This window comes from Pseudomonas sp. 3B-A001-10F (assembly GCF_056313565.1).
This window is the reverse complement of sequence record NZ_JBQYFW010000006.1, coordinates 1-57,671: the sequence shown is the minus strand read 5'-3', so window position 1 is coordinate 57,671 and position 57,671 is coordinate 1. Positions and strand designations below refer to the sequence as shown.

At 59.4% G+C, this 57,671-nt stretch carries 46 protein-coding genes, 5 tRNA genes and 1 pseudogene (1 of these 52 running past the window's edge); 13 read left to right on the top strand and 39 right to left on the bottom strand.

The features are described from left to right. The 3 genes from AC0ZWN_RS08230 to leuC form a co-directional block, all read right to left on the bottom strand. On the bottom strand, positions 1–485 hold the 5' portion of the coding sequence (locus AC0ZWN_RS08230) for a class I SAM-dependent methyltransferase (protein ID WP_476334673.1). The gene continues 283 nt to the left of window position 1, outside the view; only the first 485 of its 768 coding nucleotides appear in the window; it begins with the start codon at positions 483–485; its stop codon lies beyond the left edge, outside the window. Positions 486–632: 147 nt separating this feature from the next. Beyond that, entirely contained in the window at positions 633–1,277 is a 645-nt protein-coding gene (gene leuD / locus AC0ZWN_RS08225; protein WP_476334672.1) for a 3-isopropylmalate dehydratase small subunit, read from the bottom strand. An 11-nt stretch (positions 1,278–1,288) separates the two neighbouring features. Next, positions 1,289–2,707 carry a 3-isopropylmalate dehydratase large subunit gene (gene leuC / locus AC0ZWN_RS08220; protein ID WP_016984527.1) on the bottom strand — a complete coding sequence of 473 codons (1,419 nt, stop codon included), beginning with the start codon at positions 2,705–2,707 and terminating at the stop codon, positions 1,289–1,291. Between the two features lie 140 nt (positions 2,708–2,847). On the opposite strand from leuC, the gene AC0ZWN_RS08215 reads away from it, so the two are divergent. The 3 genes from AC0ZWN_RS08215 (at position 2,848) to AC0ZWN_RS08205 (ending at position 8,863) form a co-directional block, all read left to right on the top strand. Continuing rightward, a complete protein-coding gene (locus AC0ZWN_RS08215; protein WP_476334671.1) occupies positions 2,848–3,732 on the top strand; it encodes a LysR family transcriptional regulator in 885 nt (294 codons plus the stop codon). 74 nt (positions 3,733–3,806) lie between these two features. Next, positions 3,807–7,085, top strand: a complete 3,279-nt coding sequence (locus tag AC0ZWN_RS08210) for a sensor domain-containing protein (RefSeq protein WP_476334670.1) — start codon at positions 3,807–3,809, stop codon at positions 7,083–7,085. Positions 7,086–7,171: 86 nt separating this feature from the next. Then, positions 7,172–8,863 carry an Hsp70 family protein gene (locus AC0ZWN_RS08205; RefSeq protein WP_476334669.1) on the top strand — a complete coding sequence of 564 codons (1,692 nt, stop codon included), beginning with the start codon at positions 7,172–7,174 and terminating at the stop codon, positions 8,861–8,863. On the opposite strand, the gene AC0ZWN_RS08200 is transcribed toward AC0ZWN_RS08205, so the two are convergent. The 12 genes from AC0ZWN_RS08200 to gltX form a co-directional block, all read right to left on the bottom strand. Further along, on the bottom strand, positions 8,860–11,562 hold the full coding sequence (locus AC0ZWN_RS08200; RefSeq protein ID WP_476334668.1) for a DUF805 domain-containing protein: 2,703 nt from the start codon (positions 11,560–11,562) through the stop codon (positions 8,860–8,862). The two genes, AC0ZWN_RS08205 and AC0ZWN_RS08200, sit on opposite strands and share 4 nt — an antisense overlap. After that, complete coding sequence (locus AC0ZWN_RS08195) at positions 11,559–12,254, bottom strand: DUF1266 domain-containing protein (RefSeq protein ID WP_116255289.1); 696 nt, start codon at positions 12,252–12,254, stop codon at positions 11,559–11,561. Before AC0ZWN_RS08195 ends, AC0ZWN_RS08200 begins: the two co-directional genes overlap by 4 nt. A gap of 185 nt (positions 12,255–12,439) precedes the next feature. Further along, complete coding sequence (locus AC0ZWN_RS08190) at positions 12,440–12,886, bottom strand: Hsp20 family protein (protein ID WP_093432063.1); 447 nt, start codon at positions 12,884–12,886, stop codon at positions 12,440–12,442. Positions 12,887–13,007: 121 nt separating this feature from the next. Next, positions 13,008–13,967, bottom strand: a complete 960-nt coding sequence (locus AC0ZWN_RS08185; RefSeq protein WP_476334666.1) for a tRNA dihydrouridine synthase — start codon at positions 13,965–13,967, stop codon at positions 13,008–13,010. 158 nt (positions 13,968–14,125) lie between these two features. Beyond that, entirely contained in the window at positions 14,126–14,575 is a 450-nt protein-coding gene (locus AC0ZWN_RS08180; protein ID WP_476334665.1) for an acyl-CoA thioesterase, read from the bottom strand. A gap of 46 nt (positions 14,576–14,621) precedes the next feature. Beyond that, positions 14,622–15,455, bottom strand: coding sequence for an alpha/beta fold hydrolase (locus AC0ZWN_RS08175; RefSeq protein WP_095124827.1), 834 nt, complete (start codon positions 15,453–15,455; stop codon positions 14,622–14,624). A 30-nt stretch (positions 15,456–15,485) separates the two neighbouring features. Continuing rightward, on the bottom strand, positions 15,486–16,025 hold the full coding sequence (locus tag AC0ZWN_RS08170) for a TetR/AcrR family transcriptional regulator (protein ID WP_007913421.1): 540 nt from the start codon (positions 16,023–16,025) through the stop codon (positions 15,486–15,488). A gap of 182 nt (positions 16,026–16,207) precedes the next feature. Beyond that, positions 16,208–16,283 (bottom strand) — tRNA-Glu (locus tag AC0ZWN_RS08165). A 78-nt stretch (positions 16,284–16,361) separates the two neighbouring features. Continuing rightward, positions 16,362–16,437 (bottom strand) — tRNA-Ala (locus AC0ZWN_RS08160). 53 nt (positions 16,438–16,490) lie between these two features. Beyond that, positions 16,491–16,566, bottom strand: a tRNA-Glu gene (locus AC0ZWN_RS08155). Between the two features lie 79 nt (positions 16,567–16,645). Next, a tRNA-Ala gene (locus tag AC0ZWN_RS08150) sits at positions 16,646–16,721 on the bottom strand. Between the two features lie 201 nt (positions 16,722–16,922). After that, entirely contained in the window at positions 16,923–18,404 is a 1,482-nt protein-coding gene (gltX, locus tag AC0ZWN_RS08145) for a glutamate--tRNA ligase (RefSeq protein WP_187676921.1), read from the bottom strand. Between the two features lie 228 nt (positions 18,405–18,632). On the opposite strand from gltX, the gene AC0ZWN_RS08140 reads away from it, so the two are divergent. Both AC0ZWN_RS08140 and AC0ZWN_RS08135 read left to right on the top strand, forming a co-directional pair. Beyond that, positions 18,633–19,682 (top strand): HlyD family secretion protein, encoded by a 1,050-nt coding sequence (locus AC0ZWN_RS08140; RefSeq protein ID WP_476334664.1) that lies wholly within the window; start codon positions 18,633–18,635, stop codon positions 19,680–19,682. Then, positions 19,672–21,222, top strand: a complete 1,551-nt coding sequence (locus AC0ZWN_RS08135; RefSeq protein WP_476334663.1) for an MDR family MFS transporter — start codon at positions 19,672–19,674, stop codon at positions 21,220–21,222. The genes AC0ZWN_RS08140 and AC0ZWN_RS08135 overlap by 11 nt, the downstream gene beginning before the upstream one ends. A gap of 116 nt (positions 21,223–21,338) precedes the next feature. Here AC0ZWN_RS08135 and uvrB read toward each other — a convergent pair whose 3' ends face one another. Next, entirely contained in the window at positions 21,339–23,354 is a 2,016-nt protein-coding gene (gene uvrB, locus AC0ZWN_RS08130) for an excinuclease ABC subunit UvrB (protein WP_007913411.1), read from the bottom strand. Positions 23,355–23,691: 337 nt separating this feature from the next. Here uvrB and AC0ZWN_RS08125 point away from each other — a divergent pair, with 337 nt between their 5' ends. Then, the gene (locus AC0ZWN_RS08125) at positions 23,692–24,888 is read left to right on the top strand and encodes an amino acid aminotransferase (RefSeq protein ID WP_476334662.1); all 1,197 of its coding nucleotides are present in this window, start codon (positions 23,692–23,694) and stop codon (positions 24,886–24,888) included. A 224-nt stretch (positions 24,889–25,112) separates the two neighbouring features. After that, positions 25,113–25,313 carry a hypothetical protein gene (locus AC0ZWN_RS08120; RefSeq protein ID WP_095047664.1) on the top strand — a complete coding sequence of 67 codons (201 nt, stop codon included), beginning with the start codon at positions 25,113–25,115 and terminating at the stop codon, positions 25,311–25,313. Here AC0ZWN_RS08120 and AC0ZWN_RS08115 read toward each other — a convergent pair. Beyond that, on the bottom strand, positions 25,310–25,540 hold the full coding sequence (locus AC0ZWN_RS08115; protein WP_093432041.1) for a hypothetical protein: 231 nt from the start codon (positions 25,538–25,540) through the stop codon (positions 25,310–25,312). The genes AC0ZWN_RS08120 and AC0ZWN_RS08115 overlap by 4 nt on opposite strands. Positions 25,541–25,760: 220 nt before the next feature. Here AC0ZWN_RS08115 and AC0ZWN_RS08110 point away from each other — a divergent pair. After that, positions 25,761–25,836: transfer RNA gene (locus AC0ZWN_RS08110), tRNA-Asn, on the top strand. Positions 25,837–25,967: 131 nt separating this feature from the next. Here AC0ZWN_RS08110 and AC0ZWN_RS08105 read toward each other — a convergent pair. Next, a complete protein-coding gene (locus AC0ZWN_RS08105) occupies positions 25,968–27,491 on the bottom strand; it encodes a nucleobase:cation symporter-2 family protein (protein ID WP_034152785.1) in 1,524 nt (507 codons plus the stop codon). Between the two features lie 254 nt (positions 27,492–27,745). Between AC0ZWN_RS08105 and AC0ZWN_RS08100 the strand changes: the two genes are divergently transcribed. Further along, positions 27,746–28,030, top strand: coding sequence for a BrnT family toxin (locus tag AC0ZWN_RS08100; protein ID WP_460090334.1), 285 nt, complete (start codon positions 27,746–27,748; stop codon positions 28,028–28,030). A 3-nt stretch (positions 28,031–28,033) separates the two neighbouring features. Continuing rightward, entirely contained in the window at positions 28,034–28,360 is a 327-nt protein-coding gene (locus tag AC0ZWN_RS08095) for a BrnA antitoxin family protein (protein WP_093432035.1), read from the top strand. On the opposite strand, the gene AC0ZWN_RS08090 is transcribed toward AC0ZWN_RS08095, so the two are convergent. After that, positions 28,357–29,190 (bottom strand): arylamine N-acetyltransferase family protein, encoded by an 834-nt coding sequence (locus tag AC0ZWN_RS08090; protein ID WP_476334661.1) that lies wholly within the window; start codon positions 29,188–29,190, stop codon positions 28,357–28,359. The two genes, AC0ZWN_RS08095 and AC0ZWN_RS08090, sit on opposite strands and share 4 nt — an antisense overlap. Positions 29,191–29,291: 101 nt before the next feature. After that, positions 29,292–30,086 carry an exodeoxyribonuclease III gene (xth, locus tag AC0ZWN_RS08085; protein ID WP_476334660.1) on the bottom strand — a complete coding sequence of 265 codons (795 nt, stop codon included), beginning with the start codon at positions 30,084–30,086 and terminating at the stop codon, positions 29,292–29,294. Between the two features lie 129 nt (positions 30,087–30,215). Between xth and AC0ZWN_RS08080 the strand changes: the two genes are divergently transcribed. After that, positions 30,216–30,791, top strand: coding sequence for a GNAT family N-acetyltransferase (locus tag AC0ZWN_RS08080; protein ID WP_476334659.1), 576 nt, complete (start codon positions 30,216–30,218; stop codon positions 30,789–30,791). 4 nt (positions 30,792–30,795) lie between these two features. Here AC0ZWN_RS08080 and AC0ZWN_RS08075 read toward each other — a convergent pair whose 3' ends face one another. The 3 genes and pseudogenes from AC0ZWN_RS08075 to AC0ZWN_RS08065 form a co-directional block, all read right to left on the bottom strand. After that, entirely contained in the window at positions 30,796–32,238 is a 1,443-nt protein-coding gene (locus AC0ZWN_RS08075; RefSeq protein ID WP_093432023.1) for a mechanosensitive ion channel family protein, read from the bottom strand. Between the two features lie 221 nt (positions 32,239–32,459). Next, positions 32,460–32,840, bottom strand: a pseudogene (locus tag AC0ZWN_RS08070) (isochorismatase family protein); the annotation flags it as partial. A gap of 94 nt (positions 32,841–32,934) precedes the next feature. Then, positions 32,935–33,801: a pirin family protein gene (locus AC0ZWN_RS08065; RefSeq protein WP_476334657.1), complete on the bottom strand. Its 867-nt coding sequence runs from the start codon at positions 33,799–33,801 to the stop codon at positions 32,935–32,937. 105 nt (positions 33,802–33,906) lie between these two features. On the opposite strand from AC0ZWN_RS08065, the gene AC0ZWN_RS08060 reads away from it, so the two are divergent. Further along, complete coding sequence (locus AC0ZWN_RS08060; protein WP_116255277.1) at positions 33,907–34,815, top strand: LysR substrate-binding domain-containing protein; 909 nt, start codon at positions 33,907–33,909, stop codon at positions 34,813–34,815. Between the two features lie 228 nt (positions 34,816–35,043). Beyond that, complete coding sequence (gene dkgB, locus AC0ZWN_RS08055; RefSeq protein ID WP_476334656.1) at positions 35,044–35,847, top strand: 2,5-didehydrogluconate reductase DkgB; 804 nt, start codon at positions 35,044–35,046, stop codon at positions 35,845–35,847. Between the two features lie 11 nt (positions 35,848–35,858). On the opposite strand, the gene AC0ZWN_RS08050 is transcribed toward dkgB, so the two are convergent. The 16 genes from AC0ZWN_RS08050 to AC0ZWN_RS07975 all read right to left on the bottom strand — a co-directional run bounded on the left by AC0ZWN_RS08050 (position 35,859) and on the right by AC0ZWN_RS07975 (position 57,566). Further along, positions 35,859–39,077, bottom strand: coding sequence for a transporter substrate-binding domain-containing protein (locus AC0ZWN_RS08050; RefSeq protein WP_476334655.1), 3,219 nt, complete (start codon positions 39,075–39,077; stop codon positions 35,859–35,861). A 10-nt stretch (positions 39,078–39,087) separates the two neighbouring features. Beyond that, positions 39,088–39,714, bottom strand: coding sequence for a response regulator (locus AC0ZWN_RS08045; protein ID WP_476334654.1), 627 nt, complete (start codon positions 39,712–39,714; stop codon positions 39,088–39,090). A 135-nt stretch (positions 39,715–39,849) separates the two neighbouring features. After that, positions 39,850–40,293, bottom strand: coding sequence for a chemotaxis protein CheY (locus AC0ZWN_RS08040; RefSeq protein WP_476334653.1), 444 nt, complete (start codon positions 40,291–40,293; stop codon positions 39,850–39,852). 89 nt (positions 40,294–40,382) lie between these two features. Continuing rightward, positions 40,383–41,693 (bottom strand): EAL domain-containing response regulator, encoded by a 1,311-nt coding sequence (locus AC0ZWN_RS08035; protein ID WP_476334651.1) that lies wholly within the window; start codon positions 41,691–41,693, stop codon positions 40,383–40,385. Continuing rightward, positions 41,665–42,075, bottom strand: a complete 411-nt coding sequence (locus AC0ZWN_RS08030) for a hypothetical protein (RefSeq protein WP_093432000.1) — start codon at positions 42,073–42,075, stop codon at positions 41,665–41,667. Before AC0ZWN_RS08030 ends, AC0ZWN_RS08035 begins: the two co-directional genes overlap by 29 nt. Before the next feature lie 167 nt (positions 42,076–42,242). Continuing rightward, a complete protein-coding gene (locus AC0ZWN_RS08025) occupies positions 42,243–44,417 on the bottom strand; it encodes an autotransporter outer membrane beta-barrel domain-containing protein (RefSeq protein WP_476334649.1) in 2,175 nt (724 codons plus the stop codon). Between the two features lie 230 nt (positions 44,418–44,647). Beyond that, positions 44,648–45,421 carry an OmpA family protein gene (locus tag AC0ZWN_RS08020; RefSeq protein ID WP_476334648.1) on the bottom strand — a complete coding sequence of 258 codons (774 nt, stop codon included), beginning with the start codon at positions 45,419–45,421 and terminating at the stop codon, positions 44,648–44,650. A gap of 10 nt (positions 45,422–45,431) precedes the next feature. Further along, positions 45,432–45,845, bottom strand: a complete 414-nt coding sequence (locus tag AC0ZWN_RS08015) for a DUF4398 domain-containing protein (RefSeq protein ID WP_245398035.1) — start codon at positions 45,843–45,845, stop codon at positions 45,432–45,434. A 130-nt stretch (positions 45,846–45,975) separates the two neighbouring features. Next, positions 45,976–49,611: a transporter substrate-binding domain-containing protein gene (locus AC0ZWN_RS08010; RefSeq protein WP_476334647.1), complete on the bottom strand. Its 3,636-nt coding sequence runs from the start codon at positions 49,609–49,611 to the stop codon at positions 45,976–45,978. Next, positions 49,612–50,238 (bottom strand): response regulator transcription factor, encoded by a 627-nt coding sequence (locus AC0ZWN_RS08005; protein WP_093431991.1) that lies wholly within the window; start codon positions 50,236–50,238, stop codon positions 49,612–49,614. Positions 50,239–50,388: 150 nt separating this feature from the next. Beyond that, the gene (locus AC0ZWN_RS08000; RefSeq protein WP_093431988.1) at positions 50,389–51,576 is read right to left on the bottom strand and encodes an EAL domain-containing response regulator; all 1,188 of its coding nucleotides are present in this window, start codon (positions 51,574–51,576) and stop codon (positions 50,389–50,391) included. A 115-nt stretch (positions 51,577–51,691) separates the two neighbouring features. Then, the gene (locus AC0ZWN_RS07995) at positions 51,692–52,714 is read right to left on the bottom strand and encodes a fimbrial protein (RefSeq protein WP_476334646.1); all 1,023 of its coding nucleotides are present in this window, start codon (positions 52,712–52,714) and stop codon (positions 51,692–51,694) included. Beyond that, positions 52,711–53,445: a fimbrial biogenesis chaperone gene (locus AC0ZWN_RS07990; protein ID WP_476334644.1), complete on the bottom strand. Its 735-nt coding sequence runs from the start codon at positions 53,443–53,445 to the stop codon at positions 52,711–52,713. Before AC0ZWN_RS07990 ends, AC0ZWN_RS07995 begins: the two co-directional genes overlap by 4 nt. Positions 53,446–53,474: 29 nt before the next feature. Further along, positions 53,475–55,856 carry a fimbria/pilus outer membrane usher protein gene (locus AC0ZWN_RS07985; RefSeq protein ID WP_245398032.1) on the bottom strand — a complete coding sequence of 794 codons (2,382 nt, stop codon included), beginning with the start codon at positions 55,854–55,856 and terminating at the stop codon, positions 53,475–53,477. 147 nt (positions 55,857–56,003) lie between these two features. After that, the gene (locus AC0ZWN_RS07980; protein WP_186624675.1) at positions 56,004–56,537 is read right to left on the bottom strand and encodes a fimbrial protein; all 534 of its coding nucleotides are present in this window, start codon (positions 56,535–56,537) and stop codon (positions 56,004–56,006) included. Positions 56,538–56,849: 312 nt separating this feature from the next. Beyond that, positions 56,850–57,566 (bottom strand): MgtC/SapB family protein, encoded by a 717-nt coding sequence (locus AC0ZWN_RS07975; protein WP_007913384.1) that lies wholly within the window; start codon positions 57,564–57,566, stop codon positions 56,850–56,852. Positions 57,567–57,671 lie beyond the last annotated feature (105 nt).

Below are 57,671 nucleotides of genomic sequence, written 5' to 3'. Positions count from 1 at the left end.
TGCAGGTAAGTGTCGAACAACGGACTGCCCGGTGACAACACATCAACGAACGCCGCCACACCGCCCGGCTTCAACACCCGACGCACTTCGCGCAGAGCCACACCGAGATCGCTCCAGTGATGCGCCGAATACCGGCTGAACACGAAGTCGAACTCGCCATCGGCAAACGGCAGACGCTCGGCGGCGCCGTTGACCGTGGCAATGTTGCTTATGCCGCGATCAACGGCAGCGGCGGCGACCACGTCGAGCATTTGCTCTGACAGGTCGTAGGCGACCACTTCCCTGACCAGCGGTGCGACGTGAAAACTGACGTGACCGGCGCCGCAGCCCAGATCCAGCACCCGGGCGCTGCCCTGCCCTTTCAGCTCAGCCTGTAGCAGGGCGAACTCGGTGCCTTGAGCGTGAACGGCGCTGCTCAGGTAGGCGGCGGCCTGTTCACCGAATTGCTTTTGTACGACCTGAGTGTGCTGGGCGGTGCTGGTCATGGTCACATCCTTCTGGGTTTTAGCCTTTTATTGCCTGGACTAACGCCTTCGCGAGCAAGCTCGCTCCCACACTTGAAATGCATTCCCCTGTGGGAGCGAGCTTGCTCGCGAAGAGGCCAGCCTGAACTGCATCAATTCAAAAGTTGCTTATACGTCGCGGAACAACCACGGCTGGCTAACCCGATGCTTGGCCTCAAACGTCGCAATCGCATCACCGTCCTGCAAAGTCAGGCCAATATCGTCCAGACCATTCAACAGGCAGTGCTTGCGGAACGCATCGATCTCGAAGCTGTACACCTTGCCATCCGGACGGATCACGGTCTGCGCTTGCAGATCGACCTGCAATTGATAGCCCGGCTCAGCCTCGACCTGCTTGAACAACTCATCGACTTCAGCGTCGCTCAAGATGATCGGCAGCAAGCCGTTCTTGAAGCTGTTGTTGAAGAAGATGTCGGCGTAGCTCGGCGCGATGATGCTGCGGAAACCGTATTCTTCCAGCGCCCACGGCGCGTGCTCACGGCTGGAACCGCAACCGAAATTCTCACGGGCCAGCAACACGCTGGCGCCTTGATAACGCTCGGCGTTGAGGACGAAGTCCTTGTTCAGCGGGCGCTTGGAGTTGTCCTGATACGGCTGGCCGACATCAAGGTAACGCCATTCGTCGAACAGGTTCGGACCGAAACCAGTGCGCTTGATCGACTTCAAAAACTGTTTCGGAATGATCTGATCGGTGTCGACGTTGGCACGATCCAGAGGCGCGACAAGACCAGTGTGCTGGGTAAAAGCTTTCATGCTGCGCTCCTTTAGATCAATTCACGAACGTCGATGAAACGACCGTTCACCGCTGCCGCCGCCGCCATGGCCGGGCTGACGAGGTGGGTACGGCCACCGGCACCCTGACGGCCTTCGAAGTTACGGTTGGAGGTCGAGGCGCAATGCTCGCCGGACTCCAAACGGTCCGGGTTCATCGCCAGGCACATCGAGCAGCCCGGCTCACGCCATTCGAAACCGGCTTCGAGGAAAATCTTGTCCAGACCTTCGGCCTCAGCCTGAGCCTTGACCAGACCCGAGCCCGGCACCACGATCGCTTGCTTGATGGTCGAAGCGACTTTGCGGCCCTTGGCAATGACGGCAGCAGCGCGCAAATCTTCGATCCGCGAGTTGGTGCAGGAACCGATAAACACGCGATCCAGCTGAATGTCGGTGATCGCCTGATTGGCGGTCAAACCCATGTATTTCAAAGCGCGGACGATCGAGTCGCGCTTGACCAGATCCATCTCTTTGGCTGGGTCCGGCACGTTCTGATCAACGGCCAAAACCATTTCCGGGGAAGTACCCCAGCTGACTTGCGGTTTGATCTGTGCGGCGTCGAGTTCAACCACGGTGTCAAACTTGGCGTCAGCGTCGGAGACCAGGTCTTTCCAGGCCTCGACGGCCATGTCCCATTCGGCGCCTTTCGGTGCAAAAGGACGGCCCTTCACGTAATCGACAGTCTTCTGGTCCGCTGCCACCAGGCCAACGCGGGCACCGGCTTCGATGGACATGTTGCAGATGGTCATGCGGCCTTCAACGGACAAGTCGCGGATCGCGCTGCCGGCGAACTCGATGGCATGGCCGTTACCGCCGGCGGTGCCGATCTTGCCGATCACCGCGAGGACGATGTCCTTGGCGGTCACGCCGAACGGCAACTGCCCTTCAACGCGCACCAGCATGTTCTTCATTTTCTTCGCAACCAGGCACTGGGTGGCGAGCACATGCTCGACCTCGGAGGTGCCGATACCGTGCGCCAGAGCGCCGAAGGCGCCGTGGGTCGAGGTGTGCGAGTCGCCGCAGACCACGGTCATGCCCGGCAAGGTCGCGCCCTGCTCCGGGCTGATCACGTGGACGATGCCTTGGCGGACATCGTTCATCTTGAACTCGACGATGCCGTATTCATCGCAGTTGTCATCGAGGGTCTGAACCTGCAAACGCGAGACCTGATCGGCAATGGCTTCGATGCCGCCCTTGCGCTCTGGAGTCGTTGGTACGTTGTGGTCCGGGGTCGCGATGTTGGCATCGATGCGCCAAGGCTTGCGCCCGGCCAGACGCAGGCCTTCAAAGGCTTGCGGCGAAGTCACTTCGTGGATGATGTGACGATCGATATAGATCAGCGCCGAGCCATCGTCGCGCTGCTTGACCAAATGCGAATCCCAGAGCTTGTCGTAGAGCGTTTTGCCGGCCATCAGACGGTTCCTCATCAGCTTGTTTCTATGCCCTGGGCTTATCAATAACCCTTTGGCTTGTGAGGCCGATCCTATGGGGTTAGATTAAATAACTCAAATTCATATTTTTTATGCTTTGGATAACCAACTGGAATACGAACATGGATCTGGCCAACCTCAATGCTTTTATCGCGATTGCCGAGACCGGCAGCTTCTCCGGCGCCGGCGAACGGCTGCACCTGACACAGCCGGCGATCAGCAAACGCATCGCCGGGCTGGAGCAACAATTGAAGGTGCGCCTGTTTGATCGGCTGGGCCGTGAAGTCGGCCTGACCGAGGCCGGCCGCGCCCTGTTGCCGCGGGCTTATCAGATTCTCAATGTGCTGGACGACACCCGGCGCGCCCTGACCAACCTGACGGGTGAAGTCAGCGGGCGCCTGACCCTGGCCACCAGTCACCACATCGGCCTGCATCGCTTGCCGCCGCTGTTAAGGGAATTCACCCGCCGTTACCCACAAGTGGCGCTGGATATTCAGTTCCTCGATTCGGAAGTGGCCTACGAAGAAATTCTCCACGGCCGCGCAGAACTGGCAGTCATTACCCTGGCGCCGGAGCCTCACGCACTGGTCAAAGCCACGCCGGTCTGGGACGACCCGCTGGATTTCGTGGTCGCCCCGGAGCATTCGCTGATCGGCAATGGCCCCGTCAATCTGGCGGACATTGCCGGTCATCCGGCGGTTTTCCCCGGTGGCAACACCTTCACCCACCATATTGTCCAACGGTTATTCGAGGCTCAGGGCCTGACGCCGAACATCGCCATGAGCACCAACTACCTGGAAACCATCAAGATGATGGTCTCGATCGGCCTGGCCTGGAGCGTTTTGCCGCGCACCATGCTCGACGAGCAGGTGGCAAGCATCGTATTGCCGGGCATACAGCTCAGTCGCCAGCTAGGCTATATCCTGCACACTGAACGGACGCTATCGAATGCGGCGCGAGCCTTTATGGCCTTACTGGATGCACAAATCGATCTGCCAGGGACTTGAGGCCATCTTGTGCTACTCCTAAAGAGCCGCTGCCCCTGTGCCTAACGTCACCCTCAGCTCAAGGCTTGTCCACGATGCCGAAATCTGTTGACCGAATTCCGCCGATGCCGCGTATTCAGGCGATTGACCCGCGACATTCCGAGCAGAGCTGGGAGAGCGCGCCGCAATTGCTGGCGGCGCTCAACGGCGCGCGGCTCGGCGCCTGGTACTGGGACATCGAGCGCGGGCAGATCAGTTGGTCGCGAGGCACCCAGGCCTTGTTCGGTTTCGACCCGCGCCAGCCGCTGCCGGCAGACCTTGAATACCTTGATCTGCTGCCCCCGGAAGACCGCGCGAAAACCGTTCGCGCCTTCCACGCGGTAATTGCCGGGGCGCCGCTGGAACAAGCGATGCACCACCGCATCCGCTGGCCTGACGGCAGCCTGCACTGGCTGGAAATCAGCGGCAGCCTGCTGCCGGATAAAAACGGCCGCCCCCGAATGATCGGGGTGATTCGCGAAATCACCCACCAGCGCCAGCGCGAGCAGGCGCTGAGCAGTTCGGAAAAACGTTTCGCGACACTTTTTCACCTGTGCCCGAACATGGTCCTGCTGACCCGTCAGGAAGACGGCTTGATCAGCGAGGCCAATCAGTATTTTGAAAGCCTGTTTGGCTGGCCAGTGCAGAGCGCCATCGGCCGCACCACGCTGGAGCTGGGTTTGTGGGTGCACCCGGAGCAACGCGCAGAACTGGTGAAAAAAACCAAAGCCAAAGGCGAGCTGATCGCCATGGAAGTGCAGTTTCGCGCCAGCAACGGGCAGATCCACGACGGTATTCTCAGTGCGCAGAAAGTCGAACTCGAAGGCCAGCCCTATCTGCTCAGCACCTTCCTCGACACCACCGAACGCAAAGCCGCCGAACACGCCTTGAAGGACAGCCAGGAACGTCTCGATCTGGCACTGGACTCGGCACAACTCGGCACCTGGGACTGGCACATTCCCAGCGGCATGCTTTACGGCTCGGCGCGCGCCGCGCAGTTGCACGGGCTGGAGCCGAAACCGTTTCATGAGTCGTTCGAAGAGTTTTTCGAAGGCGTCCCCGGTGAGGAACGCGACAGCATGCGCGACGCCTACCGCAGCCTGCGCGAAGGCCCGGCGGGCAATTATCAACTGACTTATCGCGTGCAATTGCCGGACGGCAGTTCGCGCTATCTGGAAAGCCGCGCCCGCCTTTACCGCGACGACAACGGCGCGCCGCTGCGCATGGCCGGCACGCTGCTCGACATCACCGATCAGGTCGAACGCGAACAGCGGCTGGTGGCCTCGGAAGAGAAATTCGCCACGCTGTTCCAGGTCAGCCCGGACCCGATCTGCGTCACCCGCCAGGACAGTGGCGAGTTCATCGAAATCAATAACAGTTTTACCCAGACCTTCGGCTGGAGCGCCGCCGACGTCATCGGCCATACCGCCGAAGAAATCGGCCTGTGGGATGCCTCGGCGAAAAGCCTGCAACGGATTGAACGGGTGATTCGCGAACAGGGCTTGAGCAATGTCGCGATCATCGTCCAGCACAAGGACGGCCAGTCGCTGACCTGTGTGATTTCCAGCCGGCAGATCAGCGTCGGCGATCAGGCTTGTATCGTCACCACCCTGCGCGACATCACCCAGCAGCAGCGCTCGGAAGCAGCGCTGAAAGCCAGTGAGGAGAAATTCGCCAAGGCGTTCCACTCCAGTCCCGACGCAATCACCATTACCGAGCGCGACACCGGGCGTTATCTGGAGGTCAACGACGGTTTTTGCCGTCTCACTGGCTATCGTGCCGAAGAGGTCGTGGGCAAAACGGTTTATCAGGTGGGTATTTGGGCTGAAGAGAAACAGCGTTCGGCGTTACTCGCCGAGTTGCAGATCAAGGGCCGCGTGCACCATCAGGAAATGCTCGGGCGCAACAAACGCGGGGAAATGCTGACGGTGGAGGTCTCGGTCGAGCCGATCACCCTCAATGAAACCGCGTGCCTGCTGCTGACCGCGCGGGACGTCAGCCTGCTGAAAAACGCCGAAGCACAGATCCGGCATTTGGCCTATCACGACCCGCTGACCAACCTGCCCAATCGCGCCCTGCTGATGGATCGCCTGAGCCAGCAGATCGCCCTGCTCAAACGCCACAACCTGCGCGGTGCCTTGCTGTTTCTCGATCTCGATCACTTCAAGCACATCAACGACTCCCTCGGCCACCCAGTCGGCGACACCGTGCTGAAAATCATCACGGCACGGCTCGAAGCCAGTGTGCGCATGGAAGATACCGTCGCGCGCCTCGGTGGCGACGAGTTTGTCGTGCTGCTCAGCGGCCTCGAAGGCTCGCGCAATGAGGTCAGCGCGCAAGTGCGCAATCTGGCCGACACCCTGCGCGAATTGCTCTCGGAACCGATGTTCCTCGACGGCCAGCGCCTGCAAGTGACGCCGAGCATCGGCGTGGCGCTGATTCCCGATCACGGCTCGACGCCAACCGACCTGCTCAAACGCGCCGACATCGCGCTGTACCGGGCCAAGGATTCCGGGCGCAACACCACGCAGATGTATCACAACACCATGCAGAAAGCCGCCAGCGAGCGGCTGCGCATGGAGACCGACCTGCGTCTGGCGCTGTCGCGCGGTGAATTCAACGTGCACTTTCAGCCGCAGGTCGACGCCCGCGACAACCGCATCATCGGCGCCGAAGCCTTGGTGCGCTGGAATCACCCGGAACTGGGTGCGCAGTCGCCCACCGAGTTCATCAAGGTACTGGAGGACAGCGGCCTGATTCTCGAAGTCGGTACGTGGATTCTTGATGAGGCCTGCAATGCGTTCAAACAACTTATCACGCAGAGGCTGGTCGACCCGCTGAACTTCAGCCTGTGTGTGAACATCAGTCCACGGCAGTTCCGTCAGAACGATTTCGTCGAGCGCATCGAACACAGCATGAGCAGCCATGGTCTGCCCTGCTCGCTACTGAAACTGGAGATCACCGAAGGCATCGTCATCCAGAATCTGGAAGACACCATCAGCAAAATGCGCCGGCTGAAAAAACTCGGCGTGAGCTTTGCGATGGATGATTTCGGCACTGGCTATTCGTCGCTGACTTACCTCAAGCGCCTGCCGGTGGACACGCTGAAAATCGATCAGTCGTTTATCCGCGATGCCACGACCGACCCGAACGATGCCGAAATCATCCGCGCGATTGTCGCCATGGCGCGCAGCCTGGAGCTGGAGGTGATTGCCGAGGGTGTCGAAACCCCGGAACAACTGGCGTTCCTGCAGGGTTTGGGCTGCCATTTGTATCAAGGCTATCTGCACAGTCGACCGGTTGCGCTCGAGGATCTGAAAAAACTCTTGCCGTAACCGGTGCACGTTGCAACAGACGCGCAATTGCCACGATTTGCAGCAACCTGTAGGGTCGCGGTTTTTGCGCCGTTTCGAGATCTGACATGCAGGATGCAACCCTCCCCCGCCCGGCCCTGCTGGGCATCGACCTTGGCACCACCAACAGTCTGATCGCCGTCTGGCAGGACGGTCAGGCCAGACTGATTCCCAACGCCCTGGGTGATGTGCTGACGCCCTCGGTGGTCAGCCTCGATGAAGACGACACGATTCTGGTCGGCAAAGCCGCCCGCGCGCGCCTGACCACACACCCGGATCGCACCGCCGCAGCATTCAAGCGCTTCATGGGCAGCGATAAGCAAGTCCAGCTCGGTACACGTCAGTTCAGTCCGGAAGAGTTGTCGGCGCTGGTACTCGGCTCACTCAAGCAGGACGCCGAAGCCTTTCTCGGCCACGCGGTATCGGAAGCGGTGATTTCCGTCCCGGCGTATTTCAGCGACGAACAACGCAAACGCACGCTGTTCGCCGCCGAACTGGCCGGGCTCTCGGTGACACGCCTGATCAACGAGCCAACCGCCGCCGCGATGGCTTACGGGCTGCATGAACAGAAATTCGAACGCACGCTGATCTTCGATCTGGGCGGCGGCACCTTTGATGTCACGGTGCTGGAATACGCTTTGCCCCTGATCGAAGTGCACGCCTCCACTGGCGACAACTTTCTCGGCGGTGAAGACTTCACCGCTGCGCTGTTGCAGGCCTGCCTGAAACACTGGCAACTGACCGCGGCCATGGTCGATGCGCAAAGCATGGCCAGCCTCGGTGATGCCCTGGAGCAACTGAAATGTAAACTCGCTGAAGGTGTTCAGCCGCTGAGCTGGCGCCATGGCGACAAAACGTTCGAGTGGTCGCTGGACGAAGCCGCTGCGGTGAAAATCTGGGAGCCGCTGCTGGCCCGTTTGCGCGCACCGATCGAACAGGCGCTGCGCGATGCTCGCCTCAAGCCGCGCGACCTCGACAGCCTGGTGCTGGTCGGCGGCGCCACGCGCATGCCGGCGGTGCAGCAGATGGTTGCGACGTTGTTCGGGCGCCTGCCTTACCGGCATCTTGATCCGGATACCATTGTTGCGCTCGGGGCGGCGACGCAAGCGGCGTGCAAGGCGCGTGACGGGGCGGTTGAAGAGTTGATTCTGACGGATGTCTGCCCGTATACACTGGGGATTGCGACCATGCATGGAGAAGACATCAAAGGCGCTTTCTCGCCGATCATCGAACGTAACACCATCATTCCGACGTCAAGGGTGGAGCGCTATTACACCACCCAACCTAAGCAATCGCTGCTGCGCATCGCCGTCTATCAGGGTGAACGGCCGTGGGTGTGCGACAACATTCTGATTGATGCTTTTGAAGTCACGTTGACGCCTACTCAACACATCCAGGAACTGGACGTGCGCTTCAGCTATGACATCAACGGTTTGCTCGAAGTCGACGTCACCCTGCTCGAAACCGGCGAGCGTCACAGTCACAGCATCGACCGCAGCCCCACGGGGCTGGATGAGCAAGCACGCCGAGACAGCCATAACCGGCTGTCGACGCTGAAAGTCCATCCACGTGACGCACTGCCCAACCGCACACTGCTGGCCCGTCTGGAGCGGGCATGGATGCAGAGCCTCGGCACACAACGCGAGCACATAGCCGAGTGGCTGCACAGCTTCACCACAGTGCTCGGCGGCCAGCAATCAGCGGAGATCGCCAGCCATCGCACAGAGCTGAACAAGGCACTGGATCAACTGCGCCTCTAGCCGTTGAGGCGCCGCAAGGCAGCCTGCAGGCCGCCGGACAGCATCTCGCTATCGCCGCTGTCCGGCGGCACACCATAGCGGTTGGGCAACTTGTCACCGGGAAAGCCGAACAGCAGCAGCGGCAGGAATGGCAACATCGGTGTCAGCGCCATGAAGATCAACAAGGTCGGGATGCCCCGGCCCATGTCGTGCAAGCGACGCAAAATCGCGCCAAATACCAGCAGAACTCCGAGTATCAGGATAAGAATGCCAGCGCCCGTGGTGCCACTGATCAGCCCTGCCACCGGTGCAATCACCACGCAGGCCAAGACCTGAGCGATAAAAGCCTTACGCCCCAACCGCGATCCCAGACGCCAGATCGCTGTCGCCGGTACCGGCTGAGCATCGCTTTTCGCCAGCAGTAATCGTTCCGACCAGGACAATATCGCGCACAGAGCCAGGCGCAGCCCGATGCTGTTCTGCACATCGTCCTTGCCCTGTTGCAGTTGGCGCAGGACGCGCGTTTTCGGCACGCCAGCAGCGCCATAGCGAATCAGGCCCTTGAGCGCATCCAGCGCTTCATACGCCAACAGTTTGTCGACGCCAAAATCGGTCAGCACTTTGCGCGGCGGCCACACCGGCTCGCCTTTGATCAAACCGTCGCGGAAGCCTTCGAACCAATCGTCCTCACAACTGATCGCCGCAATCGACTGCAACAATGCGCGATGCTGCTCAGCACTCAGGCTCGGATCGTGATAGAGCACGCCCCAGAACATCATCAACCCCAGCAAATCATCGCCGCAGGCAGCACGATCGCTTTCGAGGCAGGTGTAAAGCAGGCTATTGGCCGGCAACCGGGCACTGTCGAGTGCCTGCTGTACGCTGAACAATTGCTGCACCAAAAAGCCGTGCACCGGGTCATTGCCTTGCAGCCATCCGAGCAAACCGGCGCAATGGCCTTGCTCACGCTGCAAGCGCCGTAACAACGGTTGCAGGCGACTCAACGGATGGGCCGGATTGAAAGGCAGGCGCTCCACGCACTGCGCGTCAATCAACTGCAGCCAGCGTTCGGGTTGTTCCAGCAATTCCAGCAAAAACAGAGTCTGCGCGTGCCACTCCCAAGCGGCCTCACCCAGCCCGACCGGCGGCAACTGAATCCCGCGACGGCTCAACTGGAGCATCAAGTCGAGTTCGGACAAGTCACAGTCGTCTTTGACCGCACCCAGCTTGAACGCCTCGGTCATGCGTTCCAGCGCAGTGTCGTTATAGGGCCGCAAGCGACGCAACCACAGACGACAAACTTTGTGCGACTCACCTTTTGTCAGCACCTGCGGCAATGGCTGAGGACTTGGATGCGCATCGCAGAAAGCGCTCATGGCCAGCGCAATCGGTGCCTCGCCCAACCAGCGCAGGTGTTGCGCAGCCTGATATTTGAATCCGCTCATCACCAGGCTTTCGAGGGCATCGATCGGCAGCGGAGCATCCACAATCTGCTGCAACAACGCCGCATCACCCCGATGCAGCGCCCAGGCGTACCGGTATAGATGCAGCAATCGGCTGTCGGCATTTTCGCCCAGCAATTGCGCGAGCAATGGCAGTTCATCACCGGTCACGCGCCAATCGACAAAGCTTTGCGCAAGGCTCTCAAGCTTTAACCGCCCGACACCCAGCCAACGGTTCAGCGTCTCGGGATGTTGTGACGGAGAGCCATACACCTGGGCGTCATCGGCAAGATCCTCTGGCCAGGCAGAAATGCCCTGCAGACGATCGAATGCCTGAATCAGCAAGGGCAGAAAAGTCGGCTGGCGCTTGGCACACAGCTCCAGCAGACGACTTTCCGCCATCGGATGGCGATGCTCGTTCCACAGCCGGATCCAGCACGGCAATGCCTGATCGTCGCGCCCCAGCAGACTGCTCTGACACGCCAACAGGTAAAGCCAGTCGACATCGTCCGGTGCAGCAAGCTGCTGCTCGATACAGCACTGCAAAAACGTCGGCCCGCCAATACCTGCCTGAGTGAACTGCACCAACAGACGCTTGAGGAACGCGGCATCATTCGGCAATGGCAGACAGGTGTGCCGACTGGCGAAGTCGGCGAACTCAGGCAGTGGACGCTGGTTGAAGATGAAGTCGAGGCTACGGGCGTACCACAGCGATTCAGTCTGGGCGGCCTCTGACCATGTGCACATCAGATCCGTATCGAACGGGTCCGGCGTTTCGATTCGCTGGAGAAAGAAGCCCACCTGATGCGCGTCGTCGAAGCCCAGATCCAGCAACTGTTGATCCCAGGCCATACGCTTGGCCAAAAGATTCGCGCAGCGGTACGACAACGGACCGGCGTCGGCCATCCGGTGGTACAGCGGCCAGCTGAGTTCATCGAGCACGTCCAGCGACAGCTCATCCAGCCCTCGAATAAAGGCCTGCCACGCGGCGAAATTGAACCGGCGCGCGGGATCATCCAGCAGCGCGCAAAAATCCCCGAACATTGGAGGGACCTCAACGACAGTCTGTTCTGAGGCTTGGGACTCGTACTCGTGCTCGGGCTCCTCTTCCTCATCTTCACGAGCCAGACGCAGGGCGTTTTCGTAGGCCATGCGCAACGCCTGAAACCCCTGTGGATCGGTCTCCGGGTGATGCGCCGGCAAACGTGCGCGATAGGCGTTGCGAATCAGGGTTTCGTCGTTAGTAGGCTCGATGCCCAGGCGGATCCAGCAACTCATGACCAGTCGAACTCCTTGAGCGATGCCGGACGTGGCGGCAAATCAATTTCCATGTGCCACGGCAAATCAGCAAGGAACTGAGGAATGTTCTCGGCAAGGCCGCGGGCAATCCGCACGTTAAGGGCGTTGGCGCCTTGTCGATCGAGTTCGCGCGCAAGCTCATCGTCGCTGGCGCTCAGGCAGGACCAGAAGGTCCGGCCCACGACAAAGCCATCGAAGTAAGCCATCCAGCTACCGTAGTGAAATTGCGCTCTGAGGGCCAAACGACTGTGCAGCCAGTTGCTTTCGTCCAGGTCGACCCACTGATTGCGCACCGCACAGCGCAAGAGAAAACCCATGCGCCCATAGTCCCAGGACAATATCCCGCCCGGCCCACAACTGCCGAAGGTGCGGCTGGCGAATTCATGCAGGATGCGTTCGCGGGGAGAGAGATCGTCCAGCAAGGCCTGCCATTCACTCGGCAGACAACGCTGCCACGCCAGATAAGCTGCACTGAGGTGCTTAGCGTGGCCGTCGTCGGTCATCCGTTCGAGCATGTCGAACAATTGCCCACGGTCGTCGATACCCCAGCTGTCTTTCAAGTCGATGTAGCGATCGTCGCAGAACGCGGGGTCGTCGTAGCTGGCGCCGGTATTGATCGCCGCCATTGGCGCAGACAAAGCGCACAGCCAGCGCTGTTGAATCTCGTCCATGAAAAAAGGCTCCAGGCCGACCGGTGAGGAATGGGGTCGGCAAAACTGCCGCGGATTGTAGAGAAACCACCGCCAGTGGCAAAGTCGAACAACGGTTCTTGCGCGCACAAAAAAGGCCCCGACGTATCGGGGCCTTCATTCAGCGGCTCATCATTCGTTCAGACGATTGTGTTGCGGCACATGACTCAGTGCTGCAACGCCGGCTTCTCCACCCCGTTGATCGGGATGCGTTTGGCTTTCGCCTCTTCCGGGATCACCCGCAACAAGTCGATGCTCAGCAGACCGTTTTTCAGATCCGCCGCCTTGATCTCGATGTGATCGGCCAGGCGGAAGGACAGCTTGAAAGCACGTTGGGCGATGCCCTGATGCAGGAAGGTCACGCCTTCGTTGGCATCACGCTTGCCGCCACTGATGGTCAGCACACCTTTTTCGACTTGCAGTTCCAGGTCTTCTTCCTGGAAACCGGCGGCCGCTACGACGATGCGGTATTGGTCATCACCGTGCTTTTCGACGTTGTAAGGTGGGTAGCTGCTGCCTGGCTCGTTGCGCAGGGCGGTTTCGAACAGGTCGTTAAAACGGTCGAAACCTACCGAGGAACGGAACAGTGGGGCGAGGGAAAATGCAGTACTCATGGTTCAAATCTCCTGAAAACAATCAGCAAGGTTTTTTGACTCCGCGACCCGAATTCGGCATCGCGTAACCCTTAGATAGGGACCGCTGAAATGATTTCAAGAGATTATTTGCAGATTTTTTTCAGGCCGCTGCAGCCACTGGCAGACCGAGCAGACGCGAGACATGATCCGGCTCGGTCTCACGGCGCAGCACCGTAAACAGCTCGGTGGCCTCGGGATAATTGCGCGTCAGCATGGCCAACCATTGCTTCAAACGGCCCGGCGATTGGCGTGCGGTCATCTGCGCTTTGGCTTGCAGCCAGAAGTCCTGAATCAGCGGCATCAGCTCGGCCCAGGTCATCTCGACCACTTCTTCGCCAGCGCGAGCGGCAGCGATCTGTTTGGCCAGATCCGGGCGCGACACCAGACCGCGACCGAGCATGATGTCTTCGACGCCGCTGATTTCGCGGCAACGACGCCAGTCTTCAACGCTCCAGATATCGCCATTGGCGAACACCGGGACTTTGACCACGTCCTGCACGCGCGGAATCCACTCCCAATGCGCCGGCGGCTTGTAACCGTCCATTTTGGTTCGGGCATGCACCACAATGTGCTCGGCGCCGCCTTCAGCCAACGCAGTGGCGCAGACCAGCGAACCGTCGGGACTGTCGAAGCCCAGGCGCATTTTTGCGGTGACGGGAATGTGCGCGGGTACAGCGCGGCGCACGTGTTCGACGATCTGGTTGAGCAGTTCCGGCTCTTTGAGCAGGACCGCACCACCACGGGATTTGTTCACGGTCTTGGCCGGGCAGCCGAAGTTGAGGTCAATCACTTCAGAGCCGAGTTCGCAGGCCAACGCAGCGTTTTCCGCCAGGCAAACCGGGTCGGAACCGAGCAATTGCACGCGCAATGGCACACCGGAGGCGGTGCGGGCACCGTTGAGCAACTCCGGGCCGAACTTGTGGAAATAGGCCGGCGTGAGCAGCTGGTCGTTGACCCGAATGAACTCGGTCACACACCAGTCGATGCCGCCAACGCGGGTCAGCACGTCGCGGAGGATGTCGTCGACCAACCCCTCCATGGGCGCCAGAGCAATTTGCATGGGAAAACACTACTTGAAGAAAAACGTGCGGCAGTTTACTGGATATCGCGCAAATACGCAGATCCCTTGTAGGAGTGAGCCTGCTCGCGATAGCGGTGTGTCAGTGAGGCATATGTTGGCTGACACACCGCTATCGCGAGCGGGCTCACTCCTACAGTTTAGATATTTGCCGACTCGGGAAGCTGGATCGCCGGGCCATAACCTTCGATGAACTCAGCCGGCATGCGCTTCGGCTTACCGGTCGACAGCTCAATACAGACAAACGTGGTCTGCGCGCGCAACAGCGTGGCATTGTCGCTCGGGCGCTTGAGCTGGAAATGCCGGGTCATCTTCAAGCGTTGATCCCAATCGACAATCCAGGTTGCCAATTGCAGTTCGTCGCCTTCATAGGCGGCGGCGAGATAATCGATCTCGTGACGGACCACGGCCATCGCCCGATCCAGTCGCCGATACTCGACCAGATCCAGCCCCAGACGCTGCGAGTGGCGCCAGGCGCAGCGCTCGAGCCAGGTCACGTACACGGCGTTATTCGCGTGGCCCAGCCCGTCGATGTCCTCGGCGCCTACTTGCAGATCAATGGTAAACGGCGTTGCCCGATCCCAACCCATGCCCCACTCCCGGTCAAAGTATTCAACCGGAGCAGTGTAACGGAGCTCAGGCCGATTGGCGCGCCTGAAGGCTGCGGCCGGCCAGCAGTGATAACACGCCATCAATCACCCGAGGGTCGGCTAGCACACGCTGGTGCCCGCCGCCTTCAAGGCGCAACAGGCGACTGTCGAACCAGGATTCGTGGATCAGTTGCGATTCCTTGACCGAGACGAAATTGTCGTCCTCGGCATGCACGATCAGGCCGGGCATATCCAGTTGATAGTGGGCAACGTCGAGCGTCGCGGCGCGCATACCGACATCTTGCTCGACCTGACGGATGAAGGCGGAGCGCGCTCGCGGCGGCATACCGACGTAGCGGGCGAAACCGCGCAGTACGCCAAGAATGCGCGCAGGCGCGGCAATGCTGACAAGGGTTTCGGTGCGCAAGCCCAATTGCACGGCGAGCATGGCGCTGGCGCCGCCCATGGAATGACCGATGACCGCTTGCAATGGTGGCAATTCGGCAGCGGCTTCGAGCATTGCCCGAGCGAACAACACAACGTTGGCTTCACGCCCAGGCGAACGACCGTGAGCCGGACCATCCAACGCGACGACGGTATACCCGGCATCGACCAGCGCAGTGATCAGCGCGGCGAACTGGGTTGGCCGCCCTTCCCAGCCGTGCATCAGCAGCACTGTCGGGCCTTGGCCCCAGCGCAGCGCCGAGAGGCCAAAGCGCAAAGTGATGCGTTCGGAACTGGCCAGCAGCGGCAACTCCCAATCACGAAGAGGCAGCGAACGTGGCGTCATGAATGCCAGACGCATTTTGCTCGCCACGCGTTTCGGTGCAATCCAGCCCAAGGTGCCATTAACGCCACGAACCCACTTCAACGTGTTCATCGCTCTCTCCTCAGGCGAGTTGCCTTCAGGTCAACGCACCGCCGACTTGGCAGCGCGCAGCAATCGATCGGATAAGTCTCCCGGGCCGAGCGCTCTTGCGAGTGCCAGACCACCCACCATCAAAGCCACGTCAGCCAAGGCTTTGTCGGTGTCCTCAGGGCTGGACGCCAACTGCGCAATCATCAATTCCAGGTGCTCGTTCAGCGCGATGCGGAACGATTCCGGCAAGCGCCCCAGCTCGCCGATCGACGCTGGAATCGGGCATGCCGCGTCGCTGGAATCTCGATGCTTGCGCGACAGGTAAAACGCGGCGACCAAGGCACGACGCTCTTCACCGGTCAGCTCGGCATCCATGTCGGCAATCAGGTCGCGGCGGCGGCCGAGAAGCTGCTTGAACGCTTCCAGCATCATCGCGTCCTTGCTTTCGAAGTGCGCATAGAAACCGCCGACGGTCAGGCCGGCTGCGCCCATCACTTCGCCCACGCTAGGGTCGGCCGGGCCACGCTGAATCAGTGCGGCGCTGGCAGCCTTGAGGATGCGTTCGCGGGTTTGAGCTTTTTTATCGTTCATCGTTGCCTCCGAATATTACGACTAGAATATTATTCGCATAATAATATTCTGCAAGTCAAGGATATGACCGCTGGTCTGATGCACAGTGTAAGGAAAAAGGAGAATTGGCCAAACGCCAGACAAACAAAAGGGCCATTCAATAATTGAATGACCCTTATAAAATCCCGCAGAGCGGGTAATCGTGGCGTCCCCTAGGGGACTCGAACCCCTGTTACCGCCGTGAAAGGGCGGTGTCCTAGGCCACTAGACGAAGGGGACACAAACCTTCTATACAACTGATCAGCGCTGAGAACTGATCGATTCAAGGCCGGTGTGGCCAGACCTTGAACTGTAAATTGGTGGAGCTAAGCGGGATCGAACCGCTGACCTCCTGCATGCCATGCAGGCGCTCTCCCAGCTGAGCTATAGCCCCGGATTTTTCGCCTCGCGGCGGAGTGACATCTTGCAACATCACTTCTGTAAAACTGGCGTCCCCTAGGGGACTCGAACCCCTGTTACCGCCGTGAAAGGGCGGTGTCCTAGGCCACTAGACGAAGGGGACGCAAACCCTTCTATACAACTGATCAACGCTGAGTGTTGATCGCTTCGGAGCCGGTGTGGCCAGGCTTCGAAGTGTAAATTGGTGGAGCTAGACGGGATCGAACCGTCGACCTCTTGCATGCCATGCAAGCGCTCTCCCAGCTGAGCTATAGCCCCTCATCGTTGATGTCATCGCTGAGGACGGGGCGAATCTTAAGGGCGTATCGAAAGCCTGTCAAACTTATTTTTGAAAAATTTCAAAATTTTTCGTCGGCATAACAATCACTTACCGCCCTCCCCCGTAAATTCGGGAGAAGCGCCGAAGGCACGATCAAAAGATCGCAGCCTTCGGCAGCTCCTGCACAAAGCCGCAAGCGCTTAGGCAATAGCGCCGAGCAGCTTTTCCCACTCTTTGTTTTCTTTCTTCGACACGCCACCCAGCAGGTCAATCGCCTGCCGCAGACGATAACGGGTCAGATCCGGGCCAAGGATTTCCATGGCATCGAGCACCGAGACCGAACTCGCCTGACCGGTGATCGCAGCAAACATCAGCGGCATCGCATCGCGCAGTTTCAACTCCAGCGATTCGACCACAGCCTGAATCGTCGCGGTGATGTTGTCCTTCTCCCACTGACGCAGGCTTTCCAGCTTCCACAGGATCAACTGCATCAATTGGCGAACCTGATCGCCCGAGAGTTTCTTCGACTCGAACAGCTTGGCATCCGGATTGACGCCGCCGGCGAAGAAGAAGCCGCCCAACGGGGCAACCTGGCTGAAGGTTTCAACGCGACCCTGAACGTGCGGCGCGATCTTCATCATGTATTCGGAATTGAACGCCCACTTCTGCACGCGTGCAGCGAACTCTTCCACCGGCAGATCACGCAGCCACTGGCCGTTGAGCCACGACAGCTTCTCGATGTCGAAGATCGGCCCGCCCAGCGAGACACGCTTGAGGTCGAAGTTGTCGACCATTTCCTGCAGCGAGAACTTCTCGCGCTCGTCCGGCATCGACCAGCCCATGCGGCCGAGATAGTTGAGCATCGCTTCCGGCATGAAGCCCATGCGCTCGTAGAACGTCACCGAGGTAGGGTTCTTGCGCTTGGACAGCTTGCTCTTGTCCGGGTTACGCAGCAGCGGCATGTAGCACAGCTCTGGCTGTTCCCAGCCGAAGTACTCGTAAAGCAGGATCAGTTTCGGTGCCGACGGCAGCCACTCCTCACCGCGCAGCACGTGGGTGATGCCCATCAGGTGGTCGTCGACGACATTGGCGAGGAAGTACGTCGGCAGGCCGTCGGTCTTCATCAGCACTTGCATGTCCATGCGATCCCACGGGATCTCGACGTCGCCACGGAGCATGTCCGGCACCACGCAAACGCCTTCACTCGGCACTTTCATGCGGATAACGTGCGGCTCGCCAGCGGCCAGACGGGCGGCGACTTCTTCTTTCGACAGCAGCAGCGCGCGGCCGTCATAACGTGGTGTTTCGCCGCGAGCCATTTGCTCGGCGCGCATCTGATCCAGCTCTTCAGCGGTGCAGAAGCACGGGAACGCGTGGCCCATGTCGACCAGTTGCTGGCAGTACTTCTGATAAATCTCGCCGCGCTCACTCTGACGGTATGGACCGTGCGGGCCGCCAACGTCCGGGCCTTCGCTCCAGTCGATCCCCAGCCAGCGCAGGGCGTCGAAGATCTGCTGTTCGGACTCGCGGGTCGAACGCAACTGGTCGGTGTCTTCGATGCGCAGGATGAACTCACCGCCATGCTGCTTGGCAAAGCAGTAGTTGAACAATGCGATGTAAGCGGTACCTACGTGGGGGTCCCCGGTAGGCGATGGCGCGATGCGAGTGCGGACGGTGGTCATGGCATGTCTCGAAAAGAATGAAAAGCAAAACAATCAAGCGGCGAATGGTAACAGGCGACACCCGCCCCGCTCCAGCGGGCAGGGCATTTAAGCCAAGTTTGCGTCTGGAACGCCCGTAAGCCGTGGTGAATAGGCAAATATCAGCGGATGGCATTTACCGTTTGTCGGCTGTATGCCAGATTCGCCTGCTGATAACTTTCCTTACAATTCATCGACTACAGTTTGCCCATGCCTGCCCAACTCAAGCGTCGCCTGTTGATTTTCCTGCTGCTCGTCCTGCTGATTGCCGGGGGCTTTTTCGCCCATTGGTTTTTCAAGGGGCGTTTTTATGAAAGCACCGACAACGCTTATGTCCAGGGCGAAATCACCCGTGTCTCGAGCCAGTTGAGCGCGCGCATCGATGAAGTGCTGGTGCAGGACAATCAACACGTGGAAAAAGGCCAGTTGCTGGTGCGCCTCGAACCGAATGATTTCCGTCTGGCCATCGATCGCGCCAATGCCGCCCTCGCCACCCGCGAAGCCGAGCGCCTGCAAGCGCAAAGCAAATTGACTCAGCAAGCCAGTCTGATTGCTTCCAGCGACGCACAAGTGGCAACCACCCAAGCAACGTTGGGCCGGTCGCAAATGGATTTGTCGCGTGCTGAAACCCTGCGCAAACCCGGTTACGTTTCCGAAGAACGCGTGACCACCCTCTCCGCTGACGCTCATATCGCCCGTTCGCAGGTGGCCAAGGCGCAGGCCGATGCGCAAGGCCAGCGTCAGCAGGTCAACGCCCTGAACGCAGAAATCAAACGCCTCGACGCACAGATTGCCAACGCCCGCGCCGATCTCGCGCAAGCCGAACTCAACCTGACCCGCAGCGAAATCCACGCGCCGATCAGCGGTCTGGTCGGCCAGCGCGCCGCGCGCAATGGTCAAGTGGTGCAGGCCGGCGCTTATCTGCTGTCGATCGTCCCGGACGAAGACATCTGGGTGCAGGCCAACTTCAAGGAAACCCAGATCGGCCGCATGCAGCCCGGGCAAAAAGCCGAGCTGACCTTCGATGCCTACAACGACACGCCAATCGAAGCGCGGGTCGACAGCCTGTTCGCCGCCTCCGGCGCGCAATTCAGCCTGCTGCCGCCGGACAACGCCACCGGTAACTTCACCAAAGTCGTACAGCGGATTCCGGTAAAACTGACCTTCAAGGCCGACAACCCGTTGCACGGCAAGATCCGCCCGGGCATGTCCGTCACTGCAAAAGTGAACATCAAAGACGCCCCGGACAATGGCCGGTGATTCGCTGATCCGCCCGGTCGGCGAACCGACCCGGCGCGATTGGATTGCGGTGATGAGCGTGATGCTCGGCGCCTTTATGGCGGTGCTCGACATCCAGATCACCAACTCGTCGCTGAAAGATATTCAGGGTGCGTTGTCGGCGACGCTGGAAGAAGGCTCGTGGATTTCCACCTCTTATCTGGTCGCGGAAATCATCATGATCCCGCTGACCGCGTGGCTGGTGCAGCTGCTGTCGGCGCGACGTCTGGCGGTGTGGGTGTCGCTGGGCTTTCTGCTGTCATCGCTGCTGTGCTCGATGGCCTGGAGCCTGGAGAGCATGATCGTCTTCCGCGCCATGCAGGGTTTCACCGGCGGCGCGCTGATCCCGCTGGCGTTCACCCTGACCCTGATCAAACTCCCCGAACACCACCGCGCCAAAGGCATGGCGATGTTCGCCATGACCGCGACCTTCGCGCCGTCCATCGGCCCGACGCTGGGCGGCTGGCTCACGGAAAACTGGGGTTGGGAATACATCTTCTACATCAACATCCCGCCGGGCCTGATCATGATTGCCGGCCTGATGTACGGGCTGGAGAAGAAAGAAGCGCACTGGGAACTGCTGAAAAGCACCGACTACACCGGCATTCTCACGCTGGGGATTGGCCTCGGTTGTTTGCAGGTATTCCTTGAAGAAGGCCATCGCAAGGATTGGCTGGAGTCGAGTCTGATCGTGACCCTGGGCAGCATTGCGCTGGTGAGTCTGATCACCTTTGTGATCGTGCAGATCTCCAAACCGAATCCGCTGATCAACCTCGGCATCCTGTGTAATCGCAATTTCGGTCTGTCGAGTATTTCCAGTCTGGGCATGGGTGTCGGGTTGTACGGTTCGATCTATCTGTTGCCGCTGTATCTGGCGCAGATCCAGAACTACAACGCCCTGCAGATCGGCGAAGTGATCATGTGGATGGGCGTGCCACAGCTGTTCCTGATTCCGCTGGTGCCGAAGCTGATGAAGTTTGTTTCGCCGAAATGGCTGTGCACGATCGGTTTTGGATTGTTCGGGCTAGCGAGTTTTTCTTCGGGGGTGCTCAACCCGGATTTCGCCGGACCGCAGTTCAATCAGATCCAGATCATTCGTGCACTGGGGCAGCCGCTGATCATGGTGACCATTTCGCTGATCGCCACGGCGTACATCCTGCCGCAGGACGCGGGGTCGGCGTCGAGTCTGTTCAATATCCTGCGAAATCTGGGCGGCGCGATTGGTATTGCCCTGCTCGCGACACTGTTGGATGCGCGCACCAAGACCTACTTCGATTATTTGCGCGAGGCGGTGGTGCCGACCAATCCGCAGGTGGCCGAGCGTTTGGCGTCGATGACTGATCGGTTTGGCAGTGACACGGCGGCGTTGGGCAAGCTGAGCGAGATCGTCCATCAGCAGGCGGCGATCATGGCGTACAACGATGCGTTTCATTTTGTCGGGATTGCGCTGGGGATCAGCATGTTGGCGATTTTGTTGACCAAGAAATTGCCAGAGGGGCTGAAGGCTGGGGAGTCCCACTAACTGCAACTGATCGTTCCCATGCTCCGCGTGGGAATGACTCCGGTGACGCTCTGCGTCACAGCGGACGCGGAGCGTCCGGGGCTGCATTCCCACGCAGAGCGTGGGAACGATCCTCCTTACACAGCCAAAAGCCGTTCGCGCAGTTTGGCAATCTCATCCCGCATCTGCGCCGCCGCTTCAAATTCCAGATCCCGCGCCAGCTGATACATCTTCTCTTCCAGCGCACGAATGCGCTTGGTGATCTCGCTCGGCGAACGCAGTTCGGCTTCGTACTTGGCGTTCTCTTCGGCAGCCTTGGCCATGCCTTTGCGCTTCTTGCTGCGCGAGCCCGGCACGGTGGCGCCTTCCATGATGTCGGCGACGTCCTTGATCACCCCGCGCGGAGTGATGCCGTTTTCCAGGTTGAACGCTATCTGCTTGTCGCGACGCCGCTCGGTTTCGCCAATCGCCCGCTCCATCGAGCCGGTCATGCGATCGGCATACAGAATCGCCCGGCCATTGAGGTTACGTGCGGCGCGACCAATGGTCTGAATCAGCGAGCGCTCGGAACGCAGGAAGCCTTCCTTGTCGGCATCAAGAATCGCCACCAGCGACACTTCCGGCATGTCCAGACCTTCACGCAGCAAGTTGATCCCGACCAGCACATCAAAGGTACCGAGGCGCAGATCACGGATGATTTCCACGCGCTCAACGGTGTCGATATCCGAGTGCAGATAACGCACGCGCACGCCGTGATCGGCGAGGTAATCGGTAAGGTCTTCGGCCATGCGTTTGGTCAGCGTGGTGACCAGCACCCGCTCCTCGACCGCCACACGCTTGCTGATTTCCGAGAGCAGATCGTCGACCTGAGTCAGCGCCGGACGCACTTCAACCTGCGGGTCGACCAGACCGGTCGGCCGCACCACTTGCTCGACCACCCTTCCGGCGTGTTCGGCCTCGTAGTTGCCCGGCGTCGCCGAGACGAAAATGGTCTGCGGGCTGACCCCTTCCCACTCGTCAAACCGCATTGGCCGGTTGTCCAGTGCCGAGGGCAGACGGAAGCCGTACTCGACGAGGGTTTCCTTACGCGAACGGTCGCCCTTATACATCGCGCCGACCTGCGGCACGCTGACGTGGGATTCGTCGATCACCAGCAAGGCATCGGCCGGCAGGTAATCGTAGAGCGTTGGCGGCGCGGCACCGGCCGGGCGACCGGACAGGTAGCGCGAGTAGTTTTCGATGCCGTTGCAATAACCCAACTCTAGGATCATCTCCAGGTCGAAACGGGTGCGCTGTTCAAGACGCTGGGCTTCGACCAGTTTGTTGTTGCTGCGCAGGTATTCGAGGCGTTCCTGCAATTCGACCTTGATGTGTTCGATGGCGTCGAGCAGGGTTTCCCGTGGCGTTACATAGTGGCTCTTCGGGTAGAAGGTGAAGCGCGGCATCTTGCGGATGACTTCGCCGGTCAGCGGGTCGAACGCGGAAATGCTTTCGACCTCGTCATCAAACAGCTCGATGCGGATCGCTTCCAGATCGGATTCCGCCGGGTAGATGTCGATCACATCGCCGCGTACACGGAAAGTCGCGCGGGCAAAGTCCATATCGTTGCGGGTGTATTGCAGGTCGGCCAAGCGCCGCAGCAGTGCGCGCTGATCGAGTTTGTCGCCGCGATCGACGTGCAGCACCATCTTCAAATAGGTTTCCGGGCTACCCAGACCGTAGATGCACGACACCGTGGTGACGATGATCGCGTCTTTACGCTCCAGCAACGCTTTGGTTGCGGACAGGCGCATCTGCTCGATGTGGTCGTTGATCGACGCATCCTTCTCGATGAAGGTGTCGGACGACGGCACATAGGCTTCGGGCTGGTAGTAGTCGTAGTAGGAAACGAAATACTCGACGGCGTTGTTCGGGAAGAAAGCCTTGAACTCACCGTACAGCTGCGCAGCAAGGGTCTTGTTCGGCGCCAGCACCAGGGTCGGACGCTGAATCTGCGAGATGACATTGGCGATGCTGAAGGTCTTGCCCGAGCCGGTCACACCGAGCAGCGTCTGGTGCGCCAGCCCGGCCTCGATGCCCTCCACCAATTGGCGGATGGCTTCTGGCTGATCGCCAGCAGGCTCGAAGCGGGTGACGAGCTGGAATTCGGACATATACACCTCTGGGATCGCGGCATTCCGAGCAAAGCGGAACACCACGGGGACGACCGCAAACGACCGGTGTCGCGCGAGAAAAAACCTGGATTGTGCTCAATGTGGTGGCGATTGCCTCACCTTTCAAGGCAAACGTCCTACATCCGGTAAAGACTCTGACACGAGCAGTCGACTAACGGTCAAGAAATAATCGGAAAAACTTACCCTAAAAGCCGAATCGCCTGTCGCCATTGTTCAGTAATGGCCTCTATACTAGCTCCCCGTTTGTGCACCGCTCTAGTGCATCCGGCTGGAGCGCGACACGTCCCTCCATTCTCCATTCAGAGCCGCCGCAATAATGAGCCTGTTCTCCGCTGTCGAAATGGCACCCCGCGATCCAATCCTGGGCCTCAACGAAGCATTCAACGCCGATACCCGGACCACCAAGGTCAACCTGGGCGTGGGTGTTTACTGCAACGAAGAGGGGCGAATTCCACTTCTGCGCGCCGTGATCGAAGCCGAAACCGTTCGCGCCGCTCAACACGCTTCGCGCGGCTACCTGCCGATCGATGGTATCGCCGCCTACGACCAGGCCGTGCAAAAGCTGCTGTTCGGCAACGACTCGCCGCTGATCGGCGCCGGTCGCGTGATCACCACTCAGGCCGTCGGCGGGACCGGCGCACTGAAGATCGGTGCCGACTTCCTCAAGCAACTGCTGCCGAACGCCGTCGTGGCGATCAGTGACCCAAGCTGGGAAAACCACCGTGCCCTGTTCGAAACCGCCGGTTTCCCGGTGCAGAACTACCGTTACTACGACGCAGCCAGCCACGATGTGAATCGTGCTGGCATGCTCGACGACCTCAACGCCCTGCCGAACGGCTCGATCGTTGTCCTGCACGCCTGCTGCCACAACCCGACTGGCGTCGACCTGACCCCGGCGGACTGGAACAACGTGCTGGAAGTGGTTAAAACCAAAGGTCACGTGCCGTTCCTCGACATGGCCTATCAAGGTTTTGGCGACGGCATCGACGAAGACGCCGCAGCTGTGCGCCTGTTCGCTGAATCCGGCCTGACCTTCTTCGTTTCGAGCTCGTTCTCCAAGTCGTTCTCGCTGTACGGCGAGCGCGTTGGTGCGCTATCGATCATCAGCGAATCGAAAGAAGAAAGCGCGCGCGTGCTGTCGCAGGTCAAGCGCGTGATCCGCACCAACTACTCCAACCCGCCGACCCACGGTGCAAGCATCGTTGCAGCTGTATTGAACAGCCCGGAACTGCGTGCACAATGGGAAGCCGAGCTGGCGGAAATGCGTCTGCGCATTCGCGGCATGCGCGAGCAGATGGTTGCCCTGCTGGCAGAGAAAGCCCCGGGCCGCGACTTCAGCTTCGTCGGTCGTCAGCGCGGCATGTTCTCCTACTCGGGCCTGACCACTGAACAAGTGCATCGCCTGCGTAACGAGTTCGGCATCTACGCCCTGGACACCGGCCGCATCTGCGTGGCTGCGCTGAACCAGAACAACATCAAGGCGGTAACGGATGCGATTGTTCAGGTCATCTGATTTCGCACTGTGATGAAAAACGGGAAGCCTTGGGGCTTCCCGTTTTTTATTGTCACGAAACAATCCCTATCCCCTCTAAACTGCACACATGTCCAAATGTGGGAGCGAGCTTGCTCGCGAAAGCGATCTGTCATTCAACATCGTTGTCGACTGACATGACGCCTTCGCGAGCAAGCTCGCTCCCACAGGTGATGAGTACATTCCAGAATTTTGTGAGATCAGATATGAAAAACGACAACCTGCGCGCCGACCGTGACGATCTGGATGATTTCATCCCTCGTGCCTCGGCCAAACGCGAGAAAAGCCTGGTGCTGCAAGTCGCCGCCGGGGTGTTCCTGGGTGGCCTGGTCCTGTGGCTGGTGCAACTGGCCGCCACCGCGGCTTACGCCAAACTGATGATGGGCACCATCACCTTCGGCAGTTAAGCCAGTTCGATCGCTCGCTGACTCGCGGCGTCGTCATAAACGACGTACAGCGATTCGGCGATCTGACTCTTGATCGCCTTGGTGCTTTCAAGACCCAGGACGAAGCCTTCGGCCTTGCCACCGGCGCGGTTCAATTCCTCAGCGGTACTGGCCTGGGTGATTGCATCGAAGAGTTTTTCGGCGTGAGGGCCAACGCCCTTGGGCAGGCTGATTTGCGCGATGCTCATGCGAACACCTCGCTGTTGCGGGATAAATGGTTCATGACGCAGACCTTTTTCGGCGAATGGCCGGCAGCGCGTGTGACCACTTCCGGGCGCCCATGGTAGACCTCTGCTGCAGTTCTGGTAACCGCCAATCGCTGACAAGTCACCGTTCGTCCCGAGGATTCAGCTAATTTTACAACCGGCGCTTGACTTCTCTTTTTGAATCAGTAACATACGCACCAATTCCGCAATAGCTCAGTTGGTAGAGCAAATGACTGTTAATCATTGGGTCCCTGGTTCGAGTCCAGGTTGTGGAGCCAGATAGCAAAGCCCCTGAATCGAAAGATTCAGGGGCTTTTTTGTGGGCGCTCGAAAAGGTCAAAAGATCTTGAAATGAAAAAGGGCCGATCTGCGCTTAACAGATCGGCCCTTTTTTATTCAGTTACAGCGGTCAGACATGCTCACTGCTTTTCACCTGCACCTTCGGTGCACCCTGCCCATGATCGTGATCATCAGGCTCAATGACCGGCACTTCCTTGCCATCGCAGTCATGCAGCTTGCCGTCGCTGAAGTAATCGCCTTCACGCAGCGCCGCCAGGTCGCGATAGCGCAGGGTCCGCTCTTCCGCCGCAGCAAACACCGACTGCTGATCCGAGTTACCGGCGGTGAAGTGGTTGAACGCCAGGTTGAGCAGGATCGCCATGATCGCCGACGAGCTGATGCCCGAATGGAAAATGGTCGCGAACCAGCTTGGGAAGTGGTCGTAGAAGTTCGGTGCGGCAATCGGGATCATGCCGAAACCGATCGAAGTGGCGACGATGATCAGGTTGACGTTGTTGCGATAATCAACCTTGGACAGCGTACGGATACCGCTCGCCGCCACCGTGCCGAACAGCACGATACCGGCGCCGCCGAGTACCGACGTCGGCACTGCTGCGATAACCCGACCCATGAACGGCAGCAGACCAAGAATTACCAGGAAGATACCGCCAGTAGCGACCACGTAACGGCTCTTGATCCCGGTAACCGCCACCAGCCCAACGTTCTGGGCGAAGGCGCTCTGGGTGAACGAACCGAAAATCGGCGCAAACATGCTCGACAGCATGTCTGCCCGCAGGCCATTGCCCAGGCGTTTGGAATCGACCTTGGTGCCGATGATTTCACCGACCGCAAGAATGTCCGCCGAAGTTTCCACCAGGGTCACCATGACCACGATGCACATCGACAGAATTGCGGCGAAGTGGAAGGTCGGCATGCCGAAATGGAACGGCGTCGGGAAGCCAAACATCGGCCCCGTGGTGACGCTGGAGAAATCCGCCATGCCAAGGAACACCGCCAGCACCGTGCCGATCACCATGGCCAACAGGATCGACAGACGCGAGATGGTCGAGCTGCCGACCTTGCTCAGCAGCAACACCAGCACCAGCGTGACTGCCGCCAGACCGATGTTCTGCATGCTGCCGAAGTCCGGCGCATGGCTGTTGCCGCCCATGGCCCAGCGCGCGGCCACCGGCATCAGCGTCAAGCCGATGGTGGTGATCACGATGCCGGTGACCAGCGGCGGGAAGAACTTGGTGATGCGCGAGAACACCGGTGTGATCAACAAGCCTATCAAGGAAGCCGCAATCACTGCGCCAAGCACGGACTGGAAGCCGCCCTCCCCGCCACTGCTGACGATCGCGACCATGGTCGCCACACCGGAGAACGACACGCCCTGCACCAGCGGCAACTGACAACCAAAAAACGGTAGACCCAGGGTTTGCAGCAGCGTCGCCAGCCCCCCCGCAAACAATGAAGCAGCAATCAGCAAACCAATGTCCGCCGGCGACAGGCCGGCCGCCTGGCCGATGATCAGTGGCACCGCAACGATACCGCCGTACATGGTCAGAACATGTTGCAGGCCGTAAGCCATATTCGCGCCGACCCCGAGATTTTCGTCCTCGGGCCGTTGGTGTGAAACATGGGGCGTTTTCATGGTGGGGGGTTCCCTGGTTTTTGTTATGCGCACACTGTATTCAATACTCGTGACAAATGTCCATAGAGTTGTATACAACTTATCAGTCACATAATGGATAGGTAGCCACCCAAGCTTCTAGCCCGCTGCTCTCATCCCCCACAAATCCGGCAACACTTCCTCTCCAGTGCCCTCGCCTGCCGCCACTACGCTGAAGTGTTCACGGCGACCGACGGTGCGGTCGCGCTCTTTTTTATACATATAAAGTATGCATAATGAAGTCAATTGAAATTCAGTACGACAAAAGCAAGAACGCAGCCAACAAACTCAAGCACAAGGGCGTCAGCCTCGCCGAGACCGAACCGGTCTTTCACGACGAACGAGCACTGACGATCGAGGACAACGACCATGACGAACAGCGCTGGATCACTATTGGCGCCAACAGCAAAGGGCGCTTGTTGGTCGTTGCTTACAGTTACCGGGATGCAAATGTCGTTCGAATCATTTCTGCGCGTGTCGCCACACCCAGCGAACGTAGCGCTTATTTTCTGGAGGCTTGATCGATGCAAGACGAATATGACTTTTCTCAGGGCAAACGCGGTGCGTTGGCTTCAAACAAGGGCAAAACCCGCATCACCATCATGCTGGATGACGCCGTCATCGAAGCGGCGCGAACGGTCGCGGAAAACGAAGGGTTCGGTTATCAGACGGTGATCAATAACACCCTGCGTCATGCCCTGCTCGATGCCGTTGCCAAACCGGAACAAGCCGAATCGAGCGGGCAATTCAAGAAAGGCATCACCGCCGCAGACCTCAAGAGTCTCGAGAAAAAACTGTCGGCAGCGGTCGGAGAAATTCGCCGAGTGCTCGAGCCCGACGCCAAGCCCTAAACGGAAACCGGTACGATCATCCGCGCCAGAGCCTGCCGTATGTGGGGCAGATCCGGCAGGTGCAGAGCAAACTCGCGCGCCAGCAATTCAATCAGCTCATCGACCTGCGTCACCTCGCGTCGCTCACTGCTGGCGCCCATGCGATGAACAGCGAAACTGCCGTTGTTCAGGGTCTTGCGCCAGCCATTACCCGTGCGCGCGACCATCAGACGCTGGGTGAACGGTGACTCAGGGTGAGTCGAGACATACCAGTTGCCAATGGTGTAATCGATGTCTTCCTGGCGTTGCAGATCGAACAGGTACATCGGCCGCCATTCACCCGCCACATTGGCACGTAGCATGTAGCCGTCGGCCTGTTTTTCAATGCGATAAGGTTCGTGAGGGGTCGCTTGCTCGGTCTCGGTATCGAGCAGCAGCGGCGCGGTCGGCACCATGCCGCCGAAGCCGACATCTGTGATGTAGCGCACGTCGTCGATAGTCACCAGACTCAAACGGTTTGTGCGCGCTGTCCAGCTGCCTTCGGGCTGATTCATTACCACGCGCCCGCTGATGGCCCGAGCGTCGAAGCCCAGTTCCAGCAACAGGGCAAAGAACAGGTTATTGAGCTCGTAGCAGTAACCACCGCGTCCACCGAGCAGGACTTTCTCTTCAATGGATGGCAGATCGATCAACACCGGCGCGCCGGTAATCGTCGCCAGATTCTCGAAAGGGAACACGCCGGTATGGCGCAGTTGCAGCAGGCGCAGGGTCGCCAGTGTCGGTTCCGGTGGTGTTTCAAAACCCAGACGTTGCAGGTACAGCTTCAGATTCGTCAGGCGTGGCTCACTCATTGCTCGATCCTTATGCATGGGGCCGCAGGTCACTGCGTTGATGGTCGCCATGTATACGGGATCAGGCACTGTTTTCGACAATTGATTTCGCCAATCGCCCGCTAGCGTTTCTTGCGGGAACCGATGCGAATCCACGTCGGCGCATGGTCACTGGCGTGCGGTTCGTTGCGCACCCAGGCATCTACACCGGCGTCATGCAAATACGGACTCAGCGCCGGGTTGAGCAATAGATGATCGATGCGCAGACCAGAGTTGGTTTGCCAATGCTGCCGAAAGTAATCCCAAAACGTATAGAGCCGATCCTCGGGATACAGATGCCGCAGCGAATCGGTCCAGCCCTGATCGAGCAAGCGCTGATAACACTCGCGGCTCTCGGGTTGCAGTAGCGCATCCTTGAGCCACGAGCGGGTGTTGTAGATGTCCATGTCGGTGGGCACGACGTTGTAGTCGCCGGCCAGCACCACCGGGTGATCGCTGCTTTGCAGGTCTTTTGCGTAGCTGATCAGCCGTTCGAACCACGCTAGTTTGTAAGCGAATTTCGGCCCCGGTTGCGGGTTGCCGTTGGGCAGGTACAGGCAACCGACCAACACGCCATGCACCGCCGCTTCCAGATAACGACTGTGCTTGTCATCGGGATCACCCGGAAGACCGCGCCGGCTCTCCAGCGGCTGCGCATCGCGGGCGAGAATTGCTACACCGTTCCAGGAGGCCTGGCCCTGCCAGATCGCGCCGTAACCGGCGGCTTCCAGTTCTGCTGCGGGAAACGCCGTGTCGACGGATTTGAGTTCTTGCAGGCAGGCGATATCCGGCTGCTCGCGCTTGAGCCAGTCCAGCAGGTTCGGCAAACGCGCGCGTAAACCGTTGACGTTGTAAGTGGCGATTCGCAGGTTTTTCATCGACTGAGGCTCCTGCCCAAGGGCTGTAAAAATTGTGACCCTGTGATCATCGCGCCGGTTGCATCGGATCATTCTCGTGCGGCGTAATGGGCACTCGCCTTTTGCCCGCACTGCCGAGACCGGAATCCCATGCAAACCACGCTGCAAGGTCAGCGCATCCTCTTGCGCCCGCTCCAGTATTCAGATGCCGACGCCCTGCTCCACGCTGCCGCTGACGGCGAGTTGTGGAACCTCACCGTCACCGTGGTGCCTTCGCCCAGCACTGTCGACAGTTATCTGAAAAAAGCCCTCGATGGCCGTGACGCCGGCACGGTGATGCCGTTCGTGATCGTGTTGAAAGATAGCGGCCAAGTCATCGGCTCGACGCGCTTCTGGAAGATCGACCCGCTCAATCGCAAACTGGAAATCGGCAGCAGTTGGATCTCCGCGAGCTGGCAGAAATCCTTCGTCAACACCGAAGCCAAATACCTGATGCTGCGTCACGCCTTCGAAGTGCTCGACTGCGTGCGCGTGCAGTTCACCACTGACGAGAACAACCAGAAATCACGTAATGCGATCTTGCGCCTTGGTGCGCAGCAGGAAGGTATTGTCCGGCATGAGCGGATCATGCCGGACGGGCGCAAGCGCAACTCGGTGCGCTTCAGCATCATAGACGCCGAGTGGCCGCAGGTGCGCTTGCATCTGGAGCAGAAACTCGCTACATGACCCTTCAGGCGCGATTGCGCAGCCACTGCAAAAAGCCTCTTTTGGGTACAACCGCCGGCGCTTCCTCGGTCAGGGATTGCGCCTTGTGCAGGCGGAAATCGAGCAGCGTCTGCATCGCGTCGTGGATATCATGACGCGCATCGAGGCACGGTTTGAGGTACGACTTCTCGATGCGATACAACGCGCAAAAGGTCTTCGCCGAAAAGTCCGCCGGCAATGCGGAATCGGACAAGATCCCTGCCTCGCCAATCACCTCGCCCGGCCCCATGCGCCCGGACTCGAACGGTGTGCCGTGGCGCTTCAACGTCACCGACACCACACCGGACTCGATAATGAACAAATGATCGCTGACCTCCCCACCCGCCAGAATGACTTCGCCGGCACGGAAGGTTTGCAGGCTCATGTTCTGGCTGAAGGTGTCCTTCTCTTCCTGGCGCAGGGTGGAGAAAATCGGCGAGCTGTCGAGCAACGCCCGGGGCCGCGACAGGTTGGTCGGCGCAGCACTTTCATCGCTCGACAGCAGATTGACCCCGGAGGCCTGCAAGTGCCGATAGGCCAGATCGAACAACTGATTGCGCACCACGCGCTTCTCGCCCATTGAGGCGACGAAACCGCTGATCTCGTATTCCGCGCCACTGCTGCCGGAGCTTTTCAGTGCGACGCTCGGCGCAGGTGTGTCGAGCAACTGGCGACAGCCCTGCATCGCCCGCTCCAGTGCATCGATCACCGAACTGGGCCGCGCATGCGGGCTGACTTGCACGCTGACCGCGACGCCGAACATATTGCTCGGCCGACTGAAATTGATGATCTTGGCCTTGGCCGCCAGCGAGTTGGGGATCACCGCCATGCTGCCCTGACTGGTTTGCAAGCGCGTGGCGCGCCAGTCGATATCGGTGACGCGGCCTTCAGTGCCGTCGATGGAAATCCAGTCATCGAGTTGATAAGGCTTGGTGGTGTTGAGGACGATTCCGGAAAACACATCGCTGAGCGTGCTCTGCAAGGCCAGACCGACGATGATCGCCAACGCCCCGGAGGTCGCCAGTACGCCTTTGACCGGCAGATCCAGCACATAGGCCAGCGCCGCAATGATCGCGATGAGGAAAATCACCGCGCCGAGCAAGTCCTGCAACAACCGCCCGGTGTGGCCGACCCGCTGCATCATCACCGCGCCGATCAAAACCGTCAGGGTGCGCGCACCGAACAGCCACCAGCCAATCTGCAGGCCAGTCGCCGCCAGGTGCAGCGGCACGTTGTCGGCCCACGGCGCCGGCTCCATCGGATTGAGGCCTTCGTTGAACAGCAGCACGCTGAACAGGCTGAAAATCAGCACCCGCACCAGCAGTTTCCACTCGCTGCCATGGGAACTGATCAGACGCCATAAACCCAGATCGAGGAGGATCAGGATCAACGCGCAGAACAACGGATGTTCGGTGAGCAGAGACAGCATCAAACAACTCCGACGGGGGCCAATCGCGAGAAGATCGCACAGATTGAGCAAGTGTAGGAGCAATTGATTTCAGAGAATGAACCCGCCCGCAAAAACACCACAAAACCAAATGTGGGAGCGAGCCTGCTCGCGAATGCGGTCGATCAGTCAACGGTCCATCGACTGACATGACGCCTTCGCGAGCAGGCTCGCTCCCACGGGGGGACTGCGTGCGGCCTGGGTTACTTACCGTTAGTCAGGGTGCTGTAGCTGGTCATCAGGTTGCGGTAATCCGGGATGTGATTGGAGAACAGCGTGCCCAGCCCTTCGATGTCGTTGCGCCAGTCGCGGTGCAGCTCGCAGGCCAGACCGAACCAGGTCATCAATTGCGCGCCAGCGCTGGACATACGGTTCCACGCCGATTCACGGGTCAGTTCATTGAAGGTGCCAGAGGCGTCCGTCACCACGAACACATCGAAGCCCTCTTCCAGCGCCGACAGCGCCGGGAACGCCACGCAAACCTCAGTCACCACACCGGCAATGATCAATTGCTTCTTGCCAGTGGCCTTGATCGCCTTGACGAAATCTTCGTTGTCCCTGGCGTTGATCTGGCCCGGACGGGCGTGTTCATGTGCGTTTCCTCTTTTCTATAGGCAACCGCCATCCCTGGCCTGCGAACCGGCCTACGCGTCCTGTGTAGAGCGCAGTGGTGGTGCGTTAAGCGTGCATCTGGCCGAAGCGGCCGGACTGGAAGTCGGCGAAGGCCTGGTGGATTTCCTGCTCGGTGTTCATCACGAACGGGCCGTGGCCGACGATCGGTTCGTCGATCGGCTCACCACTGAGCAGCAACACCACCGCGTCCTGGCTGGCTTCGAGTGTCAGCTGATGGCCGTCACGTTCGAACAGCGCCAACTGCCCTTCACGCACCGATTCCACACCGTTGACCTGCACCGAACCTTTGAGCACCACCAGCGCGGTGTTGCGGCCTTCGTGCAGATCCAGCGTCAGCAACTTGCCGGCGTTCAGGCGCAGATCCCACACATCAATCGGTGTGAAAGTCCGCGACGGGCCGGTGTGGCCATCAAACTCACCGGCGATCAGCCGCAGGCGACCGGTGTTGTCCTTGAGCGCAATGCTCGGGATGTCGCTGTCGAGAATGGTCTGGTAGCCCGGCGCGGCCATTTTGTCCTTGGCCGGCAGGTTGACCCACAACTGGACCATTTCCAGTTTGCCGCCGGTTTTGGCGAAGTTTTCCGAATGGAATTCCTCGTGGAGGATCCCGGAAGCGGCGGTCATCCATTGCACATCGCCCGGGCCGATCACGCCGCCACTACCGGTCGAGTCGCGATGCTGCACTTCGCCCTCATAAACGATAGTCACGGTTTCGAAACCACGGTGCGGATGCTGACCAACGCCACGCCGTTCGGTAGTCGGGGTGAAATCGGCCGGGCCGGCGTGATCGAGCAGCAGGAACGGGCTGATGTGTTTGCCCAGGTTGTCGTAGGAAAACAGCGTGCGAACCGGGAAACCATCGCCGACCCAATGGCCGCGCGGGCTGGTGTAGATACCGATGATGTTTTTCATGGTTGTCTCCAATTTGGGTGAGTGACGCGATGGATTAAGCTTAAATCCATGGGAATTAATGCACTAGACTGCAAAAATCAGCCTTAGCGTTCTATCTGGAGAACGATGGTGGAAGACCTCAACACCCTCTACTACTTCACCCAAGTGGTCGAACATCATGGTTTCGCCGCCGCCGGGCGCGCACTGGACATGCCCAAATCAAAACTCAGCCGGCGGATTTCCGAACTGGAAGAACGCCTCGGCGTACGCCTGCTGCATCGCACCAGCCGCCATTGCTCGTTGACGGAAATCGGTCAGGCCTATTATCAGCGCTGCCTGGCCATGCGCGTCGAAGCCGAAAGCGCCGCCGAGCTGATCGAACGCAACCGCTCCGAACCGCAGGGGCTGGTGCGCCTGAGTTGCCCGACAGCGCTGCTCAACTCGTGGGTCGGGCCGATGCTCACCCGTTACATGCTCAAATACCCGCTGGTGGAATTGTTTATCGAGAGCACCAACCGCCGCGTCGATCTGCTGCACGAAGGCTTCGACATTGCCTTGCGCGTGCGTTTTCCGCCGCTGGAGAACACCGACATGGTCATGAAGGTGCTGGGCAACAGCACGCAATCGGTGGTCGGCAGCCCGCAGTTTGTCGAACGTCTGTCGTCACCGCCCTCACCTGCCGACCTCAACGGCTTGCCGAGCCTGCACTGGGGCGCGGCGCAGCGCGAATATCAATGGGAGCTGCTCGGGCCGAATGACAACACGGCACTGATTCGCCATACGCCACGCATGGTCACTGATGATTTGATTGCCTTGCGTCAGGCGGTGATTGCCGGCGTCGGCGTGGCGCATTTGCCGAGTGTGGTGGTGCGTGAGGACATTGCGGCCGGTCGTGTGGTGGAGTTGATTCCCGGTTGGGCACCGAAGTGCGGGTTGGTGCATGCGATTTTTCCTTCGCGGCGCGGGTTATTGCCGTCGGTGCGCACGTTGATTGATTTTCTCGGCGAGGAATTTGCCCACAGTGACATTGCCTGAATCGGTGGTGCGCCCTTCGCGAGCAGGCTCGCTCCCACAAGGATTTTGTGAACACCACAGATCTCCTGTGGGAGCGAGCCTGCTCGCGAAGAGGCCAGCCCGGACAACATAAATCCTGAAAATGATTCATGACTTCTGATCAACAGTGCTTTGTCCCACAAACGGTTTTTCTCAACCATCCGGATGCGGATACTCCTGACCATTCCCACTGCAACCCTGGAGTTTTTCATGTCTGTTCCCGCTTTCGGTCTGGGTACATTTCGCCTGCAAGGCCAGGTCGTCATTGATTCGGTGAGCACCGCTCTCGAACTCGGCTACCGGGCCATCGACACCGCGCAAATCTACGAAAACGAAGCCGACGTCGGCGAGGCCATCGCAGCCAGCGGCATACCGCGCGAAGAGCTGTTCATCACCAGCAAGATCTGGGTCGCCAACTTCGCCCAGGATCGCTTGATCGACAGCCTCAAGGAAAGCCTGCAAAAACTGCAGACCGACTACCTCGACCTGACGCTGATTCACTGGCCGTCGCCGGAAAACCAGGTACCGGTCGAAGAGTTCATGGGCGCCCTGCTCGAAGCCAAGCGTCTAGGCCTGACCCGACAGATCGGTGTTTCCAACTTCACCATCGAGCTGATGCAACAGGCGATCGCGGCGGTCGGTGCCGACAACATCGCTACTAATCAGATTGAACTGCACCCGTACCTGCAAAACCGCAAAGTGGTCGAGTTCGCCCAGAGCCAAGGCATCCACATCACCTCGTACATGACCCTCGCCTACGGCGAAGTGCTGCAAGATCCGCTGATCCGGCAGATCGCCCAGCGCCTGCAAGCCACCCCGGCGCAAGTCACCCTGGCCTGGGCCATGCAGTCTGGCTACGCGGTGATTCCGTCGTCGACCAAACGCGCCAACCTGCAAAGCAACCTTGCCGCTACGGCGCTGACACTGAGCGAAGCCGATATGGCGCTGATTGCCACGCTTGATCGCGGCCATCGCCTGACCAGCCCGAAAGGCATCGCGCCGCACTGGGACTGAGCCGGCGCCCGTCAGATTTGCAAGCGTTGCGCGAGTCCGGCCATGGCCTCGCGTAACGTCTCGCTCGCCACGTCCAGCGGCGCCGCGTGCGTCTCGCGACACGCCTGCTCGAGCGCTACACATGCCGCCACCACCCGCGCCGCGCCGACCATCTGCGCCCCACCCTTGATGTGATGCGCCAGCTCGCGCAGCCCTGCGCGATCCTGCTCCTGCTGCAAAATCTCCAGACGTTGCAGATCGAGGCGCACGCTGTTCAACACTTCCTTGCGCAACTGTTCGATCAAGGCACGATCATCCCCGGCCATTTGCTCCAGCGTGCTCAAGTCGATTTCCGTCAGCGCGGGCACCTCGCCGGGGTCCAACGTCTTCTCGCAATGACTGGCAGCCATCAACGCCTGCGCCAGGTCGTGCAAGCGGATCGGTTTGAACAGGCATTCGTCCATGCCGGCATTCAGGCAGCGCGTCCTTTCCTCGGCTTGCGCATTGGCGGTAAAGCCGAGGATCAGACAAGGCTTGCGGCCGGCATGCGACTCGGCATCGCGGATGGCCCGCGCCAGTTGGTAACCGTTGCGCCGCGGCATGTTGCAATCGGTGATCACCACATCGAACGCCTGCGCCCGCCACTGCTTCAGGCCTTCATCACCGTTCTCGGTGTCGACGGTGCGATGGCCGAGTTCACTCAACTGCCAGCACAACAGCAATCGGTTCACCGGATGATCGTCCACCACCAGAACACTCAGTGACGACGTTACCCCAAGCGCTGCTTGCGGAGCACTTGGCGCGCGAGCCAGAGCAGCCAACAACGGCAGTTCAAGACTGACTTCGACGCGTGTGCCTTCACCCAGTGCACTGTCAAGCCGCAGCGTACCGCCCATCATTTCACAGAGGTTGCGACTGATGACCAGACCCAGCCCGGAACCACTGCGGGCTGATTGCGAGTCATGGCTCGCCTGCACGAAAGGGTTGAACAGCCGTCGTCGGTCGTCGGCGTTGATCCCCACCCCGCTGTCTTCAATAAGCACTTTCACGGTCAGGCGTTCCGCCGTCACGGTGGTCACCGTCAGCCGTAGACTGACCTCGCCCTCCTCGGTGAACTTGATCGCGTTGCTCAACAGATTCGACAGCACTTGTTTGAAGCGCGTCGGATCAATCAGCACGTCAATGTTGCTGCGGGCATCAAGTTCGATGTGCCACAACAAACGCTTCTGCCGCGCCAGCCCTTCAAACACCCGACACACCGACACCACCTGCTCACGCAGGTTGGCACGCTCAGGCACGAGGGACAAATGCCCGGTCTCGATCCGCGCGATGTCGAGGATGTCGCCGATCAACGCCAGCAACTGTTGCCCGGCGTTGGATGCCACCTGAATCGCCAAGCGATCGGTCACGCCCTCCTCGGCGCGCTTCAAGGCCAGTTCGAGCATGCCGATCAAGGCGTTCATTGGCGTGCGAATTTCATGGCTCATGGTCGCCAGAAACGTGGTCTTGGCGCGATTGGCATCGTCTGCCGCGTCCTTGGCTTCCTGCAATTGCTGCAGCCATTGCTGGCGCCGGCGAATCTGTTGGCGCTGAAAAACGATCCAGGCCAGCGCAAGCGCCAGCAACACCGCCGCACCAGCAAAACCGAGGAGAATCTCGCGGCGATGGCGTAACCAATAACTGTCTTCCACCACCACATCGTGGCTCCAGCGCTCCACCAGTTCGTCCATCTGTGGCGGGGCGATGCTCAACAGCGCCTTGTTCAGGATCGAATGCAATGCCGGCATCTGCGGTGCCGTCGCCAACGCAATGCGCGCCGGTTGATCGCCGATGGTGCCGGTAATGCGCAGACGCTCACGGTAGTGACGTGCGATCAGAAAGCGCGCCACCAGCAATGAACTCACCGTGGCATCGACCTGCCCCTTGGCAATCAACGCCACGCCTTCAGCGGGGCTTTTGACTTCGACCAGACGGATGCGCGGCACGCGGCTCAACAGGTAAGCACGTAACGGATGGCCGCGATAAATCGCCAGCCGTTTATCGGCCAGATCATCGAGGTTGAGCGGTCCCTGCGCGGTGATTGCGCTGACCAGCACAAACGGATTATTCAGGTAGGCGCGGGTAAATTGCAGTTCGGCTTCGCGCTCGCTGCTCGGTGTCACCACCGGCAATACATCCAGTTCACCGGCCTTGAGCTGTTCGATCTGTCGATCCAGCGACGTCCCGCGCACGATCTCGAAGTTCAACCCGCTGCGCTGGCTGATCAGACTCAGCAGTTGCGCCGACAGTCCGCTGAAACGGCCATCGGCATCAAAAAATGTCAGCGGCGCGAAATCTTCGATGGCTCCAACCCGGACAACTGGATGCTGGTCCAGCCATTCCTGCTCATTCGCACTGAGCTGCACCCGCGACTGTTCAGCCATATCGGCGAGGCCGACGCTCCAGCGTAGCTCGATGCGCTGGCGCCGCTCCATGGGGATGGCCGTCAATGCCTTGTCGACGATGCGTTTGAGGCGCCCATCGCTGCGCAACAGCGCGAAGCCGAACGAATTGGCGTCCAGCCCGGCCGGACCGGCCAATTGCAGGTCGTTACGATAATTGGTGTTGATCAGGTAGTTGGCACTGATGAAGTCGCCCAGATAAACATCGTCCGCGCCGAAGGCCACCGCACCGAGCGCATCCATCGCCGACGGGTAACGCTGCACACTTGCCCGGGGATAAAACGCCTGCACGCTGGCCAGAGGCAGATAGTCCTCGACCATGGCCAGGCGCTTGCCGGCCAGATCGGTGGGCAATTGTTCATCGAGTCGAGTCACCAGCATCGGCTGATCTTCGGCGTAGGCACGGGACAGGATGAAGGCCGGGTCGGCGGCTTCAAAACTGTTGGAGGTTCCCAGCAGATCGAGATCGCCGCGTTTGAGTGCCGCCATCACGGCATCGCGGTTGGCGAAACGGCGGACTTCGATGCGCACGCCGAGCAACTGCCCCAGCAGGTCGGCGTAATCGGCGGTCAGCCCTTCGAGTTCCTGTTGATTACGGGTGATCTCGAACGGCGGGTAATCCGGCCCGGAAATGCCCATGCGCAACACCGGATGCTGACGCAGCCATTGCCGGTCCTGTTCATCCAGGCGCAGCTGGACATTTTCCAGTCCGGTACGGGTCAGCACTTGCAGCACCTGCGGCGTGTCGCCTGCCCAACAGGTGGCCATCAGCGTCAGCCACAGCCAGACAATCCGGCGCCCCTGCCTCATGACTGTCCGCTCAGATCACATGATTGCGCTTGGCGAAATCACGCAAGTGTACCGCTGAGTTCACCCCGAGCTTTTTCATCAGACGGGTCTTATAGGTGCTGACGGTTTTGTGACTCAGGTGCATGTCCTCAGCAATCGCCTTGTTGGACTTGCCCCGCCCCAGTTGCGCGAAAATGCTCAACTCTCGGTCGGAGAGCTGCTCGATCATCTGTTTTTCCGTGATCTGTACGGCATTCAGCGTACTGAAAGGGTCCGGGAGCGCAGAGAAAAAGGTATGCCCCGACACCACCGCCCGGATGGCATTGCGCAACTGCTCCAACTGATTGGTTTTGGTCACGTAGGCCATGGCCCCGGCGCGCACACAGCGTTCCTGATAGAACATCGGCTCGTGTGTACTGAACACCAGCACTCGGCAATGGAGATCATTGGCCTTGATCCGGGCCAGCACCTCCAGCCCGCCGAGCACTGGCAGATTCAGGTCGAGAATCACCAATTGAGGCTTGTGTTCACGAATAAGCGAGATCACCTCGTTGCCTTGAGACGCCTCGTATATCTGCTCGAATCCTTCGGCTTGCAACACGATCCGGATGGCGGCACGCACCACCGGATGATCGTCGACGATCAGCGCTAACTTCATGGCCACTCCCGGTGCAAAGACTGACGGTCAGGCCACCGATGGGGGCTGATCCAGACTCAGTGGCTGCACAGGGACTGTTGCATGGAACGGTGAGCAAAGCACCTGTCAGGTCTGACAGTTGCGGCCGGGGACTTTTTATGCATGCGCAACGTACTGCATCAACGGATGTGGCTTGTGAGCGGTCGGTTTACCTGGCTTTGCGGGCACATCCACCAGCGCCATCAACTGACTGATCGACTGCTTTGAAGGCAACATCAAATGACTGATCTGCACATTCTCCTGAGCGAACCCCGAGGTCTGTTGCAACGGCGCCGTGCCTTCGTTGTAGATCAACGCCTGACGAATCTGCGGGTTATCAAGGAAAAACCCCAGCAGATCCAGCGAACGCGCCGCCAGCTCGGCGTTGATGACCACCACATCGAACGGCTCACAACCGTAGTCCACCAGCGTCAACAGTTCAGTGAGGCTTTGCACCGGGGCCACGCGGTAGTAATCGAGGCTGTTGAACAGACGCTCGATTTTCATCCGGTGGAAATGCTGCGAGTCTGCAATCAGGATGCGCAGGGCTTTATTGATCATGTTCAATCTCCCGGTGTCACGGTTTCTGGGTGCGGCAAGACTACGCAAGCCACACGACAGGTTCTGTAGGACTTTTCCTAAAAGAAGGTTCACTCATCCGAGTCACGCCGATCACCGTGCTGCTGCAACCAAAGCAACAAATCAGCCCCCGACATCGGCCGCGCATACCAGTAGCCCTGCCCTTGGGAACACCCCAATGCCAACAGTTCACGACGCTGTGCATCGGTCTCGATTCCTTCGATCACCACGCTCATGCCGAGGGTTTCTCCCAACGCCAGTGTGCTGCTGATCGCCGCCCGGCATCGCGGTTCGTGCTCAAGATTGCGGATGAATTCGGCGTCGAGCTTGATCTCGTTGAACGGCAACTGACACAAGCGCTGCAAAGATGAGAAGCCGGCGCCGAAGTCATCGATCGACAGACGACAGCCCATCATTCGCAGGCGGACGAGGCTTTCCAGGCTGGTGGCCGGCGCTTCTAGCAGACCGCTTTCGGTCAGTTCGAAAGTCAGGCCTGCACCGCAAGCACCGTGGTGCGCCAGAAGGTTTTTCAACGTGGTCGTGAGCTGCGCATTGGCCAACTGCACAGCGTGCAGATTGAACGCAACATTCAGGAAAACTCCCTGCGCACGGGCACGTCGTTGCACACCCAGCGCCTGATCGATCTGCGCAAACAATAGCTCGTCGAGTAATCCGCAACGCTCCAGCACAGGCATGAACAAAGCGGGCGAAAGGATGCCGTGGGTTGGATGGAGCCAGCGGCATAGCACCTCTACACCACAGACCTCACCGGTCTGCAGGTTGAATTTGGGCTGATACCAGGCCTGCAATTGCTGCTGCGCCAACGCCTGACGAACCGATGCCTCACTGGCCAGCGTCACGGCCGCGGCCGTGGGTTGCGCCAGAGCAGGCCTGTCGAGGGATTTGCTCAGCAGATTCGCCAGCACTTGCACATGCAAAGGCTTGCCTACATCGCCCAGCAGTTCCAGGCCAAGCAACGCCACCATCTGATGCACCGCACGACGCAGGTCTGCCGACAGCGAACTACTGATGATCACCGACTTGACCTGCCCCGAGGCCCCCACCCGCTGCAGAAACTCGAGCCCGTCCATCCCCTCCATCTGCAAATCGCACAGGGCGACATCGACGGTACCGACTTCCTGCAAGAGCGCCAGCGCCTGAGCTCCGTCACTGGCCTCGAAGATTTCGCGACAACCCAGCGTACGCAGCATGTTGACCGCCACCGAGCGCTGGAACGCATGGTCCTCCAACACCAACACACGCAGCGGCAGAGCAGGCACGGCGATTGAGTCGTCGATGCCGGGAGCATGGTGTGTCGTGGCCAATCGCGTATTCGACTCGCCAGCAGAGGTCTCAACGGTTGTGGGATTGTTCCTGAACATCGAGGTGCTCCAGCAAAGGGCCAAGGGTTTGCCGGTCCGGGGTACGGATCAGCATCAACTGTCGTCGGTGGTTGGCATAAATCGTCTGAGCCTGCGGCTGGCCGCGAACAGTGTCATGAATCACGCCGTGGCGAATCTGTGCATTGCTTGCAAAGAACCGCACCCAATCCACGCCAGTGGCGGCGATCAACCCCGCGTTGATGATCATCAGGTCAAAGTGCTGGAAGGGCTCGCTGGAGTAATGGGTCACGCCCAACAACTCACGAAACGAGTGCACCCGCGTCAGTTCGCGACAGCCCAGTTCTTTAAAGGTCTTGCCGATTCGGGCGTGCAACGCAGGCTCCTCGTCGGCAATCAGAATTCGCCAGCTTTTGTAGGACATTGGTTTCGACAGAGGTAGAAAAGGTCGCCGCTCGCGGCGTAAGAGGCGACACACTAGGCAAAACAGTCGTCAAAGCATGTAGGACGAGTCTGAAAAAATACCAAGAAATCTCCGACGCCCTTTGAAGAACAACGCCACGTCGGAAGGATCCGACGTGGCAACCCGCCTCACCAAAGGTAGCGATACCCCAGGCTCACTCCGAATGGCTGTTCGATGCCATTGCCCTTGGCGTACTCGGCATCCAGCGAGATCTTGCTTTTTTCACTGACCTGCAATACGCCGCCGAAGCCGAGTTCGACGCGGTTGCCCGGCAGCTCGGCATCGAGTTTGTTGCCATTGACGCTGACCTTGCTGCTGCCGGCATGCTCGGTGATGTACGACGCTTTGACATACGGTTGGGCCTTCATGCCATTGCTTAGCTCCAGGCTGCGACCGAACAGCGAACCGACACGGCTTTGCAGTGAATCCAGATCATCGGACTTGACGCGCAGACCGTTGCTGGCGGTGTAACTGGCCCCTTGGGTGCGGGTCGCAGTGATTTCCAGTTGCGGCTCGACGAACCAGCCATCCTTCAGATTGATGCGCTTGCCAACCTCGATATCAGCACCGACACCATTAGTGCTGTAGGAACCTTTTACCGCTTGCCCCAGATTGTTCGGCGTTTTGATGTCCGTATCGAAACGGCTGTACTTCAAGACGCTGTCAACGTAGACGCCATTGTCATTGAGGTAGGTGGCGTAAATGCCGAACATGCGGCTGTCGATATCGCCCGACGCCCCTTCACCGAAATCCAGATCGGAACGCGCAGTACCGACCATGCCACCGACATAAATCTTGCCGCTGTCCACTGCGAAAGCCTTGTCGGCACCGATTTCCAAACCGCTGACGTCCTGGGAGTAGGCGCGGCTGGAATGCTCGCTGACATCGAAACGCTTGCCGATGGCGCGGGTCCAGAGCCCCCCGTCATCCTCGCCCATGCGCAACTCGCCGAGGCGCTTGACCAAAGCGTTCATCTGCGCGTTCCACAGGCTGGCGCCGGCGGTGTGTGCGGCAATGGCGGCGTTGGCACCTTTGGAGAGGTTTTCCGGCGCCGGGTCGATCGGGCGCGGCGTTGGCGTCACAGGGCTCACCGGATCCACGGGATTGACCGGATCAACTGGCGTCACTGGCTCCACCGGATTGCCGGGGTCTACTGGCGTCTCTGGATCCACCGGCGTTACCGGATCAACCGGAATCGCTCCCCCGCTCGCCAGTACCCAGTCATCACCCTGTTGGCGCAAGGTATAGCGGAATGCACCCGCATCGACGTGGCCGCCATACAGGGCGAATTTCGCGCTGCCGCCGTTCGTATCGACCAACAGCAAGCGGCCATCGGAGGTCGTCGGTTCATTACCGCTATCGCCGACGATCAGCGTGTGATCACCACTGGCCATGCCGGCGCCTTGCACGATCAGCAAATCATCACGCTGATTGGCGATATCGGTATTCATCAAAATGCTGCCGCCACCGGCCAGAGCATTGACCGTTAGCGTCTTGAACGTGCCGTCGCTGCCCGGCGCGAATGCCAGACGCCCGCCATTGAGGGTCAGCGAGTCCACCGTGTTCACGCCATTCTCCATGACATTCACCGTGCCACCTGCGTCTGCTACCAAGCCGCTGGCACGGGCGCCCGTGTAGAGATTGACCTGACCGCCATTGCTGACCGTGCTGTTGTTGGCCGTGCCGGTGTCGTAAACACTTTGCGTACCGCCTATAACGCGCGTGTCGTTGGCCACCGCCCCACCGAGCAAGCCGCGGCGCAGGGTTTGCTCACCGCCAGCTTCAATCACACTGCCGTTGGCCACCGCCATATTGATCAGGTTTTGTGTGCCGCCGGCACCGACCTGGCTATCGTTGGCAATCGCCATGACATCCAGCGTCTGTACGCTGCCCGCATTGATCAGCGTGCGGTTGGCCGTGGAACGCGTGACGGTCTGCTGACTGGCATTGAGTACGGTGTCATTGGCAATACCGCTGGTGCCCACCACTTGTGTGCCGCCGTTATTGACCACCGTGCCATGGCTGACGCCACTGAGAACGTTTTGTGTCGCACCGTCTACTACGGTGTCGTAGGTCACACCGTTCTGAAATACGCTCTGCGTCCCACTAGCGCTGACCGTGGTGCGATGGGCCGTGCCGTTGGTTCCGATCGATTGCACGCCGGTGGTGACGCTTTCGTCATAAATCACTGCCCCGCCATTGACTGAAGAGGTATAGGCACTGGCGTGCAGTGGCAGCAAAAACGCAATGGCGACGGCCACGGCGACAGGGTTGCGCTGGAACAACGGGGAACGGGTTTTCATCAACAGAACCTCACGTGCGCCCTCTTGGGCAACGGCGTAAATCGAGTTGAGTCAGAACCTTTGAGGGAACCGGTTCGCACTCGGGGAACCGGCAATTTAGAGAATCGAAGGGACTTTCTGAGTAGGATTTTTCCTTGTCTTTGTAGGAAATTTCCCAAGAGCATTGATCGGTCTTGACCCATGCTCAGATGCAAGAAAGCGAGCCCGTTGCAGGCTCGCTTGATCGCTCATCAGCCGCGTGCACCGACCACGCTTGAACCGTAAGAGATGATGACCTCCACCCGACGGTTGAGCTGACGGGAGCGGGCATTGCCGTTATCGGCAATCGGAAATTGCTTGCCGTAGCCTTTGGTGATCAGCCGATCAGCGCCTATGCCCATTTGCTTGAGCGCGAAAGCCACGGCGTCTGCGCGCCGCTCCGACAGACGCTGATTGAAATCGTCACCGCCGACATCGTCGGTAAACCCTTCGATGCGCACCTTGCGTTCAGGGTTGGCTGCCAGATACTGCGCCAGTTGTTCGAAGTTGCGCTGGCTGCCGTACTTGAGATCGGCCTTGCCGGTGTCGAACAGCACATCGCCGAAGGTCACGACTTCCCCGCGCTGGGTTTTCTGCGCTTTCATCGCTTGCAGCGCCTTGAGCTGCTGAGTGCGCACGTCGAGTTGCACCTGAGTACGCTCGGCGTCGATTTTCTTCAGACCCGCCTCGGCCTGGCGGCCGGCAATGGTCTGCTCGGCCAGAGCGATTTTCTGGCTGGCCAGATAGGCCAATTGATCGACTTGCGGTGCCTGGCGGTTCTTCTGCGACGCCTGGTCGGCCGCGTTCAACGCCGTAAAGGCAGACTTGGTTTCAATGGCTGCGAGGGTGTTGGCTTCCGGCTTGTTTTGCAGCGCCGCGAACTGTTCGCGGGCTTGCAGCAGTTGCGGGCTTTCAGGCGGCGTGGCGCAACCGGCCAGTGTCAGAGCGATCAGCGAAGCGATGGGCAACAGTTTGAAATTCGACATGAACAAGTCCTTATTGAGCGCTGGCTGGCGGATTGAAACCGGTGACCGGGTCTTGCAGCATTTCCTGCTTGAGCACCTCAATGCCATTGCGCGCGTCAGCCAGTTGTTTCTGCCATTTCACAGCGCGCGATTTACGTTCGGCGAGGTTGGCATCGGCTTCGATCTGTTCGGCCAACAACTTGGCTTGCGGGTAGTTTTTCTCACCGAGGGCGCGTTCCATTTGGAACATCTTGTCTTGCGCTGCCTTCATTTCCAAAGGTGCGTATTGGGTTGCTTCGGCCGACACCGCACGGTTGACCGCGTCCTTGGACAAGCTGATCTGTTGCTCTGGCAGCGGCGCGCTGGCGCAGGCACTCAACGCCGCAGCAACGGCCAGTCCACAGACGGCCAATCGTGCACGGGAAGACATACGTGGAAGGGTCATCAACAGCTCCAAATGTTAACCAGTGAAGTGAGCTCGGCTGTATGCCGAGACCACCGCACGTTAGCGACAGAGAGCCAGTGACGAATGTAGGAAAATTCGCAAGAAACACAGGGAAACTGGAAATAGTTTGTTACGCCAGGCGCTCGTCCAGTTGCTCCGCCAAACGTTCCATTGATTGCTGCAAGGCATCCACCGCTTCGGTCAGAACCTGCGTGTCGAGACCTTCGCTGGCAACCTCCAGCGCTTCACAAGCCTGGATCAGTGAGTGCGCCTTGATAATGCGTGCGCCGCCCTTGACCCGGTGGGCCAGATTGGCGAGCCCGGGCATGTCGTGCTGGGTAAACAGGCGCATCAGTTTGGCCATGTCCTGCGCATTGCTCGTGGCCAGATCGCTCAACAGACTGTTGATCGACGCGCGGTCGCCACGGGTCAATTGTTCGAGGCTGCCCAGATCGATGTCACCGGTGCCGACATCGCCGGGCTCGTCTTCAGTCGGTGAACGAGGCCGTGGAACGACTGCGGCCAGACGCAGATTCAGATCCCTGAGGCTGATCGGTTTGAACAGGCAATCGTCCATGCCGGCCTCGGCGCAACGATCCTTCTCCTCGGCCAGCGCATTGGCGGTAAACCCCAACACCAGGCTGCGCGCCAATCCTCGCGTCGCCTCTTCATCGCGGATAGCCCGGGCCAGTTCGTAACCATTCATGATCGGCATGTTGCAGTCGGTGATGACCACGTCGAACGTCTGGTTGCGCCAGGCACGCAGGCCATGGGCGCCGTCCTCGGCATCCGTCACCCGGTGGCCCAGATAACTCAACTGCTGCGACAGCAGCAGACGGTTGGCCGGGTAGTCGTCGATCACCAGAATATTCAGACAGTGACTGGCCTGCAGTGCCACGTTTTCCTCGACCGGCGCGGCGTCCAGAGGATCGAGTGTCGGCAGATTCAACCGCACCTCGATCTGTGTACCCTGCCCCAACTCGCTGGTCAGCGTGAGGCTGCCGCCCATCATTTCGCACAAGGTGCGACTGATCATCAGCCCCAGCCCGGAGCCGCCCTGGGCCGACTGACCATGGTTGGCAGCCTGGGAAAACGGCGTGAACAATTGCGCCTGATCCACAAGCGAGATGCCGCGCCCACTGTCGGTCACGCGCAAGCAAAGGCGCAGTCGATCATCACTGCCGGTCTCGACCTGCACGCTCAATACCACCTTGCCCACATCAGTGAACTTGATCGCATTGCTCAACAGGTTCGACAACACTTGCTTGAAACGCAGCGGATCGATCAACACGTCGACGTTGCTCAGGGCGTCCAGATCCAGTTGCAGACGCAACTGTTTCTGGCGCGCCAGGCCTTCAAAAATGCGCGCAACCGATTCAATCAGTTCACGCAGATTGGCGCGCTCCGGCGCCAGCGACAGGCGCCCGGACTCGATCCGTGCAATATCGAGAATGTCGCCAATCAGGTCCAGCAAGCCCCGCGCTGCGCCCGAGGCCACTTCAACGGCAAAGCGATCCAGTACACCTTGATCGGCCTTTTTCAGCGCCAGTTCGAGCATGCCGATGATGGCGTTCATCGGCGTCCGAATTTCATGGCTCATGGTTGCCAGGAACGTGGTTTTGGCGCGGTTGGCGTCATCGGCAACATCTTTGGCGATTTGCAGTTCCTGCAACAGATGCTGACGCTCGCTGACATCGATCCAGCCAGCGATCATGCCGTTGACTGCACCGTCGCTGCCACGATACGGCAGCATCCAGTGGTAGATGGTCAGCGCGCGGCCGTCCGCCAGATTCAGGCTACGGTCCTGGATGCTCGGCAAGCCGTCCTCCATCACCCGTAGATAATCATCCTGAAACGTCTGTGCCTGCTGCATATCGCTGAGCACGCCGTCCGTGACCAACTTGCCGATGACCGCTTCGCGCTCGGTACCAAACACTTGCAGATAACCACTGTTGCAGATCACCAGGCGACCTTCGCGATCGCGCACGTAGATCGGATGCGGCGTGCCGTCGATCAGCACGCGCATGAACTCCATCTGATCGTTCAGCGCAATTTCAGCCTGACGGCGCTTGCGCATCAACAGACGCAGATAGGCGATCCAGCCCAGCGCCACCAACAGCAACACGCCGGCGATCACGAAGCCCTGGATGATCATCGCGCGATTGCGCAGCCAGTAACTGTCGTCCACCACCACTTCGCTGCGCCAGCGGTTGGTCAACTCGTCCATTTCTTCCGGACTGATGCTCAACAGTGCCTTGTCGAGGATCGAGTACAACTCCAGCGCACCGCGATTGGTGGCCAGTGCGATGCGTGCAGGCTGGGTGCCGACCGTGCTGGTGACCTGCAAAGTGTCGCGGTACTGGCGCGAGATCAAATAGCGCGCGCTGACCAGCGAATTGATCGCGCCGTCGGCCTTGCCCAACGCGACCATCTCCATGGCCTCGGCGGCGTTGCCTGCCGTCACCAGTTGCACCTTGGGGAATTGCTCGATGAGGTACTCGCGCAGAATGTTGCCGCTGATCAGCGCCAGGCGCTTGCCGGCCATCTGATCCAGCGTCATCGGTTCGCCGCCACGGCGAGTGACCAGCACGAACGGGTTGATCAGGTACGGCCGGGTAAAGCGCAATTGACCTTCGCGCTCGGTGCTCGGCGTGAACGCCGCCAGCATGTCGGCCTTGCCGCTGGTCACCTCACCGATCAGGTCGCCCACCGACTCAACACGCTGTATATCGAATTGCAGGCCCGTGCGCAGGCTGATCTTGGCCAGCACATCAGCACTGATGCCGCGAAACTTTCCGGCTTCATCGACAAAGGTCAACGGCAGAAAGTTTTCGTTGATCGCGACTTTGATACGCGGATGGTGATCCAGCCAACGCTGTTCGTTCACGCTGAAATGCAGTCGATGCTGGCCGGGAATGGCCACCCCGCCGACACTCCAGCGGCGCCGGATGCTCATACGCTCTTCCGCAGGAATGACCTTCAACGCCGCATCGAGAATGTGCAACAACCGGGTGTTGTCCCGGGTCACGGCAAAACTGAAGGGCTGGGTTTCCATGCGCGAAAAATCGCTGAGCTGAACGTTGTTGAGGTAGTTCTTCTTGACCAGGTAATTGGAGCTGAGCAGGTCGCCCAGATAGACGTCAGCCTGACCGAACGCCACGGCACCGATCGCCGTCAGTGTCGAGGGATACAGTTGCACGTCGGCTTTTGGGTAAAACGCCTTGACCGTTTCCGGTGGCAGGTAGTGATAGAGCATCGCCACTCGTTTGCCCGCCAGGTCTTCCGGCAGGTTGTGACTCTCATCGATGCGCGTCACCAGGGTCGGGTTATCGTCAGCGTAAGGCGAAGAGATTGCCAGTTCGGGGTCCGCCGCCTCAAAACCGTTAGCGGTGCCGATCATATCGATCTGGCCGTGCTTCAGCGCCGTCAGCAGATCGCCGCGCGAGGCGTAGCGCCGGACCTCGACCGTGACGTGCAGCAATTGTTCGATCAGTTGTGCGTAATCGGCCGTCAGGCCTTCGTAATCATTGCCGTTGCCGGTGATCGCAAAAGGCGCGTAATCAGGGCTGCTGTCGCCGAGCAACAGACGCCCCTTGCGGCGCAACCAGCTCCAGTCCGGCTCATCGAGTGGCACGGCATACTCGTCGACATCCGAGCGACCGAGCAATTGCAATGTATCGGGCTGCGTCGCGGCCATGGCCTGCAGCAACGACATTGAGCCGAACAGTGCCAGACCGGCCAGGCAATTTCTGACGAAAATAATCATCTAGAGCAGGTTGTTACGCTTGGCAAAATCGGCGAGGTACACCACCGACTTGACGTTGAGTTTCTCGATCAGCCGCGTCTTGTAAGTGCTGACGGTTTTGTTGCTTAACAGCATGGCTTCGCCGATTTCCTTGTTGCTCAAACCCTTGGCCAGTTGCTGCAGGATCGTCAACTCGCGATCAGACAGACTCTGAATCAGTTCCAGATCGGTGGCCTGGGCATCGCTGCGGCGCACCGAGCTGCTGGCCAGATTGGGGAAGAAGGTATAGCCGTCCATCACCACCTTGATGGCTTTGACCAACTCGTCGAGGTCGTTGGTTTTCGACATGTATCCGGCTGCGCCAGCCTTCATGCAGCGCATGGAATAGAACTGTGCCGACTGCGACGTCAGCACGAGGACCTTGCAAGACAGGTTCAGCGCGCGGATACGCGAGATCACCTCCAGGCCGTCGAGCTTGGGCATGGCGATGTCCAGAATGATCAGGTCGGGGGTATGTTCGCGGGCCAGCTGCACAGCATCGGCGCCATTGTCCGCTTCCGCGACGACTTCGAAATGTTCCTGTTTCAACAGCATCTTGACCGCAGAGCGAATGAACGGGTGATCGTCCACGATGATCGCTTTCAACATAAAAACCCCTGTAAGACGTTGATCAACTACTTGGCAACGCCACAAATAACAATGGGACAGCAGTCCAGATGCTCCACGTGCAGAACATACACGAGCACCACAGAATTGTAGGAAAATTCTTGGAAAACACCGCACAGCACCGCACAACGATCAGCGCTCGCCCTCTGGCTTCTCCAGCCATTGCAGCAAGTCATGTCCGTTCATGGGACGGGCCAGGTAATAACCCTGCCCCATTTCGCACTCCAGCTCGCGCACATGCTCAAGCACCTTTGGGCTGCTGATGCCTTCGATCACCAGATCCATTCCTAACGAACGAGCCAGCACTCTCGTACTGGCGACCATCGCCCGGTTGCGTTGACGGTCGAGGTGCTGGACAAAACGGCCATCGAGTTTTATCTGGGTGAACGGCAACTGGCACATCAGCTTCAACGAGGAAAACCCGACACCGAAGTCGTCGACCGCTAATCCGCAGCCGAGCAGGCGCAAACGCAACAAGTTCTCCTGCGTGCCGGGCGGGCAATCGAGCAAACCGTTCTCCGCCAGTTCGAGCATCAGAACCGATCCGTTGAACCCGTGCCGCTCCAGCGCCCGTTTGATGTGTTCCACCAGAGCACTATGGGTCAGTTGCGAGGCATGCAGATTGAACGCCAACTGCAAGGCCACACCACGATGACGCAAAATGCCCAGCAAGTTCAGGCCCTGTTCGAGCAACTGTTTGAACATCTGGTCGGTCAAGTCATACGCCAGCACGGCGGAGAGAAAGTCGCAAGGCAACAGCGTCCCGCGCGCGGGATGCTGCCAACGCACCAGCGCCTCCACGCCGATCACCGCACCGCTGTGTAATTGAAACTGCGGCTGAAACCAAGCCCGAAACTCACCCAGCGCCAGCCCGCGGCGCACTTCATCTTCGTGGGGCAACTCTTTGCTCGGTGGCGCCAGCACCGGCGGGATCCGCCCGTGTTTATAGCGATACAGCAGGCGGTTCAAGGCACGCAGCTGCACCGGCCGGCTCAGCACTCCGAGCAATTGCAGACCGCCCAGCGAGGCCATTTGCCCCAAGGTGCGCGCCAGCTCCGGGGGGAGTTCACTGCACAGCAACACCGCGCGCACCATACCGCTGTGGCTGGCAACACGGAGGAACTCCAGGCAATCGAGGCCCCGGTCAGTGAGATCGCAGATCACGATATCGACCCCGCCCTGCAGGTGCATCTGCACCATGGCCTGCTCGGCATCCGGTGCTTGCAACACGTCACGCACGCTCAGGCGTTGCAACATCCTGACCAGCACGTTGCGGGCAAACTCATGATTTTCCAGCACCAGAATACGTGGGGAGGTCATCTTCCTTTAATCACTCAATTGACCCGGGAGACCGGATAGTGGCCTGCGCCAGCAGGGTTGAACGCAGGACTTATCCTGCGTCAATGTAGGAAATTTCCCAGAGGCTAAGGCGTCATCAGTAGTAAACGATCTGCACAACCATGATCGCTTCGAACGGTCCGACTTCGGGATCGCCCAGCGACACCACCGACGCGCTGAACGGCACATCGATATGGCTGACGTCCGCCGGAAAATTCGCCAGAGGGAAAGGCTCGTTGATCTGCACCAGATTGTTGTGGGCATCGCGCACCTGAATGCCGAACTGGCTGCCCGCCGTCGGCAGAATGTTGTAAAGCCCCTGCTGGTTGGCGGTGACAAACGTCGCACCGATGTTGATCGCACTGCTGCACTTCTTTTCCAGCGCGAGGCTGAAGGGCCGGGTCGGATTGGGCGGCGAGAACCCAGTGGTGGTTTTCTGAATCACGCCAAAGTCGACAATGCCCGGCTCCGGCGTCACCGTGACATCGACCGTGCACGCGGTGCCGACAATGTTCTGCAACCCGGAGAGTTGAAAACGGAAGTTGCCCGCCGGGTTGCTCGGCCCGCCATTCAAGCCATAGAGACCGTCGAACTGGAACACGTCGTAGGTGTCTTGCGAGGGACGCTGCAAGGGCAACAATCCGCGTTTGCGGATCACCACCTGAAACGCAATGCTGGGCGTCACCCGTGAACACGCGAGCATGTCAGCGCCGCTGGTCGCGTCCGGGCAACCACGGGATACGAATCCGCTGTTCACGCCCTGGGTCGGGTTGGAACTCCAGTCGCCGTCCCAGGCTGTCACGCCGCGATACACCAGACCGAATTCGATGCCCCACGGGGTGGCATTGAGTCCTGCCGGGTTGCCATAGAAGTAGATCGGATCGTCTTCCCTGAAGTGCAGATCGAAGAGTTTCCAGCAGTGGGCCGGCACCACATGGGTTTTCGAGCGCCAGATGATCGTGCCGTCCGGCACGGTGTCCGGCACCGACACCGGGCCAATGTATTCGCTCAGGTAGCTGCCGCCGTCCAGCGACTTGCAGACCATCGCCGAAGCCAACTGCGACGCGCCCAGCAGCACTGCGGCCGCGGCCAGCCGGGTCAGCGTAGAGAACAGGCTCACGGTCTCACGCCTTTGCAGACGTTCGCCACGCAGTTGAACAGCGTGTCGGACTGGCCACCGAAGTCATTCATGTTCGACACCCGCAAGGTGCTGAACGCGGTGTTGCTCAGGGCAAAGCGCGCATTGCCGCGTGGCGCGATCATCACCGTATCGATCGGCATTCTGGTTTTTTCCGGGCCGGCCAGCAGCCCGACCACAGTGATGTGAAACGGTGTCGGGTTATCGACAATCAGCTGTTTCGCTGCCGGGTCGATTTTCAGGCTCAGGCCCAGCGCGAGGTCTTCACCACGCTCACGCTTCACCGCTGCCGGGCGATAGAACAATTTGATCTTCGACTGCAAGGCGATCTGCATCGAGTTGACGGCCTGGCTCTTCGGCGGAATCTCGCGAATGTTCAAATAGAACACCGACTCGCGGTCAGCCGGCAGGGCCAGTTCGGGCAATTTCACGATACGCAGCACACTGCTTTCGTTCGGCTCGATGCGCTGCAGCGGTGGCAGGACCATGAACGGTGAGGTGACTTTCTGGCCACTCTCGTTTTCGATCCACGACTGCACAATGAATGGCAGCTGCGGGTTTTTGTTGCTGACTGTGACGCTGACCGATGGTGCACTTTCCTCGAACACCAGCCGGGTGCGATCCGGCACCACAGCGGCGCTGGCCAACAGCGGCAGACTAAGGCCCGCGGCCAGAAACAGACGGTGAGCAGTAAACAAGGCAAAACGAGACATGATGACTCCGGGTTCATTGGAAGACGCGGTTACAGACACTGGGCAGGCTTGGCGATATTGCTAACCACGTCCTCCTCAGGGAGTTTGGCCAGACTGCATTGGCCGGCGTCATCCCAACGCGCTACCAGTTCAGCCCCAACCTTGATGCCCAACAGATAAGTGACGCCCGCCTCGCCGACGATGCCCACCTCCCGGTTGGTGTTCTTGTCCTGCACCGATGCGCCGAAAGGCACCGGTTTACCGTCGTTGCGGGTCAACACAACAAATGCGTTGCGGCCCTGCCCCGTGGCGAAATTGACGTAGCCGATGGCCCCCTCGGTCAGCGCCAGACGCTGGATCGGGTTGGACACTTCGGTGTTGAGCGGCAGTTTTTCGACGTTGACCCGCGCTTCGTAAGCCTGAAACGAGGGCAAGCCATCCATCACCGCATAGCCGTCCCGGTTGGTGCGGGTCTGCCCGGTGAAGGCCACGTCCGGTACGCCATCGGTGGACACCAGCAGGCGCGTATCGCCATTGGTGCCATTGCCATGGGCCGAGACTCCATAACGGGTGGCGACCAGTGAGCTGTCGAGTTCGCCGGTCAGCGAGCGATAGGTGCTGCCATCGGTGGAGGCCGACGCGTTGGCGCGGTAACTCGAAGCGCGTTTACCGACATAGGCGTTGACGTAGCGGTTGTCGCCAACGCCGCCATACACCTGATAGTTCACGCCTTCGCCGTCGTCATGGCTGTAGCCGACACTGGCGGACGAATCGCCGGAGCCCGAGCGCTGCAGGTTACTGGAGGCCATCGAATTGCCCCCCAGTGGCACCGTCACACCGAGGTAGATCTGCGAGTCATTCTGCCGACTGTTTTGCGTCTGGTAAGCCGACAGGTTTGCGGTGATGTTCTTGACGTTGCCAAGGGAAAAACTGCGCGCCACGGTCATGCCGAAACGATCAGCTGCCGGCGCGTCCCAATAAGTCGAATGGTCGTAGGAAAAACTCGTCGATAACCAGGAAAAATGCTTGGCCAGGGTCACCGAATAACGTTGCTTGCCCGAGTTCATCGCATAGGAATCAGCATCGCCGACAAACTGCGAAAAGTTGGTGAAGGTCTTGTCGGAAAAGCGATAACCCAGAAACCGCAGGTCGGTGCCAATGGCGTCAAAACGCTTGGAATAGTTGATTCTGTAAGAGTTGCCGGCCACGGTTTCGCCGTTCCAGCGCAGCTTCGCCCGAGACGTGGTGACATCACCAGACACTGCGCCGAATACGCCAAGGTCCTTGCCGATACCGATGGCATTCGACTGATAACCCGAGGCAGCCAGCACGCCACCGTAGATCGTCCAGTCCCTTGGCAGACCATAGGCCGCTTCCGAGGCGACAAACTCAGGCTCTGTGCCGCCGTTACCGGTCAGGCGCGGCTGGCCGGCGGAAACCTTGTAACGCAACTCGCCTTCACGGGACAGAAACGGAACTGCAGCGGTGGCTACGGTAAACGTTTGTTCGCTGCCATCCTCTTCGCGCACGGTCACATCCAGTGTGCCTTGCACGCTGCTGTTGAGATCCTGAAGGCTGAACGCGCCCGGGGTCACCGTGGTCGAGTACAACACACGGCCCTGCTGGGACACGGTGACGGTCGCGTTGGTACGCGCCACGCCACTGATCAGCGGCGCATAACCGCGCAGGTTCGGCGGCAACATGCGGTCGTCGCTGCTCAGGGTCGCACCGCGCAAGGCGAAGGTGTCGAACACATCGGAGTTCAGATAGTCCTCACCGACCGACAGCTTCGAACGTATCGATGGCAACGCGCGATAGGCGTACAAGCGGTTCAACTGGAACGCTTCGCCGTGGGGATCATTATTCTGGCTACCTGACTCTTGCCGCGCCTGATAATCAGCGCGGATGCGCCAGGCATCGAGGTTGACCCCGGCCGTGCCATAGCTTTGCAATGAACGCGAATCGCCGGACGGCGTATTGGTTTCGCGGCTGTTGGCGATCACTCGGTAATCAAGCAACGCGCCGTTGAGCCCGTCGCTCCAGGCGGCAGGCGGAATGTAGTTGGGATCGTCATACTCGAACGAGGCCTGCGGCAGGCTGATCGACAGACGTCCAAGGTTTTTCATGTACTTGATCGAGGCATTTTCAATGCCACGCAAATCCACACATTGCCCCTCAGCCAGACGCGGCAGGCTTTTGAGCAACGCAGGCTTGAGACCAAAGGTCGCCACCAGATCTTCGGGCAGACAGGCGTAACTTTCCTGCGGGTTGGCGCCGCTCTTGAACTCGATCGAACGTGAGCCGAAATAACGCTGATTGACGGTGATATCCAGCAAGTAACGACCGGGCACAGTGTATTGGGCGTGGGCAAACTGTCCGAGACTGATATCGTCGTTTTTATCGATATTCAGGAACTCCGAATTAAACTCCACAGCGTTTGAATAACGCGCACAGGAGATCAACACGCAAGACACGAAAAGTTTTCGGCCGTACACGGGAAATAGCCTTTATCAGAACTTTGACGGAAAAGAAAAAAGGGGTTTTCACCCCTTTTTCTTACAACGTGCGATACCGCGGTATCAGTTGTAGGCCACGGTGAAGTTCGCAACGCTGTCTGCTTCACCGGTGGTGACGGTCGCAGCGGTGGCTTCATACATGGCGGCGAAGGTCACGGTGTTGTTGCCGTTTTGCAGCACAACCGGAGCGACCTGCTCGGTGCCGTTATCGAGCATTTCACCAGCGCTGGCCTGCAGACGGATGCCGACGTTCTGCGCCAGACCGGTAGTGGCGAACAGGCCCGGAACCGCTGGATCCTGCACACCGCTGAAGGTGAAGCGGGCGTTCTTCTGGGTGGTGGTGTCGCAGTCGGTCAGGATGATGTCGAACTTGGTCGGCGTCGAACGATCACCGATCGCCTTGAACTGGTTCGATGGCACCTGACCCAGGGAAACGGTCTGGTCCAGAGAGCTGGCGTCGATACCGCAGGCGCCGGATACGATTTCACCATTGAAACGTACGGTGCCAGGGTTGCCGGAAGCCGGCGTCGCAGCATTGGCGAAAGAAGCGAGACCCATGACAACGGTAGCGGCGGTAACAGCGACGATCTTTTTCATTTTTTACATCTCTTGGGATAGTTGTTTATTCGGCCCAGCGGCCTGGCTCTCCCAATTACTCATCAGCGACAACAGGCTTGCTCGCTGTAGCGAACAACCTTCATCACGGAATCTGCAACGAATGGTTCCCCCCTCTTTCCGGCCATTCCCTGCCGAACTTTCCAGGTATTCATTGCACTTCCGTAATAACGCATCGAGTCATCAGGACGCCGGGCATCTCTGCTCCGGAACAAATAGTGATCGAGACCCAAGGGTGAAAATGTAGGTTCTTTCTTGCCGCCTTGTAGGACAATTCTCAGCAACCGAAAACGATCATTCCGTGGTACTCGGACTCCAGAACGCCTGCACGACCAGCGCCGATGTGGAAATCCGCGCCACCAGCGCATCCAGTTCATCGCCATCGACCGACGTTGTCGCCAGCGTCGCTTCGATTTCGATTTCATCGGCGCCGAAGGCATGCACATCAACATCGCTGGCCGGGTAGTTGCTGCGTTCAAGCTCGGCCTCAAGCAAGGCGAACACGGCGGTTTGCTGCGAGCGCCGGGCGATGACGTAAACGATGTTGGTGACTTCCGCCGAGACCACGTCCAGTGGCTGGCGGTTGATGTTGTTGACGATCGGCCGCAGCAAGGTGTTGGCGGCCAGAATGAATAGCGTGCCGAGTACGGCTTCGGCGAGCAGATCGGCCCCGGCACAGGCACCGACCGCTGCGGAGGTCCACAGGGTCGCGGCGGTATTGAGACCGCGCACGTTGCCCTCTTCGCGCATGATCACCCCGGCGCCGAGAAAACCGATGCCGGAGACCACGTAGGCGACCACACGCACCGCACCTTCGGCACCGGCGAGACGGTTGGCCATGTCGACGAAAATCGCTGCGCCAACGGCGACCAGCACATTGGTGCGCAGGCCGGCGGTGCGTTGCCGGTACTGACGTTCGAAACCGATCAGGCCACCGAGGATAAAGGCGGCACTGAGGCTGACGAGGGTGTCGAGCAGCGAATCGAGGTTGAGGTTGTTGATGGCTTGCATAGTCATCTCCCTGAATACACACAAATCCCCTGTAGGAGCTGCCGCAGGCTGCGATCTTTTGATTTTGTTTTTAAAAGACAAGATCAAAAGATCGCAGCCTGCGGC

Excerpts from the sequence above, each read along its gene's own strand:
- AC0ZWN_RS08205 (WP_476334669.1), top strand. The coding sequence starts at position 7,172 with ATGCAGGATGCAACCCTCCCCCGCCCGGCCCTGCTGGGCATCGACCTT.
- AC0ZWN_RS07980 (WP_186624675.1), bottom strand. The coding sequence starts at position 56,537 with ATGAAAAAGATCGTCGCTGTTACCGCCGCTACCGTTGTCATGGGTCTC.
- AC0ZWN_RS08015 (WP_245398035.1), bottom strand. The coding sequence starts at position 45,845 with ATGACCCTTCCACGTATGTCTTCCCGTGCACGATTGGCCGTCTGTGGA.
- AC0ZWN_RS08135 (WP_476334663.1), top strand. The coding sequence starts at position 19,672 with ATGGCCGGTGATTCGCTGATCCGCCCGGTCGGCGAACCGACCCGGCGC.
- AC0ZWN_RS08125 (WP_476334662.1), top strand. The coding sequence starts at position 23,692 with ATGAGCCTGTTCTCCGCTGTCGAAATGGCACCCCGCGATCCAATCCTG.
- AC0ZWN_RS08010 (WP_476334647.1), bottom strand. The coding sequence starts at position 49,611 with ATGATTATTTTCGTCAGAAATTGCCTGGCCGGTCTGGCACTGTTCGGC.
- AC0ZWN_RS08100 (WP_460090334.1), top strand. The coding sequence starts at position 27,746 with ATGAAGTCAATTGAAATTCAGTACGACAAAAGCAAGAACGCAGCCAAC.
- AC0ZWN_RS08050 (WP_476334655.1), bottom strand. The coding sequence starts at position 39,077 with ATGAGGCAGGGGCGCCGGATTGTCTGGCTGTGGCTGACGCTGATGGCC.
- xth (WP_476334660.1), bottom strand. The coding sequence starts at position 30,086 with ATGAAAAACCTGCGAATCGCCACTTACAACGTCAACGGTTTACGCGCG.
- AC0ZWN_RS07975 (WP_007913384.1), bottom strand. The coding sequence starts at position 57,566 with ATGCAAGCCATCAACAACCTCAACCTCGATTCGCTGCTCGACACCCTC.
- AC0ZWN_RS08030 (WP_093432000.1), bottom strand. The coding sequence starts at position 42,075 with ATGTCCTACAAAAGCTGGCGAATTCTGATTGCCGACGAGGAGCCTGCG.
- AC0ZWN_RS08120 (WP_095047664.1), top strand. The coding sequence starts at position 25,113 with ATGAAAAACGACAACCTGCGCGCCGACCGTGACGATCTGGATGATTTC.
- AC0ZWN_RS08095 (WP_093432035.1), top strand. The coding sequence starts at position 28,034 with ATGCAAGACGAATATGACTTTTCTCAGGGCAAACGCGGTGCGTTGGCT.
- AC0ZWN_RS08105 (WP_034152785.1), bottom strand. The coding sequence starts at position 27,491 with ATGAAAACGCCCCATGTTTCACACCAACGGCCCGAGGACGAAAATCTC.
- AC0ZWN_RS08200 (WP_476334668.1), bottom strand. The coding sequence starts at position 11,562 with ATGAGTTGCTGGATCCGCCTGGGCATCGAGCCTACTAACGACGAAACC.
- AC0ZWN_RS08190 (WP_093432063.1), bottom strand. The coding sequence starts at position 12,886 with ATGAGTACTGCATTTTCCCTCGCCCCACTGTTCCGTTCCTCGGTAGGT.
- AC0ZWN_RS08210 (WP_476334670.1), top strand. The coding sequence starts at position 3,807 with ATGCCGAAATCTGTTGACCGAATTCCGCCGATGCCGCGTATTCAGGCG.
- AC0ZWN_RS08090 (WP_476334661.1), bottom strand. The coding sequence starts at position 29,190 with ATGAGTGAGCCACGCCTGACGAATCTGAAGCTGTACCTGCAACGTCTG.
- AC0ZWN_RS08035 (WP_476334651.1), bottom strand. The coding sequence starts at position 41,693 with ATGTTCAGGAACAATCCCACAACCGTTGAGACCTCTGCTGGCGAGTCG.
- AC0ZWN_RS08175 (WP_095124827.1), bottom strand. The coding sequence starts at position 15,455 with ATGAACACGTTGAAGTGGGTTCGTGGCGTTAATGGCACCTTGGGCTGG.
- leuC (WP_016984527.1), bottom strand. The coding sequence starts at position 2,707 with ATGGCCGGCAAAACGCTCTACGACAAGCTCTGGGATTCGCATTTGGTC.
- AC0ZWN_RS08180 (WP_476334665.1), bottom strand. The coding sequence starts at position 14,575 with ATGGGTTGGGATCGGGCAACGCCGTTTACCATTGATCTGCAAGTAGGC.
- AC0ZWN_RS08185 (WP_476334666.1), bottom strand. The coding sequence starts at position 13,967 with ATGCAAATTGCTCTGGCGCCCATGGAGGGGTTGGTCGACGACATCCTC.
- AC0ZWN_RS08020 (WP_476334648.1), bottom strand. The coding sequence starts at position 45,421 with ATGTCGAATTTCAAACTGTTGCCCATCGCTTCGCTGATCGCTCTGACA.
- AC0ZWN_RS08140 (WP_476334664.1), top strand. The coding sequence starts at position 18,633 with ATGCCTGCCCAACTCAAGCGTCGCCTGTTGATTTTCCTGCTGCTCGTC.
- AC0ZWN_RS08045 (WP_476334654.1), bottom strand. The coding sequence starts at position 39,714 with ATGAAGTTAGCGCTGATCGTCGACGATCATCCGGTGGTGCGTGCCGCC.
- AC0ZWN_RS08195 (WP_116255289.1), bottom strand. The coding sequence starts at position 12,254 with ATGGACGAGATTCAACAGCGCTGGCTGTGCGCTTTGTCTGCGCCAATG.
- dkgB (WP_476334656.1), top strand. The coding sequence starts at position 35,044 with ATGTCTGTTCCCGCTTTCGGTCTGGGTACATTTCGCCTGCAAGGCCAG.
- AC0ZWN_RS08215 (WP_476334671.1), top strand. The coding sequence starts at position 2,848 with ATGGATCTGGCCAACCTCAATGCTTTTATCGCGATTGCCGAGACCGGC.
- AC0ZWN_RS07990 (WP_476334644.1), bottom strand. The coding sequence starts at position 53,445 with ATGTCTCGTTTTGCCTTGTTTACTGCTCACCGTCTGTTTCTGGCCGCG.
- AC0ZWN_RS08115 (WP_093432041.1), bottom strand. The coding sequence starts at position 25,540 with ATGAGCATCGCGCAAATCAGCCTGCCCAAGGGCGTTGGCCCTCACGCC.
- AC0ZWN_RS08000 (WP_093431988.1), bottom strand. The coding sequence starts at position 51,576 with ATGACCTCCCCACGTATTCTGGTGCTGGAAAATCATGAGTTTGCCCGC.
- uvrB (WP_007913411.1), bottom strand. The coding sequence starts at position 23,354 with ATGTCCGAATTCCAGCTCGTCACCCGCTTCGAGCCTGCTGGCGATCAG.
- AC0ZWN_RS08170 (WP_007913421.1), bottom strand. The coding sequence starts at position 16,025 with ATGAACGATAAAAAAGCTCAAACCCGCGAACGCATCCTCAAGGCTGCC.
- AC0ZWN_RS08040 (WP_476334653.1), bottom strand. The coding sequence starts at position 40,293 with ATGATCAATAAAGCCCTGCGCATCCTGATTGCAGACTCGCAGCATTTC.
- AC0ZWN_RS08075 (WP_093432023.1), bottom strand. The coding sequence starts at position 32,238 with ATGCTGTCTCTGCTCACCGAACATCCGTTGTTCTGCGCGTTGATCCTG.
- AC0ZWN_RS08005 (WP_093431991.1), bottom strand. The coding sequence starts at position 50,238 with ATGTTGAAAGCGATCATCGTGGACGATCACCCGTTCATTCGCTCTGCG.
- gltX (WP_187676921.1), bottom strand. The coding sequence starts at position 18,404 with ATGACCACCGTCCGCACTCGCATCGCGCCATCGCCTACCGGGGACCCC.
- AC0ZWN_RS08025 (WP_476334649.1), bottom strand. The coding sequence starts at position 44,417 with ATGAAAACCCGTTCCCCGTTGTTCCAGCGCAACCCTGTCGCCGTGGCC.
- AC0ZWN_RS08080 (WP_476334659.1), top strand. The coding sequence starts at position 30,216 with ATGCAAACCACGCTGCAAGGTCAGCGCATCCTCTTGCGCCCGCTCCAG.
- leuD (WP_476334672.1), bottom strand. The coding sequence starts at position 1,277 with ATGAAAGCTTTTACCCAGCACACTGGTCTTGTCGCGCCTCTGGATCGT.
- AC0ZWN_RS08060 (WP_116255277.1), top strand. The coding sequence starts at position 33,907 with ATGGTGGAAGACCTCAACACCCTCTACTACTTCACCCAAGTGGTCGAA.
- AC0ZWN_RS08065 (WP_476334657.1), bottom strand. The coding sequence starts at position 33,801 with ATGAAAAACATCATCGGTATCTACACCAGCCCGCGCGGCCATTGGGTC.